The sequence below is a fragment of the Bradyrhizobium sp. WYCCWR15520 genome (genome assembly GCF_056174665.1).
In genome coordinates this window covers 1-57091 of record NZ_JBWBWM010000009.1, presented here as the reverse complement: position 1 = coordinate 57091, position 57091 = coordinate 1, and the positions used below count along the sequence as shown (strand labels likewise).

Sequence of the window (57091 nt, the reverse complement as noted above, 5' to 3'; positions counted from 1 at the left end):
CGCGCTGAATAGAAAACCCTGCACTTCGTTACTGCCTTCGGCGCGCAGCCAGTCGAGCTGGTCCGTGGTCTCGACGCCTTCGGCCGTCGTCGTGATGTTCAGGCTGCGTCCGAGACCGGAGATGGCTCGCACGATCGCGACGCAATCGGTACGCGCGACGAGGTCTTTCACGAACGAGCGGTCGATCTTGATCTTGTCGAATGGAAAGCTGCGGAGATAACTCAGGCTCGAATAGCCGGTGCCGAAGTCGTCCATGGATATGCTGACGCCAAGTTCGCGAAGCTGATGCAGGATCGCCAGATTGGCCTCGGTCTCGGCCAGGAAGACCGATTCGGTGATTTCGAGTTCGAGCCGGCGCGGCGACAGACCGGAATGCGCCAGCGCGGAAATCACCGCCTGTACCAGGTTGCGGCTGCGGAACTGAACGGGCGACAGGTTGACGGCGACCTTGATGTCTTCCGGCCAGTTCACCGCCTCGGAACAGGCCTCGCGCAGCACCCACTCGCCGAGCCCCACGATCAATCCGATGTCCTCTGCGACCGGAATGAAATCGGCTGGAGAGATCATGCCCTCTTCCGGACTGCGCCAGCGCAATAGCGATTCGAACCCGCTGATCCGGTTGGCCGCAATATCCACGAGCGGTTGATAGTGCAGTTCGAATTCGCCCTTGGCGAAGGCCCGGCGCAGATCTCGCTCCATATCGCGGCGCTTCTGCGCCTGGCGGTCCATCTCGGGCTCGAAGAAACGATGAACGCCACCGCCATCGGATTTCGCGCGGTAGAGCGCCATGTCGGCGTTGCGCATCAATTCCTCGCAGGTCGCGCCATCGCCGGGCGACAGCGCAATACCGACGCTGGCGCCGACAATGACCTCGGTGCCGTCGAGGTCATAGCGCGCACTCAGCACGCCGATCAGGCGGTCGGCGAAGTCGCTCACCTCGTTCGGCGACACATCGGAGGCCAGCACGATGGCGAATTCGTCGCCGCCGAGCCGGGCGACGAGATTGTCGCCGCGAACCTCGGACTTCAACCGCTCGGCCACCTGCTTCAGCAGTCGGTCGCCCATCGGATGACCGAATGAATCGTTGACGTTCTTGAACAGGTCGAGATCGACGCAGAGTACTGCGACGCGCCTGTTGCCGGACGCACGCTCCAGCGCCTGGCGAAGGCGGTCCTGATAGAAGTCGCGGTTCGGCAGGTCGGTCAGGCCGTCATGATGGGCCATGTGCACAATCCGCGCTTCCGCTTTGCGGCGCTCGGTAATGTCGACGATGGCAACCAGATAGCCGTCGCGCCCATCGAAGGCGACACGCCGTCCGAATGTCAGCACATGGATTTCGCTGCCATCGGCCTTGAGATGCCGCCAGTCGCGGCTCGAATTATAGACGTCGCCGAGCTGCTGCAGCGCCTGGCTGTGGCTTGCCCATTCGTCCGCTGGCCAGATCTGGCGAAGTTGCATCTGCAGGAACGTTTCGCGAGCGTAGCCGTAATGCTGCACGGCCGCGTCGTTCACGCTGAGGAATTGGGTCGTCTCGGCATCGAACACCCACATCGGCATTGGATTGTTGTCGAACAGCAGGCGGAACGAAACTTCGCTCCGCTTCAGCGCCGTGACGTCGGAAACCGTCAGCGACAGCATGTCGCCGAACGCGGTCACACCCAGTCGCAGGCAGCGGTCCTCGCTGTCGATTTCGATCTGGCCACCATTGCCGCTGCTGATGGTTTCGCGCAGACGCCGAACTATCTCCGGGGCGCACAGCAGGTTTCCGCCCGCGGCGAGCCGGTGCCACAACAATTCCGTCGACGGTTGCCGCAGCAGCCGCGCCGCACCCTGATTGAGATGAACGATCTGAAAATCGGACGGATTGCCATTCGCATCGCGAATCGCGGCCAGCGACAATACGCCCTCGTCGGTCGCCGAGAAGATCGTATCCAGCAGATTGAATTGTGCGTCGCGCTCGTTGACATAGGCGCCGACCAAGGTGGCGCCCCAACGCGAAGACGTCGGCAGTGCCAGCACGTCATAAGTTCGAACCAGCCCGTCGCGCACGCAATGCGCCGCTGCAAGATACGGACGGCCGTTCTGCAGCGCGTGAGATGCGGCTTCGCCGAGCGCAGTCGCGCAATCCGGCGGCAGCGCGCTCAAGGGAATGTCCCAGCGATCATCATTGAGCCATTGCTGGACATAGCGGCCGCTGTGCGAGACGGCGAGCGTGTCGTCGTCGTCGCGAAGCAACACCACATGGTCCGCAAGCCGGCCAAGGCTACCGAGCATGACGTCTTCGTAGCGTGGCAAATTCTCGCCCGGGCGCAACGCGGCCTGCCATTTGCGCTGCAAAACCGCGACGTCGGCAAACATTTCGGTATTGAATTTCTCTGATGATCTTTTCGATGATCTGTTGGCCGCAACCATGCCCTGCCCCGCTACGCGCACTCAATCCCCGGGCATCCAATGCAGCCGGGTTTAAGGCTGTGTAAAAAATGCGGCAGCGGTACGCCGATATGGCGATTATGACAGTTTTAAGCTGTGCGATGGTTAGTGCACATTAGAGACTATGACAGTCCGACGCGCAGACGGTCAGCGCGCGATGACCTCGACCTCGCCGTCGACGCCGTTGACGACGTTGAAGGGACGCTCGAACACCTTGCCTTCGTTCTTGGCAATCGCCCGGTACTCGCCTTCGGACAGTACCACGCGCGGAAATGCGCCGATCGATTCCTTGATGACGTCGCCGCCCGGCGTGATGACCGACCATGCGGTGTTGGCGAGCGCCTCGCCGCCCCGGTCGCTGACGAGCTTTAGCGTAATCACCGCCGCGCGGTGGCTGACGGTGACGTCGGTCAGCTTGCCGGCCTGGACCCGAATGTCGGAGCGCACGACCGAGTTGGCGTCGCCATAGTTGGAGATGATGTAGTAGGTCCCCTCGGGCAGCAGCGCGACGTCGGTGGCGGGAACGCTCGGCAGCAGCGGGCTGCGCTCGGCGCCGCCCTCGAACTGGCTGCCCTTGTACAGCGCGAACGAAATCTGGTTCGGCGGAATTTTGCTGCTGCCGACGCGGCCTTCGATGCGCAAGCCCCCGGCCGGCAGCACGAAGGCGACGCGGTCGGTCTCCGCCTTCAGGCTCACCGCCCGCACCGCGCTGACGAGGCCAAGCGCGACGTGAACGACGTAGTTGCCGGGCGGCAGCACGATGTTCGGGGTCGCGCCGCGCTCCTCGCGAATCAGCTTGAAAGTGCCGGTATCGTCGGGCTTGTCGGCGAACACCCGCCACACCAGCCCCCCATTAATCACCGGGAGGTCCTTGCCGTAGCGCGCCGTCAGTGACAGTACCCCCTGAGTTGGAGCTGCGGCCGCCGGCGGCGGCGCCGGCGGGACCGTGGCGATCGAGGGGGGCACAATGGTTGGCTGGTTCAGCGGCGGCGGAACGGTCGGAATCGTGCCGGTCCCCGAAGGCGGCGCCAGATTCATGGCCGGACCGGTCTGGACATCAGGAACCGCAGCCGGCGGCACCGGTGGCGGGCGATCCGAAAACATTTGGGCCGAGGCCGGGACCGAAAGCGCTGCGACGAGCGCCAATGCAAGCACCAGCGCCGGGAAAGGCCGTCCGCCCTGCCCGTTTCCAGCAATGCCATTGCCGCCCGAAATCATGGCCATGCTTTTCACCGAAAACGCGGCAAATTCAAGCCTTGGTGGCGAAAGTCCGGCCGACGGCCATGGCGGAACCCGTGCGGGCAACCTCATGCCGCTGCTGCGGTCGTGGTCCAGTCACATTCCCTGCCTAGGCCGATTTTCACCGGGGCGTAAACCATGCATCCGGATCAGGATAGTCTATTCTGGCGCGGCCGCGCCGCGCCGAATATCGTTGCTGCCGCAGGAGAGTTTGCGTGTTGGATAGCTGGATGGGGCGCGGCCAAAAGAGCTCCGATGCCCAAGATAAGGCCCAAGGTAAGGCCCATGACAAGGTAGGGCTCGGCAGTATCCGCCGGCCGGTGATCGGACTGGCGCTGGGCGGCGGTGCCGCGCGCGGCTTTGCCCATATCGGCATCGTGCGGACGCTGGTGGCCCACGGAATCATTCCCAATGTCGTGGTCGGAACATCGATCGGCGCCGTGGTCGGCGGCGCCTATGCTGCCGGACATCTCGACACGCTGGAAGAATGGGCCCGCAGCCTGCAGCCGCGGACCGTTCTCTCGTATCTCGACATCCGCCTGAACGGCTCCGGCCTGATCGGCGGCGCCAAGCTCGCGGCCCAACTGGAGACCGCGCTGGGCCAAAGCCTGATCGAGGATCTGCCGGGGAAATTTGCCACGGTAGCGACCGAGGTGCGCACCGGCCACGAGATCTGGCTGACCCATGGCCCGATGGTGGATGCGATGCGCGCGTCCTACGCGCTGCCCGGCATATTCTCGCCGGTCCTGGTCGGCGACCGCTGGCTGGTCGACGGCGCCCTGGTCAATCCGGTGCCGGTGTCGGCGGCGCGCGCGCTCGGCGCCGAAATCGTCATTGCCGCCAATCTTTCCAGCGACGTCTTTGCGCACTCCACGACGATCTATTCCCACGGCCCGACACCCGGCGTCTCGGTCTCAGTGATGCCGGAAGCGTTGCCCGAACCCGAGCCGCGGAAACGCGGTATCGGAAAATTCTTCTCTGCGGAGCGCACGATGAAGCGTGAGTTCTTCGGCGGCGGCGGACGGCCCGGCATCTCCTCGGTAATGGTCGATGCCTTCAACATCATGCAGGACCGCATCACCCGCGCACGGCTTGCCGGCGATCCGCCGGATCTCCTGATCTCGCCCCGCGTTGGCAAGATCGGCTGGTTCGATTTTCATCGCGCCGACGATCTGATCGCCCATGGCGCGCGCGCCGCCGAGCGCGCCATCGATTCGATCCAGGAAGCGATCCACATTCTGGTGCCGCCGACGGCGGCGAGCGAAGCCGCGGCGGCGGTGGAAAAGGCGGAGAAGGAATAGCGATCAGGCCGTCTTGATGTAGTCGCGCAACGCTTCCTGCTCGGCCTCGTATTCCTGGACGCGGCGCTTGACGATGTCGCCGATCGAAATCAGACCCACCACCTTGCCGTCCTCGACCACGGGCAAATGGCGGAACTTGCCGATCGTCATCATTTCCATAATGCCGGCGACAGTGTCGGACTCCCGGCAACTGACGACCTTGCGCGTCATGACCGCGCTCACGGGCTCCTCACATACCCGGGCTCCTCGCTCCCCCAGCACGCGGACAATGTCGCGCTCGGAAAGGATGCCCTCGAGACGTCCCTGGTTCATCACCAGCACCGCGCCGATCTTTTTCTCGCCCAGCAGCTTGACCGCAGCCGAAAGCTTGGCGTCGGGCTCAACGCTCAGGACCTGATGTCCTTTGGTATCGAGAATTGCACGTACCGTCATTGTCGCCTCCTGAATCGGTTCGCGCCCGCAAGGGCCCGACTTGTTCGCGAGTCTTCAATCAACAGTTCCGCGCCGGTTTCGTTTCGGGGGCGCGGTAAGCAAGCAAAGTGGTGATGCGCGTGCCTCGGCTTGCAGTTCGTGACGATGATGGATGAAATCGCCCTGACCCGCAAGCGGCGATCAGACGCGGCCGGCTTCGTCCGGCGATGAAGAATCCGCAGCATGCGGCGTCGCACGCGGCACCGGATCGAACAGCGAGAACAACATCAGGCCGGCGAGAAATCCGCCGATATGTGCCTGCCAGGCGACACTGGCGCCTTCGGACCCGATCGAAATCGAGCCGAGGCCGAAGATGATGTTGACGCCGAACCACACCGCCAGAAATCCGAGCACGCGCCCGTTGCGCAGCGCCCGGGAAAGCGACAGCGCCGGAACCTTCGCCGCGGCATCCGCATCGCCCCGATGGAACGAAAGAAAGCTCCCCTTCACGAACGCGAAGCGGATGGCGGCGGCCATGGCGCCGGATACCGAGGCAGAGGCGCCGATCATCGGCGCGATCGCGTGCTCATGGGTGAGGAGATGTGCCAGCGCGCCCGCCGCCGCCGTCACCGCCATGAATACGAAGAACCTGACCGGACCGAACCGGCGCGCCAGCGCGCTGCCGAACGGCAGCAGCCACAGTATGTTGAAACCGATATGGCTGAGATTGGCATGCAGCAGCGAATAGGTGACGAAGGTCCAGACCTTGGCCCCGGCTCCGCCGGGAAAGGTAATCTTGAGCAGCGTGGAATCGTAGCGCTTCGGAATGAAACCGAAGACGTCGATGGTCCAGTTCTCCAGCTCCACCGGCAGCAGCACCCGCAAGTGAATCGCCGCGATCAGCGCGATATAAGCCGTCAGCGCGCCGGGCAGCGTCAGGATCGGTTCACGCGGGGCGTCCGGCGGCTCGACCGGGGATGAGTACGACTGGGATTCCAAGGGATCCAGGACCTTAGCTGGTGCTTCGCGGCATATTGGCCCAGATAGGCGGCTTTGCCTGCCCTGTGCAAGTGCACAATCACACCTATCCGTGTCCCGGACGCGGCGCAGCGCCACTCGGCGGTGCGACGCAGAACGGGGACCCACGGCGCAGACCGTTTGTCCCGGCTCTGCGTCGCGTCACTGCGTGCCCCATCCGGGACACGATATATCGCTGGCGAAAGGCCAAATAGAAAAAGGGAGGATGCTGAGAACATCCTCCCTTTACTTGCTGATCTTCTCGCGCCCCTTGGAGCCGGGATCAGATCCCCACCCCTCCCCGCGCGATGACCAAACTGTTTGACGCCATCCGTGTACCAACTGCGTCGAGAACTTGAAGATAAAGCGACGCCGTCCGATGCGTTCCACCTTACGCACGCCGTCCCGCCTTCGCCAACCTCACAGTTAATTTAACGTTAACAACGCAGGCGCCCCAGCGTTGAGTGTTCGCGATTGAAGCTTAGGTGCCCTTGCCCTTCTTGGACGGCTTAAAGACTCGCCTCGCTTGCTGCACTTCTCACAAACGAAACGGCCCTCTCGATATCGGACAGCCGAACAGACCGCCGCCGCTATATCTCGAAACTATCCTGCAACAGAACCTGCGGTACCGACTTCAACGGCGCGGCCGCGATCGTTCTTTGTCGACACACAAGCGAAGCACACTTTTTGGCGAACTCGTCGAAAGCGGCTTGCTGATCAAATCGTTTGCGTTTGTCGTTCTCTACGCTGCAACCGCCAACGATCCAGCAGGAACTTCATCAAGACAGCGCCGGCTATGCCGGCCCGCTTTCTTCCGCTCCTACCTTCGGCTGTGGGGTTCGACCTTGCCGGTGATCTGGACATCCCGAAGTTCACAAGAATTCCGTGGGCTCAATAGCGGCTGCCCAAAACTAGGAATGGGGTGGCCGCCTGGGAACCAGCTTCCTCCCGGTTCCAACCTTTGCTGGAAGCTAGAAAGATGAAACAACTCGTGGTAGTGGAATCGTCTTCGTCGAGCGACGGTTCAATGTACAACTTCAAGTTCCTCAAAAAGCCGATCAAGAAGCCGGAACCTCCCCGGGAGCCGCCGCGTCCCAATCCAAAGCCGGCGCCTGGCGAGCCGAATTTTACTCCGGAGCCGCTGGATCCCACGAACCATTCGGATTGAAGAATGGAAACCCTCCAAATCGCAGCGATCCTTTGGTTTCAGTGGGGTATCCTCGTGCTGATCGTATATCTTCGATGCGCGTCATGATGCTCAATATCCTCGGCGCCGTGTTCTACGTCGTTGGCGGACTGTCGATGCGGCTTGGTGCCATGTGCTGGCAAGCGGCGGACCGAGCGGAAGGCAAGCCCGAGTGGCGTCACCCTTCTCCGTCCAGAATCCTCGATCGATGACGCGTGCGGCCGGATATGCGATTCTCGCGGCATCAGCGCTGCTCTACGTCTGGCTCGTGCTCGACGGCATCGATAGGATCTACCCGCTATCCTGTCGCACCAAAGCCGTCAGCGGCGTTCTCTTGCTGGTGTTGATCGCCATCGGAATGACGCCTTACGCAAGAGATTTCGGTCGGATCCCGCCGATCCAATGCGGTGATGGCGCCGACGTCGATAGCAGGGACAAGCTTTGCTATCCGAGCGGGACCGTCCCGCACGAATTTCAGAAACGTTAGGAAACCGCCAAGTGCGGCAGCGCACTTGACCTGAGTGCTGCGCGGTCATCCTGCGCGGTATGAGCCTCGCTTTCCCGATAAAGACAAACTCGGCTAGCAGCCTGATCGCAAAACCACGTTCGGCCGATGGAATTGGCCAACGTCGAGGATCCGCAGGAGGTGCTGACCGAAGCGGAATTCAAGGCGATCGTCATCGACGCGGTGACCGCAACCGTTACCGCCGCGCTGGCCAAAGGGAAGCGGCGCAAGTCGCTGACTTCTTAAGAGGCATGGTGAATTTAACGTTAACAACGCAAAGCCGCGCCGCGCGCGGCCAAATCGCGTTGGCGGCATGGACGCTGCAAAGCCTGTCCTGCACAACAGCCGAGGGAAGGCGTGTTGCGCAAAAGCGAGACAGAAGTGTCTCGCCAGGCAACCCGGGGGGCGAGGACACGACATGAAACACCCATCGAGCCGCGAGTTTTTCGCCTATTGGGATGCGAAACGCGGCGATGCGCGGGCGCCGGACCGCAGCGAGATCGAACCCGGGGCGGTACGCGAGCTGCTTGGCGACATTTTCGTGCTGTCCTACGACAACGACGCCGGTTACCCGTTTCGCGTTGCCGGGACGCGGGTCTGCGCCCTGCTCGGCCGTGATCTCAAGGATACCAGCTTCCCCGCACTGTTCACCCCGGACAGCCGCCGCGAGATCGAGGACATCATTACTTACGTCGCGGAAGACATGCTGGCGGCCATTGCCGGCATCACCGCGACGTCTGAAGACGGCACGACGGCGCATCTGGAGCTGCTGTTGCTGCCGTTCAACAACCGGGCGCACGCGCCGATCAGCCTGACCGGATTGCTGGCGCCGTTCGAAAGCGATCTCGGCACCATCAGCGATTTCAAGATAACGTCGTGGCGCTATCTGCACCGGCCGGAAAAGCTGGTTCCGCGCGCCCTGCGCAAGCTCGCGATCGCGCGCGGCTTCATGGTGTATGAAGGTCTGCGGTAAGCAGCAACCGCAGATTCGCCAGGTACCGTCAGCACAGCGCATGGTGGCAGGCGTGCTCGAAAAGACCCACAAAAGCCTCCAAAAAAAGCACCGCCGAGCATTGCCTAAATGCGAGGCGTCAGGCAGGGTCGGCCAACGACGTGGAGCCGGGCCACATCGAAATGACAGCGCACCGATAATGATATCGGGGCGAAGCATTGGCGTGACCTCGGAGATCCAAAGAATGCTGAAGAGATTGATGCTTGCCGCTGCAATTGCCACTGCCGCGGTGGCGACGCAGGCCCATGCCGACGCCCTCGACTCCATCATGAAGTCGAAGGTCATCAAGATCGCGGTGCCACAGGATTTTGCGCCGTTCGGCTCCGCCGGCCTCGATCTCAAGCCGCAGGGCTATGACATCGACATGGCCAACCTGATCGGCAAGGAACTCGGGGTGAAGACCGAGATCATTCCGGTGACCAGCGCCAACCGCATTCCCTATCTGCAGACCAATAAGGCCGACCTTGTGATCTCCAGCCTCGGCAAGAACGAGGAACGCGAAAAGGTCATCGACTTCTCGATCGCCTATGCGCCGTTCTTCTCCGGCGTGTTCGGCACCAAGGCGATCGCGGTTGGGAGCGCGGCCGATCTCAAGGGCAAGACCATCGGCGCCACCCGCGGCGCGATCGAGGAGCAGGCGCTGACATCAGCCGCGCCGCCGGATGCCACCATCAAGCGCTTCGAGGACAACAACGCCACCATCGCCGCATTCGTGTCCGGCCAGGTCGATCTGATCGCCACCGGCAACACGGTCGCCGCGGCCATCGCCGAAAAGGTCCCTGCCCGCGCACCGACGCTGAAATATGTCATCAAGGACAGTCCCTGCTATGTCGGGCTGAACAAGAATGAGCCGGCACTGCTAGCCAAGGTCAACGAGATCATCACCAAGGCGAAGGCATCGGGAGAAATCGGCAAACTGTCGGAGAAGTGGCTGAAGGCGCCATTGCCGCCCGGCTTCTAGACGCGAAGCGTTGGGGGGACGCCGCGGTGTCTTACAAACTGCAATTCGCCGAACTGCTGCCTTACTGGAACGTGCTGCTGTACGGACTCGTCTTCACGATCGTGCTGACGATCGTGTCGACAGTGGTCGGCATCGCCGTCGGCACCGCCGGCGCGGCGGCGCGCACCTTTGGGCCGGCCTGGCTCGGCCGCATTGTTGCGGTCTATGTCGAATTGATCCGCAACACGCCGTTCATCGTGCAGTTGTTCTTCATCTTCTTCGGCCTGCCCGCGCTCGGGCTGAAACTCAGCGAGACCACGGCCGCCTTTCTTGCGATGGTGATCAATCTCGGCGCCTACTCGACCGAGATCATCCGCGCCGGCATCGAGGCGGTTCCGAAAGGACATATCGAGGCCGGTCTCAGCCTCGCCATGACCAAGTGGGAGGTGCTACGCCGCATCGTCCTCAACCAGGCATTTCGAAAAATCTATCCGGCGCTGTCGTCGCAGATCATCATCGTCATGCTCGGCTCGGCGGTGGTATCGCAGATCTCGGCGGAAGACCTGACCTATGCCGCGAACTTCATTGCGTCGCGGAACTTCCGCAACTTCGAAGTCTACCTATTGGTCGCGCTGGCTTACCTCCTGCTGGCGATGCTGACGCGTTCGCTGTTGCGCGCGCTCGGCCGCGTCATCTTCAAGGCGAGGTGAGCCGTGCTGCAGTTCAGCTTCTGGGACATCCTCTCCAACCTCCTGGTCGCCACACAGTGGACGATCGTGCTGTCGCTGATCGCGTTCTTCTGCGGCGGCATCGTCGGCCTGATCCTGCTGTTCATGCGCACCTCGCGGATTGCGCCGCTGGAATGGTTCACCAAGATCTACATCGAGTTCTTCCAGGGCACGCCGCTCTTGATGCAACTCTTCCTGTTCTTCTTCGGCATCGCGCTGTTCGGCGTCGAGGTCTCGCCATGGATGGCCGCGACGCTGGCGCTGACGTTCTGGACCAGCGCGTTCCTGACGGAGATCTGGCGCGGCTGCGTCGAAGCGATCCCGAAGGGCCAGTGGGAGGCATCCTCCAGCCTGGCGCTCAGCTACATCGAACAGATGCGCTACGTGATCCTGCCGCAGGCCTCGCGTATCGCGGTCGCGCCGACCGTCGGCTTCTCCGTGCAGGTCATCAAGGGCACGGCGCTCGCCTCCATCATCGGCTTCGTCGAACTGACCAAGGCCGGCACCATGCTCAACAACGCGACCTTCCGGCCGTTCCTGGTCTATTCGCTGGTTGCGCTGATCTATTTCTGTCTCTGTTTCCCGCTGTCGTGGTGGGCGAAGAAAATCGAAGGCCGCCTCAATGTCGCTCGTTAGCATTCGTGACGTCAGGAAGAGTTTTGGCCCGAACGAGGTGCTGAAAGGCGTCTCGCTCGATATCGCCAAGGGCGACGTGGTCGCGATCATCGGCCGCTCCGGCTCGGGCAAGAGCACCCTGCTCCGCTGCATCAACGGGCTGGAGACCTACCAGTCCGGCACCATCACCGCCGACGGCATCGAGGTCGGCGGCGCCGCCACCAACCTGCGCGAACTGCGCCGTCATGTCGGCATGGTGTTCCAGCAGTTCAACCTGTTTCCGCATCTGACCGCGGCCGAGAACGTCATGCTGGCGCCGACCGTGGTCAACAAGGTGTCGAAGGCGGAAGCCCGCGCGACCGCCGCCGAGGTGCTGGCCAAGGTGGGACTGTCGGAAAAGATGGATGCCTATCCGAGCGAGCTTTCCGGCGGCCAGCAGCAGCGCGTCGCCATCGCCCGCTCGCTCGCAATGCGACCCAAAGTGTTACTGTGTGACGAAATCACCTCCGCGCTTGACCCCGAACTGGTCAACGAGGTGTTGCGCGTGGTCGAGCAATTGGCACGCGAGGGCATGACGCTGATCCTGGTGACGCACGAAATGCGGTTCGCCCGTGACGTCGGCACCAAGCTCGTTTTCATGCACCACGGCAAGGTGCATGAGGAAGGCGTGCCTAAGGAGGTGTTCGCCGCGCCACGAACACCGGAACTGCAACAGTTCGTCGGCCAGGTCAGCTAACGGAGCCGCGCGTTGCCTGCGGGAGCGGCGTCCGCAGGATCTGACGTGCAGCTTCAGCGAACCGCAGCGTCAAGAAATCTCGTAGACCGACACCTCGTCCTCGATGCCACTCAACGCGACGCGTCTGAGCGCCGGTTTTAGCCCGTTGGACTCCAGTAGTGTCTGAGTTTGCGCGTTGTCTACCACGGATTTCGTCACGACGATCGAGCGCGATGCCGCAAGACTTTGGACACGCGAAGCAATATTGACGGTCTGACCGAAATAGTCCTGCTGGGCATTGAGCGTGACCGCAAGGCATGATCCTTCATGGATGCCGATCTTCAGACGCAAACTCTGATGCTGACGCTGGGCGCCGAGATCGCTCATCGCCTCGCGCATGCGGATCGCGGCGGCAATGGCGCGGTCAGGCGTCTCAAAGGTCGCCATCACGGCATCGCCGATGGTCTTCACGACCGCGCCCCTTTCGGAGACGATAATCTCCTGCAGCAGCCGGAAATGCTCGTCGACGAGATCGAAGGCGACGAGATCGCCGACGCGCTCATAAAGCTCCGTCGAGCCCTTCACATCGCTGAACAGGAAGGTCAGGCTCAGAATCTTGAGACGTTGGCCGATGGCAAGTGTGTCGGTCCGGTAGAGGTCGCGGAAGGTCTGATTGGTGAGGAGGCGTTTCGCGGTGAGAATGGGCTTGCGGCGGCTGAGGAGGTTGTCCAACGCCTGGTTCGCCATCCATACGGCCGGCAGCACCCGGCTATCGGTACGGTTCTCCAGGGTCAGGCGCAGTGGCCCGGGATGCAAAGCAATGGTTTCGACCGGGACCTGCACCTTGTTGAAGATCACGGACAGGTTCTGGCGTTCGTTCGTCTGCCCGCCGCTTACTTCAAGGAATTGCGCCGTATGTGTCACGGGATCGAACACAATCAATGTGCCCGCCGGTAAATGCAGGGAGAGGATGGCCCTCTCTCCCGGCGGCAAGTCGACACTTTCAAGCGTGACCTCGTCCAGCATCTTCTCCAGATCCGTTGGAAGGTCGATGGCCGAACTCCAAAAGACCTGGCGATAATACTCGGGCACGGACAGATCGTCGGGGTTGTGGGCCGATATCCTTCGCACGCGCGGGCTCACCGTGAAGGTCACCTCGACGAGGTTGTCGAGCGTCGTCTCATAGCCGGCGGCGCAAAAGGCGCAATTGTACTGCCTCCTGTCCAGCGTCTTCAGGCTCTTGTTGGCGGAAAGAACGCCTGCGCAGCTCGGACACATGACATTCCATGTCATCTCGAAGATGCCAAGCGCCACCGCATTCAGCAGTGCCGCGACGACCCGTTCCTCGGCGAGGCCTTCCTTGGCAGCGAGGTCAAGCGCGTTCATCTTGTTCAAGGCATGATCCGGGGCATCCCGCACCATGCGCTCGAGCATGTCCACCACGTCGTCGCCGGCCGACTGGCGCAGGGAAGGTCTCTGCTTCGCTCATGCGACAATGCTACATGAAAGAATGCGGGGCGGAAACTGCTTCGGCCTAACGCCTTCAACAACGGATCGTGACAATAACAGCCAGGGACATCAGCGGCCGCTGAATACGGCCGCCCGTTTTTCGAGAAACGCGTTGCGCCCTTCGACCGCATCGGCACTCAGGCGGATCTCCGCCTGTGTTTCGATTTCGCGGCGGAACTGGTCGGCATAGCTGGCGTGCTCGCTGTCATCGATCAGGCGGCGTGTCGCGACGAGAGCACGCGTCGGACCCTCGGCGAGTTTGCGCGCCAGTTCGAGAGCGCCGTCACGCAACGCCGCATCGTCGAACACTTCGCGGACCAATCCCCATTCCTTCGCCTGGTCCGCCGAGAGCGGCTCGTTAGTCATCATCAGTTCGAGCGCGCGCTGCCGGCCGACAAGACGCGGCAACAGCCAGGTCGAGCCAAGATCGGGCACCAACGCGATGCGGCTGAACACCTGGATGAAGCGTGCCGAGCGCGCCGCCACGATCATGTCACCCGCCATCGCCAGACTGAACCCGCCGCCAGCCGCAACGCCGTTGACGGCGACCACGATCGGCACGCGGCATTCTCGCATCGCCTTGAACGCCGGCCAGTAATACTTCATCACGCCGGCCGCGAGGTCGTCGCCCAGGATCTGCGCGGCCTTGAGGTTCTGGCCGGAGCAAAAGCCGCGGCCGGCTCCCGTCAGCACCAGCGCCCGCACCTGCGGATCGTCGGTAACTTCACCAATGGCGATGGCGAGATCGCCCAACAGATCAGGCGTCATCGCGTTGAGCGTTTCAGGCTCATCCAATGTCAGCACGCTGACGTTGCCATCACGCTCGCGCTTCACTCCCGGCATCTCGCAACCTCCGTTCACAGGCATTTTTGGCCGGCCCGGCCGGGCGCGACAGATACCCCTAATGGTACCGGAAGAAGGACCTCAATCAACTGGTACAGAAATAGGCGATACCGCCATCACTGTGCCAATATCGGCGCAGTGATTGTTTACCCCGAGAGGAGCGAGCGTTGAGCAATCGCTGGGGTATTCTGGCCGTCCTGTTCATTGTGCGGCTGACCGTGGCGTTCCAGTTTCAGAGCGTCGCTGCGGTTGCGCCGCTGCTCGGCGCCAAGTTCGATGCCAGCCTGGCCGATATCGGACTCCTGATCGGCCTCTATTTCACACCGGGCGTTGCGCTGTCGCTGCCGGGCGGCGCGGTCGGAAAAAGGATCGGCGACAAGCGTGCCGTATCAGTTGCGCTGGCGGTGATGTTGACCGGCCAACTCGCCATGGTGGCGTCAGACTCCTGGGGCTGGCAAATTGCAGGACGGCTGATCGCCGGCAGCGGCGCCGTCTTGCTCGGCGTCATGATGACGAAAATGGTCACCGACTGGTTCGCCGGCAAGGAACTCGCGACCGCGATGGCCATCTTCGTCAATTCGTGGCCAGTCGGCATCGCGACCTCCCTTTTGGTCTTGCCCATGATCGGCACCGTCCATGGTGTCAGCGCCGCCTATCTTTCGGTTGCCGCGCTGATCGGCCTCGCCATCCCGCTTCTTGTTTTGGGCTATCGATCGCCGTCAATTGCTGCAGCCGCACCTTCAACCGCCTCACGGCTCGACCGCACCACCCTCTTCGCCGTGATCATCGCTGGTCTGATCTGGGGTGCCTTCAACATCGGCTTCACGATGATTTTCAGTTTCGGCCCGACGCTGCTGGTCGAACGCGGCTGGTCGATCACGGCGGCCGGCTCGGCCATCAGCATTGTGCTGTGGATCGCGGCGTTGAGTGGAATAGCCGGCGGGTTTCTGGCTGACTGGACCGGGCGGCCGCAATCGGTGCTTGTCATCGGGTGCGTCCTGTTCGCCCTGTTGATGCTGATGTTGCCTCGCAGCGCTGCGGTGATTCCCATTGTGATTGCGATCGGCGCGCTCAGCGCCCCGCCGGTAGGGCCGATCATGAGCCTGCCCGCGCGCGTGTTGCAGCCTCAGACGCGTGCGATCGGGATGGGTATTTTCTTCACCGTCTTTTTCGCCGTGATGATGCTTGGTCCGGCGATCGCCGGCGCCATCGCCAAATGGACCGGCAGCGCTGCGGCGGCACTCGACTTCGGAACGGCGGCCCTGCTTGTCTGTCCAGTATTGTTATGGGGATACAACCGGATTGTGTTATTGAACCAGCAAGATTCGCTGAGGTAGGCACGATCTTGCAACTGCAGCCCGGCTCCGAACGCATCTTTGCCGACGACAATACCGACCCGCTCGACGGCATCGTGCGGTGGGCGCCGGCGAAATCGCTTTGGATCGGCACCATGACGGCGATGGCGATCATCCTTGCGCCGATCTTCACCTCCTGGAGCGCGATTATTCTGTTTGTCGTGGCCAGCGGCGTAACCCTTTGCTTCGGGCACTCCGTCGGTATGCACCGGCGCCTGATTCATTCCAGCTTCGATTGCCCGCTATGGGTCGAGCATTTGTGCGTTTATCTCGGAACGCTGGTTGGAATGGCGGGTCCCTACGGCATGGTCCGGCTGCACGATTTTCGCGACTGGGCGCAACGTCAGTCAGCTTGCCATGATTATTCCTGTCACCGTGCCGGCTTCTGGCGCGACGCATGGTGGCAAATGCATTGCAAGCTGATGCTGAAGCATCCGCCGGAATTTCGGCTTGAGCCACGGCTCGCCGGCGACCGATTTTATGCATTCGTCGAGCGGACGTGGATGTGGCAGCAATTGCCGTGGGCAATTCTGTTTTTCGCGATTGGCGGCTGGAGCTGGCTGGTCTGGGGCATCTTCGTTCGCATAAGTGTCTGCGTAACCGGTCATTGGCTGGTCGGTCACTTCTCCCATCGCAGCGGTGGACAGAGCTGGGTCATCGATGGCGCGGCGGCCCAGGGATACAACGTCGGCATCGCCGGGCTGATCAGCATGGGCGAAAGCTGGCACAACAATCACCATGCATTTCCAGGCTCGGCCAAGCTGGGCCTCTTTCCCGGCCAGATCGACCTCGGCTGGTGGTTGATCAAGACTCTCGAAGCCATTGGCCTTGCGAGCAACATCAAAACGCCGGACGAGATCCCCCAACGGCCGGGATTACGGCGTTTGGGAAGTGCGGAAGGCGTTGCAGCGTTCGCGCCCGGCGGCTCTGCTCCCCTGAAAGCAATGACGGCGGAAAAAACGTCGGAACTATCGAGCCACGACCGCAGACCGCGTGAATGCCCGCACTTCCTGCAACCGCCGCTAACACATCGTTAACCCTGTCGGCCTTAGGGTCTTTCCGACGCCGAAGGACCGGCTGTCTGGTGGCGAAGATGTCGTTTGCGCAAAAGAAAACAGTTACTGTCCCGTCCGCCGAGGAGCGACGGCGCTTTCAGCGCGTCAAGGTCCACCTGCTCGGCCGCTACATGCTGCCGGATCGGCGCGAATTTCCTTGCCAGATTATTAACATGTCGCCGGGCGGACTGGCATTGCTCGCACCCGGGATCGGCAACGTCGGTGACCGCGTGATCGCCTATCTCGACCATATCGGCCGGGTCGAGGGCAAAATCACCCGCATCATCGACAACGGCTTTGCCATGACGGTCGGCGCGACCGCCCGCAAGCGCGACAAGCTCGCCGCCCAGCTCACCTGGCTCGCCAACCGCGATATCCTCAATCTGCCGGAAGACCGCCGCCACGACCGTATCGTGCCGCGCAATCCGATTGCCCTGCTCACGCTCGAGGACGGCAGCAAGATGACCTGCCGCATCATCGACCTGTCGCTGTCGGGCGCCGCGATCGCCGCGGAGAACCGCCCGCCGCTGAAATCTCTGGTCATGCTCGGCAAGGTGCAGTCCCGCGTGGTGCGAAACCTCGAAGAAGGCTTCGCTCTCGAGTTTGTCCATGAGCAGATTGCCGAGACGCTCGAAGATGCGGTTACCGCGCGGTAAAGCGCCAACCGCCAAAAAACCCTGATTTTTCAGCCTCAAAGGCGGTATCCGCATTGCCGGATACCGCCTTTTCGCCGTTCGGCGCCCCGCCAAGGTAGGTTAACGCGCCGCGCTTTTGCCCGCGCAATCCCTGCGATTTGCAGCGTCACAGGCGTTAATCCCTAAAATTTGAATCAACTGCAGTTGTTTCAAATTTTAGTCGAATTCGATTCAAGTATAGATCGAATTCGCCGCGCCTTTTACTAGTATTCACGTCAAATGTACTTGCCTGACTTAGCGGCGGCGCAAATCCTTTGTGCGAAACGTGGTCCCAACAAGAAACGGGGGCCACGATGTTGTTCAGGGGACAGGGGAAGGGACTGGCGATCATCGCCGTCCTGTTAGGGATAAACGCTTCGATGAGCGTCTCGGCGAAAGCCGGTGACGCGCTCTACGCCAGCCTGGGCGAGGCCGCACGTTCGCCGATCGGCTGGGTCGAATTCTGCGCCGAGAACGCCAGCGAATGCCGCGGCGGCGCGTCTCAGCCGCGCGACATCGTGATGTCGCAGACGGCGTGGCGGGATTTGCTGCGGGTCAACAAGTGGGTCAACGAGACCATCAAGCCGATCACCGACATGGATCATTGGGGTGTGATCGAAAAGTGGTCGTTGCCGACGGACGGTTACGGTGACTGCGAGGACTATGTGCTTCTGAAGCGCAAGATGCTGGTCGACGCCGGATGGCCGCGCGAGGCGCTGCTGATCACGGTGGTGCGCGACAAGAAGGGCGAAGGCCACGCGGTGCTGACGGTGAAGACCGACAAGGGCGAGTTCGTTCTCGACAACCAGAACGAAAACGTCCTGGCTTGGACTGAGACCGGCTACCGCTTCGTCAAGCGTCAGTCGCAGAGCGACCCGAACGTGTGGGTCTCGCTCGGTGACGGCCGGCCGGCGGTCGCCACCGCGTCGTCGCGCGATCGATAACGAGAAGGAATCTACGAACCCGCGACCCGGTCACATCCCCACCCCTCCCCGTCCCAGACCGGTTCGCGCGCGGCCACCCTTCCCCCAAAGGGTGGCCGCAACTTTTTTAGAGAGCCATTTGCTGGCCGTCCGCTTTTGCCGCCGGGCAGACGGTCGTCCTAGGCAGCTGCGCGCCTGCAACATCCACCAACAGATTTACGAGTGCTCGCCCAACCGCGATAATGCACGAGCTGAATCGTTGAAGGAAAGCCGCCGCCGATGGACATGCTGGTCAAGCTCTATGCGCTGCCTGCCTCCCGCGACGTGTTCGAGCGCCTGAGCAAAGCGGGTATCACGACGCGGCGCGCGCGGGCTCCGGAAAAGCACAAGGTCGTCGCCTGGGTCCGCCAGAACTTCAGCGAGGCGTGGGCCAGCGAAGTCGATGTGGCGTTCTCCCGGCAACCGGTCTCCTGCTTCATCGCCATCAGGCAAAAGAGCATTCTTGGGTTTGCCTGTCATGACGCGACCTGTCCCAACTTCTTTGGGCCCACGGGAGTGGACCAGAACGAAAGAAAGCACGGGATCGGCAAGGCGCTGCTGTTCAATTGCCTCGAAGCCATGAAGCAGCAGGGATATGGCTACGCCATCATCGGCGGCGTGGGCCCTGCCGAGTTCTACGCAAAGGCGGTCGGCGCGATACCGATCGAGGGTTCCGAGCCAGGCGTCTATCGCGGGCTGTTGTAGCGCGGACAATCCGAGAGGACGACATGGCAGAACGCGAGATCGACGCCATCCGCAAATTGCTGACGTCAAAGCCGCGGCCGGTCGGCTGGTCGGAGCGGCGGCAACGGCTCGACGAGGTCGGATCGATCTGGCCGGTAGCGTCTGACGTACAATGCGAGGCGGTCGATTGCGACGGTGTCGCCGGCGAGTGGTCGACTGTGCCGGGCAGCGAGACATCGCGCGTGCTGCTGTATTTCCACGGCGGCGGATATTGCTCCGGCTCGATTGTCAGCCACCGCCGCCTGGTGACGGAAGCCGGGCGCGCGGCGGGCACCCGCACCCTTGCGATCGGCTACCGGCTTGCGCCTGAACATCCCTATCCGGCCGCCCATGAAGACGCGCTCGCGGCGTGGCGCTTCCTGCGCCGGCAAGGCATTGCGGCGGCAAGTATCGCTGTCGGCGGCGACAGCGCCGGGGGCAACCTGACGCTCGCCCTGATCAACCGCCTGCGCGCGGCCGGCGAGGCCTTGCCGGCCTGCGCCTGGCTGGTCTCACCCTGGACCGATCTCACGATGTCGGGCAGCACGCTGCAGACCAAGGACGCCGTCGATCCACTGATCCACAAGGCCTATCTCGATGAGCTCGCGGATGCCTACGCGCCGCCGGGCGTCGACCGGAGGGATCAGCTGATCTCGCCGCTGTTCGCCGATCTCGCGGGCTTGCCGCCGGTCCTGATCCAGGTCGGATCGGCCGAGACGTTGCTGGCCGACGCCACCCGGCTTGCCGAGGCTGCGGGAGCGGCCGATGTCGATGTCACACTGCAGATCTGGCCGCACATGATACACGCCTGGCCGGTCTGGAATGCCAATCTCAAGGACGGCCGCCGCGCGCTGGCCGGCGCCGGCCAGTTCATCCGGGCGCATATCCGTTAGCCCAGGGACGCACTCCCTCGCTCAACCCCTGATCGCGAGGGGTTTGGCCCGGAATCCCCGCCCCGCCCGGCAAATCCCGGGTTTTAGCGGCAGCATGGCTGTGCTATTTTGGAACTTTGGAATCACGTCCGGATTTGGAGTCGCATGATCGAACTCACGCCCCGGAGTGCCAGCCCCATCGCGCGTTTCGGCGGACAGCCGATTGCGATCGCCGCTGTGGCCCTCGTCATTGTCGTGCTTGGAGTTAGTTCTATCGCCCTGTGGCGCGCCTATACCGGCAGCGCTCCCGAGACCGATCGCGCAGTCGCGGCCCGGCAGTTGCAGGCGCGCACGGCGCAGGCATCCGAGCAACTGGTCGAGAAGACCAAGGGCCTGGAAGCGACGCAGCAGGAATCGATCGATCAATTGCAGGTGGTGCAGGACCAGTTGCAGACCGTCCGCCGCCTGCTCTCCGCGCAGCAGGCCGACAACAAGAAGCTTTCCGAGCAGGTCGGAACGCTCACGGAGGCAATCGAAGGCTTGCGGCAATCCTTTGCCAGCGCGCAGGCCTCCGAACCCGCCGCATCGCCTGCGCCGCGCAAGCGGTCGGTCAAGGCAACGCCCCGCTCCAGCAGGGCGGCGAACCGCAGCCGCGCCAAGGCGCGCGGCTAACTGGCCGGGACCGAGTTCGGCGACAACATTCTTGCTCGGGTTTTGTCTGGCCGGTGCAGCGATCTTCAGCGCTCACTATCGCAATCGGCCGATTTTCATCACTGACGTCGGCCGCGAAATTGCACCGGCCTTGCGGCGGGATATTTTCCACAAGTTGCGGCAGGCGTTGCCGCAACTTTTTTCCACTTTGTGAACTGGTTCACACATCGCCGGATGAATCGCGGGCATCCTGAAATTCACCGGATGGCGTGAGCCGATTTCAATATCCGGGGCTGGCAAGGTCGTTGACGGTATACTGCGTCGACGGCCTTGTTTTTTTTGTGCCTCATTTTTGGGCGTTGCACTGTGCCCCCGGCTGACATCTCCCAAGCAGGTGATTTGCGCTCGCGCCGGTTTGCAAGCCGAATGCGCCTCCCAAAAAAGGAGAGCCGCCATGAGCGCCGAATCCCTGCCGACCTCGGATGTCATCGGACTGACCAGGGTCGCACCATTCTCTCGACGTGGCTTCATGACCGCGTCGGCCGCCGTGGCGGCGGGCTACACGCTGGCGGCCGGACCGGTGCGTGCCGACGTGATCAAGACCGACACCAACGGCCTCACGGCCGGTGACGCCATGATCAAGCTCGCCGACGGCGAGATGCCCGGCTATTTCGCGCGGCCTGCCGGCGTCAGCAACCCGCCGGTGGTGCTGGTGGCGATGGAGATTTTCGGCCTGCACGAATACATCAAGGACGTGACGCGGCGCCTTGCCAAGCTCGGCGCGTTCGCGGTGGCGCCGGACTACTATTTCCGCAAGGGCGTCGATCTGACCAAGATCGCGGATATTCCGCAACTCATGCCGATCGTGAATTCGAAACCGGACGCCGAACTATTATCCGATCTCGACAGCACCGTTGCCTGGGCCAAATCGCAGGGCGGCGACGCTTCGAAACTGGGCATCATCGGCTTCTGCCGCGGCGGACGCACGGTGTGGGAATATGCCGCCCACAGCGACGCTCTCAAGGCAGGCGCCGCGTTCTACGGTTCGCTGGTCGATCCGCCGAACCCGGTTTGGCCGAAGAGCCCCACACAGCTCGCAGCCGAGATGAAGGCGCCCGTGCTCGGCCTCTATGGCGAAGCTGACACCGGCATTTCCGTCGCAACGGTAGAGACTTTCAAGGCAGCCCTTGCGACCAACAAGAAGGCTGCCGAGTTCAAGATCTATCCCGGAGCCCCGCATGGTTTCCACGCCGACTATCGCCCGAGCTACCGCAAGGACGCGGCCGAGGACGCCTGGTCCCAAATGCAGGCCTGGTTCAGGAAGTACGGGGTGTTGAGCTAGCTTCGATCTGTGAACCGAAACAGCGGCCCTCAATAACTGACCGATGCCTGCACCGATACGCGCCAGGACCCGGCCGGGGTATGCGGGCCGTCAGTCAAGGCCGTCGCCGCCAGCAGCTTGGAATTGAAGTTCGCTCCGGCCGCAAAATCGAATCCGGCGCCGACCGAGGACAGCGTGGAGTCGCGCCGGGAGAACAGATCCCGCCCCCAGCCGACATCGGCCAGCAGGAACGGCGCCAGCGTGCCCGGCATCCAGGAGGGCATGTTGGGTATCGAAGCGTAGAGCGAATTGCGCAGGATCAGGGCCTGGTCGACCGCACCGTCCTCGGTCACATAACCGCGCACGGCGTGGATCCCGCCGAGCCCGATGCGCTCGGTGTCCGGAAGCGGCTTGGACGACGCCAGCACGGATACTTCCGATTTCAGCGACAACCCCTTCGGCAGCGGCGTCACGCGGCCATACTCGAGGGTCACGAAATTGGTTTGCGTGTTGGTGACGCGGCCGTTGGTGAAGGCGCTCCAGGCGTTCGAATTGTTGCCGGGCAAGACGCCCCCGGGATTGGACTTGAAACGGACATCGAGGTTGTTGGTGCCCAGATTGTCGGACCAGCGCCCGTTCCATCCAACCACCAATTGAGCAACGTCGGCGCTGCCCTCCGCGACCGGCGTACCATCGAAGATGGTCGTACGTAGCTGGTGCTTGAGTTCGACGCCGCCGAGCAGGTCGCCGGCCGTCGCGGGCAGCAGATCGGACAGCGCGGTGCGAACGATCGCCGAGGCCTGGCTGGTTTCGGTCTTGATCCGGAAAAGATTGTTCGGCCGCTCGTTGGTCAGCACGTGGTCGCCGACGACTTCGAGGCTCGTGCGCAATCCGAGCGGCGTGAGCAACCGCCCTGCCTGACTGACATATCTGGCGTCGTCAGGCCGGCTGAACAGCCCATCGTCCATCCAGAAATTTCCGCTGCCGGTGAGCTGATAGGACGCGACGATATCGGCGGACGGCGCCCCGCTGGCACCGACATAATAGCGGTTGCGGTCGGTCAGCAGCGTGCCGCTGTTGGCATAGCCGGCGTACACCTGCCATGGCTTGCGATCCGTCACCTGGATGTTGACGTCGGTCATGCCGAGATCCTTGCCGGGACCGAACACCGCTTCGACCTGCCGAAACGGATTGCGATTGGCCCAGTCGAGATCGGTCTCGAGCTTGCGCGCATCGATTTCCTGTCCGGGGACAAGACGGATGCGGCTGGGCGGATAGCGCTCGGGCGCCGCTCCCGCCACCTTGATGTTGGCGACTTTGAAGGCGATCACGCGTAGCTGCAGCACGCCGGTCGACACTTCCTGCGGCGGCAGCGTGATCGACACAAATGGCCGCCCGGCGTCGCGGTAGGCTGCGGCCACGGCTGCCTGCACTTCGGCGATGACCTTGCGGCTGAGCGGCTGATCGAGAAATGGCGTGAGTCGCTCGCGCAAGCCGGCGGTGTCGATGCCGCTAACCTGCTCCACATCGATACCCTTCGCGCCGCTTGCCGGCTTCGCGCTGGCGTTTGCTCCAATCAGGACGATGGCTTGAACATTCACGCCGAGCGGCGTCGCATCATCGCTCTTCAGCAAATCGTCGGTGCCGATCTTGATTGCCGGCGCGCGACGCGGCGGCTCCGGCGGCAGATTGCGCTCCACTATTTGCGCCTGCGCGATGCCGCCGGGCGCGACTGCAACAGCGCAGACCACGAACAGCGCGCACCGTCTGCCGATTCTTCTCTTATGACGCGCGGATATTCGCACCCACAGTGTCTGCGATCTGAAATGTTTGGAGAGCGCCAGCATCACGGCGACCGGAGCCCGTCAAAGCTTCGGGATGTCGACATGTAGGTTCGCATGAGGCTGCACGCTTCCGACGTTCTGTCGCACACGGCGAACAATGAAGAAGTCAACCATTATGGTTTCTGGATTAATAACGGTTTAAGGTTGAATTCTCGGTGCAACAGAACTGAAGCGTGTACACGGTTGAATTGCTGACGACTGCACCAACTGCTGCGTGCAGAGCCACTGGTTGAAGGCCAGACGCCACTTCCAAACAGGAGAATTTTCCAACGACGCACGCAATGCGCGCAGCTTCACGCAATCAACGTCAATTGTCGGCGAAGGCCGGCAGACGCGTCTGCATCGTATCGACGAATCTTGCGCGCGTGCCGATGCGCCGGTTGTTGGGATGAGGAAGCTCGAGACACTGCCTGGAAGTGCAGGCGATCGCGGCAGAGAATTGCTCGATGCTCTCGGACTCACGCATCTGCCCGGGCGGCTGCGGCGCACGCAGAGCCACCCGCGACTTCACATAGGAGCCGAGTTCTGCAATCGGTATACGTGGTGCGGCTGCCGGCGTAATCGTGAGATTCGCGCCGACGAAAGTGAAGGCATAGTTCGATGAGGCTGCTAGCGTGCCCTGCGTGATGCCGTAGTCTCCGGCGTTGCTCGAAGCCGTCGCCGATGTCACGAGCGTACCCGACAGCGTATCGCCGTTGACGAGACCCGCGCCGCCGACCTGATAGGTCAATGCCGGATTGGCATCGCCGTAGACCCGGCTCTTCGCATCGGCCGTCACCGTGATGGCACGCTGGGTGACGGTCAGGTTGTTGCCCGTATAGTTCAGCGCATAATTGCCCGAGGCGGTGAGCGTGCCCTGTTCGATGCCGTAGGTGCCGACATTGCTGGCCGTGGTTGCCGACGTCACCAACCCACCCGACAGCGTGTCGCCATTGACGAGGCCTGCGCCGCCGACCTGGTAGGTCAGCGCCGGATTGGCGTCGCCATAGGCGCGGCTCTTGGCGTCGGCCGTCACCGTGATGGCACGCTGGGTGACGGTCAGGTTGTCACCTGTATAGGTCAGCGAATAGTTGCCGGAAGCCGCCAGCGTGCCCTGCGTGATCCCGTAGGTGCCGACATTGCTCGCCGTCGTTGCCGATGTTGCCAGCCCGCCCGACAGCGTATCGCCATTGACGAGACCCGCCCCGCTGACCTGATAGGTCAGCGCCGGATTTGGCGTCGCCGTACGTGCGGCTCTTGGCGTCCGCCGTCACCGTGATGGCGCGCTGCGTGACGGTCAGGTTGTCACCCGTATAGGTCAGCGCGTAGTTGCCCGAGGCGGCGAGCGTGCCCTGCCCGATACCGTAGACGCCGACGTTGCTGGTTGTCGTCGCCGACGTCGCGAGCGACCCCGACAGGCTATCGCCATTGACCAGACCTGCGCCGCCGACCTGATAGGTCAACGCCGGATTGGCGTCGCCGTAAGTGCGGCTCTTGGCGTCCGCCGTCACGGTGATCGCGCGTTGGGTGACGGTCAGGTTGTCGCCAGCATAATTCAGCGAATAATTGCCCGAGGCCGCGAGCGTGCCTTGCGTGATGCCGTAAGTACCAACATTGCTGGCCGTGGCCGCTGACGTCGCCAGCGCACCGGACAGTGCGTCGCCATTGACCAGCCCAGCTCCGCCGACCTGATAGGTCAATGCCGGATTGGCATCGCCGTAGACCCGGCTCTTCGCATCGGCCGTCACCGTGATGGCACGCTGGGTGACGGTCAGGTTGTCACCTGTATAGGTCAGCGAATAGTTGCCCGAGGCGGCCAGCGTTCCCTGACTAATTCCGTAGACACCGACGTTGCTGGCTGTCGTCGCTGACGTCGCCAGCGTACCTGACAGGCTGTCGCCATTGACCAGCCCAGCCCCGCTGACCTGGTATGTCAACGCCGGATTGACGTCGCCGTAGGCGCGGTTCTTGGCGTCAGCGGTTACCGTGATCGCGCGCTGAGTGACGGTCAGGTTGCCGCCCGTATAGGTCAGCGCATAATTGCCCGAAGCCGCGAGCGTTCCCTGCGTGATCCCGTAGACGCCGACATTGCTGGCAGTGGTCGCCAACGTCGCCAGTGCGCCCGACAGGCTGTCGCCATTGACCAGGCCGGCGCCGCCGACCTGCCAGGTCAGCGCCGGATTGGCGTCGCCATAGGCTCGGCTCTTGGCATCGGCCGTCACGGTGATGGCGCGCTGGCCAATCGTGAGGTTGGCGCCGTTGTAGGTCAGCGCGTAGTTGGAAGATGCGGTGAGCGTGCCCTGGCTGATGCCATAGGTCCCGACGTTGCTCGTTGCTGTCGCCGACGTTGCCAGTGCACCCGAGAGGCTGTCGCCATTGACGAGTCCGGACCCGCCGACCTGCCAGGTCAGCGTCGGATTGGCGTCGCCATAGGCACGGCTCTTGGCATCGGCCGTCACTGAAATGGCGCGCTGGCCAATCGTGAGGTTGGCGCCGTTGTAGGTCAGCGCGTAGTTGGAAGATGCGGTGAGCGTGCCCTGGCTGATGCCATAGGTACCGACGTTGCTGGTTGCTGTCGCCGACGTTGCCAGCGCGCCCGACAGCGTATCACCATTGACCAGCCCCGCGCCGCCGACCAGATAGGTCAACGGCGGATTGGCGTCGCCATAGACGCGGCTCTTGGCGTCGGCCGTGACCATGATCGATCGCGGCGTGACCGTCAGCGTGGCAGGCGTCTGGACCAGGCGATAGGCCTGCCCGGCAGTGCTTACGACGCTGCCGCCAGCCGTGATCGCGTAGCTGCCGACATTGGATGTCGCCGTCGCCGCTGTTGACAGTGAGAGGCCGGAGAGAATGGCTGACGTGTCGCCCGTGTGCAGGCCGTAGTACGTATAGGTGAGAGCCGGGTTGGCATCGCCGTAGACCCGCGACGCATTGGCGGGATCGACGCGCAGGACATGGTTGACGCCGTAGAGCTGCGGATAATAGCCGGCGCTCGGCGCCGACCAGACATTGGCGAAATCCCAGCCCGCGTAGGTGATGGCGTAGTTGACCGTATCCTGCATCTGGCTGGTCGTCAGGCCGATCCCGCCGGTGACGGTCCCGGTTCCGATGGCGGAGTTCCGGCCTGTTGTCACCGTGTCAAAATAGGAATCGGTGACGGTACCCCACTGACCACCGACCAGCCCGCCGAGATTTCCAAGGCCGCTCACCGCCCCGGCCGCGTAAGTCTGGGTGATGGTGCCGAGATTGAGGCCGGCAAGACCTCCCGCTATGAAGCCCCCGACCGCACCGGTGGCGTAGGCCTGCGTGATCGCGCCCTCATTCCTACCAACAAGCCCGCCGACATAGTAATTGCTGGGGGTGCTGACCGTCACGTTGGCATAGGATTGCGTGATATTGCCCGTCGCGGTGTTCTTCCCGACCAGCCCGCCCACATCATCGTTGGTGCCGTTCACCGCGCCTGTCGCATGGGATCGCACGATGGTCCCGGCGTTATTGCCGACAAACGCGCCGACATCCCTCCTGCCGGTTACAGCGGCGCCGATGAGACCGACGTCCTGCACCGTTACGCCCGCGCCAACATATCCAAACAGTCCGACATCGTCGGTGGTCGATCGATTGATGGTCAGGTTGGCAATGGTACGACCTTGGCCATTGAACGCTCCGGTGAATTTCGTGGCGGTGCTGCCGATCGGAACGAATCCCGCCGACGACCACATATCGGGATATTTGCCGCCGACGGCCGACAGGCTGGAGCCGAGGTCGATGTTGCCCGCCAGCGTGTAGCTCGCGCCGAGATTCATCGCAATCAGTTGCAATTGATGCGCGTTGGTGATGGTGGTTTGGTATTCCCAGCGGCCGAACGGTCGGGTGTGGCCGTCGATCATGAACCAGCCGGTCGAGCCCGTTCCCGGAAAGCTGAAGCCGCCATAGGCGCTCTGCTTGAAGGCGTAATTGGCGGCGGCTGATTGCGCGCGGTCGCTGGTTACGGCCGTCACGCCGCCCGAACCGCTGCCGATGGCGGACGTCTTTCCGCTCGTGTAGGTGTCCCAGTAGGACGCCGTGATGGAGCCGCCGTTGAAGCCGATCAGCCCGCCGACAGCGCTCGGGCTAGCGCCGGTGCCTGTCACGGCGCCCGTTGCATAGACCTGTGATACCGAGCCAGGGTTAGTAGCGCAGCCGGAACTGCCACAGTTATTCAAACCGATGGCACCGCCAACGTAGAGCGGTCCGCTCACGGTGCTGCTCGAATAGCCATTCGACACGGTCTGAAAGTTGTAGCCGATGAGACCGCCGGCGCCGGCACTGGTGGCGGTGACCGATCCGCTCGAATAGACGTTGCTGACCGTCCCGTAGTTCGTGCCGACGATCCCGCCGACAATCTCCCAGCCGGTGACGGTCGCACCGATGACGCCAACGTTGCTTACCGTGCCGCCGGCGCCGAGAAAGCTGATCAGCGCGACGTTTTGGATTGACAGCCGATTGATGAAGAGGCCGGAGATCGTGTGGCCCTGGCCGTTCAAGTTTCCGCTGAAGCTGGTCCCGCTGCCGATCGGCTCGAACCCGGCGCCGCTGTTCCAGCCGGATGTAATGCCGGCATCGATGTCGCGGCCGAGCGCATAGGTGCCGGACAGGTTGTTCTTCATGTTCTGCAGGTCAAAGGCATTGTTGACCAGCATGTTCGTCTTGAGCGTAGCGCCGCCGGTGACGCTGCTGCTGAAATTCGTCTGCGTCGGTGCACTATATTTGGTGGTGTTGACCGTCGAATTGCTGCCGGTCGGGTTGTAGAAGATCGAGACTGTTCCGGCGGTCGACACCTGGCCGCCGCCGAACGTCACGGTGCCGGTGCCCGTGCCGGCATTGTCGGCGCGCAGCACGACACCACCGCCGCCGGTGCTGGTGATGTTGGCGTTGACCGCGATGTTGCGATAGGCGCTCAGCGTCAGCGTCGCGCTGGTCGACCAGCTGATGCCGCTGGCCACCGTGATGTCGCCGCTGCCGCCGCTGCCGGCCGCATTCGTCTCCTGGGTGACATTGCTGCCGCCGTTGAGCGCGGTCGCGATGGTGCCGGCGAGCGTCGAATTAATCGTGAGATCCACAGGATCGAGCAGCCAGGTGCCGCCAGGACCGGCATTGACGCTGCCGCCCGCGAAGTCGAACGAATGCCCTGATGTCTCGATGAAGCCGCCGCGCAGCCCGGTGGCGCTGATCGCGCCGCCAAACGACGTCGTGCCGTCCGACCACACCACCACATTGCCGCCGGCGCCCGACGTGCCGTCCGCCGTGATCGTTGCGCCCGCCTCGATCGTCGTGTTCTGCGCATTGGCGATGGCTTGCAGCAGGAACTTCCGCGTAACGTCCGACCCGCCGGCGCGGTCGCCGCCGATCAGCACGGTGCCGCCTGACGTTCCGCTGGCGTCGATCTGTGCACCTGACGTCAGGGTGACGTCCTTGCCGGTCACCACCACGGTGCCGCCCGCACCGCTGCTGCCTTTGGCCGTGATGGCGCTGCCGACCACGACCTTGTCGCCGCTGACCACGATGTCGCCGCCGGTGAACGAGCCCGGTCCGGCAAAGTTTGTCCGCGCCGGCACAGCGTCCGCCTGGATGCGCCGCGCCACCACCTTCTGCGTTACATTGACCGAACCGCCCTCGGAGGTGAGGAAAACCCGGCCGCCCTTGTTGGCAACGCCGGTTGCCGAGATCGCACCATTGGTGTTGCCGGCTAGCGCATAGATGTTGCCGCCATTGGCGCGCAATTCCGCTTCCGTGGCGCGGATCGCGCCGCTGTTGCGGATTTCACCGTCCTGTGCCGCACGCCGCACCAGCACCTTGCCGTTGCCGAGCGAGCCGTCACTCAGCAGCACCTCGCTGCCGGACGCCATCGCGGCGGTACCGTTACGCGCGGTCAGCGAGCCGTCGTTACGCACCTGGCGCGCGATCAGGACGACGTCGCCCTTCGACGCGCCGATCTTGCCGAGATTGACGACCGAGGCGTTGCTGTTGCCGCTGAAGGTCAGCGCACCTCCGGCCCGGAAATCGGTGTCCTTCACATCCAGCGTCGAGGCGACGAAACTGCCGCCGGTCTTGATCACGCCGGTCGGTCCAACGACGATTCCCGACGGATTGACGAGATAAACCGAGCCGGTCGCCGATACGACGCCGTTGATCGACGACGGCACGTTGCCGGTAACGCGGTTGAGCGTCGCGCCGCCGCCGTTATTGAACTGGACCTGGTAGCCCTGCCCCACCGAAAAGTTCGACCAGTTGACGATGCCGGTCCGGCTCGATTGGGTGACCGTCAGACTGGTCGGCGACGTCGAGCCGATCGAAACGTTCCCGCTGACCACCGTTCCACCAGTCGGCAGAGATTGCGCCATCGACGGTTGCGCGCAACTGAGGCCGCATAACAGCGCGATCAGGCTGACGGAGGCTCGAAAATCCCTGGTGGATGATTGGATGGACGACGAAAAACACGACCTGGATGAGACGATCATTGAACCACCATCCGCTTAAGGCGGCACCGCAAACTTTTCGTCTCCCAAATTCTTTGTCAGACATGCACGCTTTCGTGCAGATGGAACCTGACAGGTTCCCATCTAAGGATGTATCAAGTAACAAGCGCAATTTATCGGAAAATTGCAGATATCGGGCGTGAAGCCAGCCGCCAGGCATTGCGCGAGACAGACCGCGCAATGTCACGTCCGCTAAAGCGTGATGACTTTTCTTCGAATCGTCATCCCGCTTTATCTTTTTGTTTGAGCATGATCTTTTCGGAAAACCGCTGCACACTTTTCCGGATCATGCTCTAGTGCGGGCCGTCGCTCTTGCGATGCGGTCTGGACATCCGACGCAGCCTGGACAACGTCTGCTCGATCTCCCAGAACATCCAGACGAACGCCGCACCCAGCGCAACCACCACCATCAAAAACATCAATGTCAATTCGGGCGCTGTAAGCATTTCAACATCCCCCATGCGATGCGGAAGGGATCAGCAAGAATATCAAACAGCGGCCTCGGTGTAGTATCACCGAGACGGCGCTGTTCATTTGGGCCTGACCGGATCAGACTCAGACCTGCACGGGTCGGATGCGCGTCGGATCCTCAGATCCCGGATCAACTCTAGGACGAGTTCTCGGAAGTGGCTGGGTAATTTTGCTCACTTCTACGCGATTGTATGAGGAAGATCAGCAGCCGCGGCAAATGCTCTTGATCTTGCGATCGACCGTTTTGTTCTCTTCAGCGATTGCTGCGTCAACGCTTCCTGACCCCGCCGATCTTCCCGAGCCCGTCGTTACACCGCTTTCGGTGTTGACGCCGCGACCTGACGACTGGGCGGTGCCTGCAGTGTTGGTGCCCAGCGCAGGCGGTGACGCAAGCTTGGATGGGTTCTGCGCGCCGCTCGGGTCTTCGCCGGAATTGTTCAATCCGCCCGGACTGGCCGGACCAGGCGGCACGCCGGTGATGCCTTGCGTGCCCGCGCCCGCCGAGCCCGCGCTCGGCGATCCGGCGGCGCTGCTGCTGCCCGCGGAAGGGCCACTTGCCGCGCCGCTTGCACTGGCTCCACCGGCGCTCGCGCCTCCTCCGGTGCCGCCGCTGCTTCCACTTCCGCTCTGGGCGAGTGACATGGCCGGGGATATCAGGATTGTGAATGCCGCAACTGCGGCTACAGATAGCAGCTTCATCGGAAATCTCCTTTTTGGAGCAACGATGGCTCCCGGACCTGGTTCCTGCCGGAACGATTCCCGCGCCAGATCATTCAATCACAACCGCTCGACGCCCGGAGTGATCGCGCTTGCGCAAATTGATCGCCTTCGACGACGACACGTTCGACAAGCTCAAACAGCTTGCCCGTGACCGGATGGCGACATTTCAGGAACTGGCCGACGAAGCCTTCGCGGACCTCTTCAAGAAGCACGGCATTCCCATCGACCTCAAGGATGCGCTTAAAAAGAGCGCCGGCGTTTCGAAAGCCGCGACGGCGCGGAAGACGAGATCGAAAACCGGAAGGGCGCCCTCATGAATTCCGACCCGGACCCTTTCGAGCAAGGCCAACTCGCCGCGCGTCAGAACATTCCCGCAGAAGCCAATCCGTATCAGAACGGCAGCGAAGAGCATGCGCTGTGGGCCGCCGGGCATGAAAAGGTCGCCGGCCCTCGCGAAGCCAACGAGAGCGAAGGCAGCTGAGCCGCGTTTGAATATCGGATGCAGACCTGCGGGTCTTCAGCCGATCTTTTTCAGTCCGTTTTTGAATCGCGGTCCGTTGAGCGCGTAGAATTTCGCGGCACTTCCCATCGCCGTCACCTGCTCGGGTGTCAGCGTGCGCGCCACGCGCGCGGGCGAGCCGAGGATCAGGGAAAATTCGGGATATTCCTTGCCTTCGGTAACGACCGCTCCCGCGCCGACGATACTGCCACGGCGTATCCGCGCGCCGTTCATCACGATCGAGCCCATGCCGACGAGCGCGTCGTCCTCGAGCGTACAGCCGTGCAGGATGACATTGTGGCCGACGGTGCAGTTCTTGCCGATCGTTAGCGGAAAGCCGCGATCGGTGTGGCAGGTGGAATTGTCCTGCACGTTGGAACCTTCGCCGATCTCGATCCATTCATTGTCACCGCGCAGCACTGCGCCGAACCACACGCTGGCGGAATTCAGCAGGCGCACCTTGCCGATCACGACAGCGGTATCTGCGATGAAATAGTTTCCGTTTGCGGGGAGTTCAGGCCCCTGCCCGTCGAGTTCGTAGATCGCCATAACAAAAGGTCTCCGTTGGTGGAGACCTTGGCATAGCCGCTGGTGCGGGATCAAGCGAACAGGCCGGCAGCCTCAGGCCAGCACACCCGCGGCACGCAGCGTCATCAGGAAGAACGTGCCGGACATCATGCTCCAGAATCCGGAAAGCACAGTCGCCATCATCACGAATTCGAAGCGGCGGCGCTCGATCTTCGCGCCGCGCAGCGTGTTGCGCATGATGATGAAGGGTGCGGCGAAAACCAGAAACGGCACGGCCGCAAATGTCTTCGGCGCCACGCCCTCGCCAAGCAACCCGAACCCCGCCGGCCGCTCCGCCATCGCCTGATAGCCGCTGGCGAGCGCGCCTGCGAACGCAAAGCCGATGCACAGGGCGAACAGGGAATTCAACGCTTCGGGCGACATGACAACTTCCGCTACTCGACAAACCGCGCGCCCTGCTTTCGCAATATTGGCCGGCGGCCGCCACAGCATCCTTAAGGAAAGGTTAACAACGGGCCGCCGGGACCTCGTTTGCGCATGGCTTGAAGGGCTCGACTCCCGCGAAATCATGAGGAAATCACGCGCCCCATGGCATATTCGCGGAATGATTCGCCTGGTTCCTTCCCGACCGATGCTTCATTCATGACCCTGCTTTCGACGGCCCAGCACCTTGCCCGCGACACCCGCAGGGACCCGCGCTCGCACATGATCCTGATCATGGCTGCGGTAACCATTGCGGCGGGCGCCGTTGCGCTGGTCGCCTATTTGCTGTGGCCGACCTGGGTGGCGCGGCCCGCCAGCGCCCCCGGCCGGTTGCCCGTCAGCGTCGGTGCCACGCTCTTCAACGTGCCGACAGCCGCCATCCGGCGCAAGATTCAGCGCCACTCGGGCCCGCAGGAACGGGTCGATCTCAGCTTTGTATTCCCCTCGCTCGAACCGCCGGATGCGCCGAAGCACGTCAGCGCCGATACCGTGGAGGAGAAGGTGCAGCCGATCGACCGGATCTTCGTCTCGATATCGGCCCACCACGATGCGCTGGCGCCGGACATGCGGGTGCGCACGATCTATCCGCGCTACCTCGAGCAGAAGGCAACACCGATCGACGATGGATTGACGATGCGCGCCTTTCGCGACGGCTCGCCCTACGCCAATGAGGACCTGTTCTCCGCCACGTCGCCGAGCCTCAACGCGCGCTGCTCGCGCGATGGCCAGACGCCCGGCATGTGCCTGAGCGAGCGCCGTGTCGACGGCGCCGACCTGACGTTCCGCTTTCCACGGAGCTGGCTGTCGCAATGGCGCGACGTCGCGAATGCAATGGAGCGGCTGACGGCGCAGATGCGCGGGCCGAGGGGCTAGCTGCGGACTCGTAGCTTGGCAGGGTGGGCAAAGCGTAACGTGCCCACCGATTATCTTACTTGCATTGTGAGTGGTAATGGTGGGCACGGCGCAATTGCGCCTTTGCCCACCTGCAACGTCGCGGCACGCGCCTCAGCCGACGTCGGCCAGATCCTCCTCGAGGATCGCCATCTGGAACTGGAAGGAACGGTCGTCGTCCTCGTCATCGACGAACAGCACGCCGATGAACTCCTCGCCAATATAGACTTCGGCGGAGTCGTCCTTTTTCGGGCGCGGCACGACGCGGATCTTGGGATTGCCGAATACGCGCTTGAGATAGGCGTCGAGCTTCCTGACTTCCTGAACGTCCACGGCGGTCTCCAATCGGATTCTTTGAATTTCCGGGAGGTTTTTAGGACGAGACGGCGCAGACTACCAGCCGTAACTTCACAAATACGGCTGGCAGAAAGTGTGGAAAATCAAAGGCCGATTGCGCCGAGCATCTGATCCATGGTGCGCGACGGCTCCGCACAGCCGGCTTCGCCCACGATCTTGGCTGGAACGCCGGCAACCGTGACATTGTGCGGCACAGGCTTGACCACCACCGAGCCTGCCGCGATGCGTGCGCAATGGCCAATCTCGATATTGCCGAGAATCTTTGCGCCCGCCCCGATCAGCACGCCACGCCTGATCTTCGGATGACGGTCCTCGTTCTCCTTGCCGGTGCCACCCAATGTGACGCCGTGCAGAATCGAAACGTCGTCGTCGATCACGGCGGTCTCGCCGCAGACGAAGCCGGTGGCGTGATCGAGGAAAATGCCGCGGCCGATCCTGGCGGCGGGGTTGATGTCGGTCTGAAACACCGCCGACGACCGGCTCTGCAGGTAGTAGGCGAAATCCTTGCGGCCCTTTTGATAGAGCCAGTGCGCCAGGCGATGGGTCTGCAGCGCGTGAAAACCCTTGAAGTAGAGCAACGGATCGATGAAGCGCGAGGTTGCGGGATCGCGATCGTAGACCGCGACCAGGTCGGCGCGGAACGCATTGCCGAGATCGGGTTCGTCACGCAGCGCCTCGTCATAGGTCTGGCGGATCAAATCGCCCGATAGCGCCGAATGATCGAGCCGCTCGGCGAGACGATGCACCACCGAATCTTCGAGGCGGTCGTGATGCAGTACGGTCGAATAGATGAAGGAAGCGAGCTCAGGCTCGCGGCGGACGATATCCTCCGCCTCGCCCCGGACACGGTCCCAGATCGGATCGAGTGCGGCGAGCTTTGACCCCTGCGGATTGACCTGATGCACTGCCATGGTGGCTCTCGTAAATTCGCTTGGTTGGCCGATATGATAGCACGGCGGGCGGACGGCTGTCCCGGGCAGGCTTCGGCAAAGTAAACCGCTGCCAAATGCCGTTCGGGGGTCAATTCAAGGTGGTCAATCAATTCCGGAAATCAAGCCGGATGATGTCCGACTATTGGTCAATTTCGGCCGGCCGGCCATTTCCGGATGCTGGGGTCAATGGGGGAAAGTCGCATCAGCACGCAGATATTGCAGGCGCGGACCGCTGCGGATGCGCGGGCCGCCTGGATTGCCGCCGTCGCCATCCCCTTGATGTTGCTAGCCCCCGCCCTGTGGAATGGCTATCCCCTGCTCCAGTGGGATACCGGCGGCTATCTGGCGCGGTGGTACGAAGGCTATCTGGTGCCCAGCCGCTCCACCACGTTCGGCCTCTATCTTCATTTCGGCGAGGATTCGAACTTCTGGATCAACCTCGGGTTCAACGCGCTGGCGACGTTGTGGATCCTGCAGCTGACGCTGCGCGTGCTGGGCCAGCCCCAGCCATTGCGACTCCTGGCCATGAGCCTCGTGCTGGTCCTGACCACCTCGCTGCCCTGGCTGGCCAGCACGCTCCTGACCGATATTTTTGCGGGCCTCGCCGTGCTCGCGTTCTTCATCCTGGTCGCGCAGGGCAAGCGGACCTCGATCCCGGAAAAGTGCCTCCTGTTCGGCCTCACCGCTTTCGCCGCAGCAACGCATAGTGCGACGCTCGCGGTGCTGTTCGGACTGTGCTGCATGGGGTGGATCGCGCGCCCCTTTCTGCGCGGGCGGATCTCCGTTTCCGGATTGACGCAAGGCAGCCTCACCATCGTCGCCGGAGCTGCGCTGCTGCTCGCGACCAATTTTGCACTGTCCGGAAAACTGGCGTGGACGCCCGGCGGTTACGGCGTCGCCTTCGGGCGCATGCTGCAGGACGGCATCGTCGCGCAATATTTGCGCGATCATTGTCCGAAGCAGAACTTCAAGCTCTGCCCCTACCGCGACCGGCTTCCTGCTACGGCGGACCAGTTCCTGTGGGGCAACAGCATGTTCAACACGCTTGGCCGCTTTCAGGGACTGAACGACGAGATGGGCTTTATCGTGCTGCATTCGCTGGCCGAGTATCCGGCCTGGCAGGCCAAGTCGGCGCTGACGGGGACGGCTCAGCAACTGATCCAGGTCGCCACCGGCGAAGGCATCGGTGTCTGGCTCGGCCATACCTACGGAATCATCGAGCGCTTTCTTCCTGCACAGGTGAAGCCGATGCGCGCGGCGCAGCAGCAGCGCTGGCATTTCGACTTCATCGCGATCAACCGGATTCACATTCCCGTTGCACTGGCATCGATGCTGCTGGCGGCGATCCTGTTCGGCCACGGCGTGCTGCGCCGGCCGTTCGACGATCTCACTTTGCTCGCCGGCACGGTCACATCAGCCGTGCTCGGCAATGCCTTCATCTGCGCGGTGATATCGGGCCCACATGACCGCTACGGCGCGCGGATGGCGTGGCTTGCGACCACCGTGGTGCTGATCGCGGCTGTCAGGCAATTCGCCGGAGAAGACGCACGCGACCGCTCATTGTCGCCGCGACAGGAAATCGGTGACGCCGATCTTGTAGACCTTGTCGCCGACCGCGCGCATGTGATCGCGGTTCGGAATGTCGAGCACCTCGGCACCCGGAATGATTTTCCCGAGCGCCGCGGCTGAGCCGGCGATTTCGTCTCTGGTGCCGACCGCGATCAGGACCGGCACGCCGATCCCTGCGGCTTCCTCCGATGTCATCAAGCGCCGCGAACCTCGCAGGCAAGCGGCCAGCGCACGGCGATCGGAACGGGTCTGATCGGCGAAAGCGCGAAACGTCCGCCCGACCGGATCGGTCACGTCCTCCAGCGACGGCGCCTCCAGCGCGATCGCCACGTTCTCGCCGGGGCCACCGCCCTCGATCAGTCCGATTCCGATGCCGCCGAGAATTGCCGATCGCAGCCGCTGCGGCTGCTCGCGCGCCAGGATCGCCGTCATGCGCGATCCCAGCGAATAGCCCATGATGTCGGCGCGCTCGATTCCCAAATGATCCAGCAGCGCGATGACGTCATCAGCCATGATGGCGATTTCGTATTGTGCGGAATCGTAGAGCTTTTCGGAATCGCCGTGGCCGCGGTTGTCGAGCGCGATCACGCGACGGCCGTCTTTCCTCAGATCGGAAACCCAGGTCGGATAGACCCAGTTCACGTTCTTGCTGGAGGCAAAGCCGTGCACGAGGACAATCGGATCGCCCTCGCCTTCGTCGAGATAGGCAATTTCGACAGCGCCGTTATGAAAACTCGGCATCATCAGTTCCATTTTTCGGGGATTGGAATTCGAGACCTTGCAATGACTGCAAGTCTAGCCGTGTGCGACGGCGCCCGCCAGCGCCGGAGCGGACGGCACGCATGTTGCCGCCGCCTGCTGTCTCAAGCGCCGCGCTTTCTTGCGGCGCAGCCACGCTTCGGTTGCCCGCTCGGTAGTCGCCTTGATCGACGACAGGAAACCGAACAGCGCCAACAGCGCGCCGAACACCCACATCGTCAGATTGAAGGCACCGGTTGCCAGCAGCAGCGCACCGCGGCCGAGCACCTTCAGTATAGCGCGGGTCTGGCTGCCCTTGGACTCGGCAAGCCGCGCGGCGCGGGCGACATCCTTCGGCCCTTGCGCGATGCGCAGCGTGTCGAGCGCCCCGCGCGTGCCGGCCTTCTCGCCGACGCGTCCAACGTCCTTTGCCAGCCGCACCAGCGCGCCGGCCTTCTCGGCGCGGAACGCCGCCTTGATCGCGCTGATGGTCTGGCCGGGCCGCAGCACCGAGCCCTTTGCGACCGCCTGTTGCAGCGCGGGCGCATCGACGACCTCGCGCGCGGAACGGCCGGCCCATTTGGTCAGCCCCTCGCCCAGCCGCCCGACCTTGCGGGCGTCCTTGACCATGGAAAGCCCGGCGCGCACCGGTCCGAGCCCGCCGACTGACACGTAGGTCGCGGCGGTCACCGCAAGCCCAACCGTCGCCAGGCCCAATATCAGCCGGTCTACCTCCTCGCCGGTCGCCAGGTGCTTGCCTTCGCGCACGACGTCCCTGATATCGCCGAACACGAAGAGATCGCCGGCGACCGTGCCCGACAGGCTCGCAACGTCGTCGGCATTGCCGGTCACCAGACCCGTGGCGAAGCGTTTGGCAAAATGCGACGCCGAACCTGCTTCAGTTACGGCATCGCTGACGCGCTTCGACAGTTCGTCGCTGACGACAATGCCTTTGTCGCGGGCGAGTTCGACAAAGCTATTGGCGAGATCGGAATCGCCCTCTGCGAGTGCGGCCTCGATGTTCTCGGTGATGAGCGCCTGATTGCTCCGCAGGGCGGAATTGATGTGGATATCGGACAGCGCCGCGGGATCGTCCTGTGCGGCCAGAATGGCGCCGGCCTCGCGAGCGTGCGGCCACACCGCGGCGCATGCTGCCACGCTGAGCGCAAGGCATCCCAACGCCCCTGCCAGAGCCGAACCGAGTTGCAATCGCCTCATCCAAAAAAGCCTAATGTTTTCGTCTTTCTCTAGATGGTATGCCGTTTTTAAGACACAACTGCCCCGACGAAAGAAGGGCTTTTCTCCGAGGACAAGATTGTGTCGAATTTGCATGAGCAAATGTGCGGCGGGGACACCCCGAATCGGCTCTAGGAATCATCGGCATCCCCCACTATGGTGCGCGGCATTTCGAACCTGCCGCTTCGCGTTGATTGCGTGCGCCCGTCGTTGCTATCCAAGGTGAAACCCGATGTCCGACCATGTCGTCCCGCATTTCCATAACGACGCCGGGGTCTCGGTAATCGAGATCGGGTCGCAGGAATTCATGTGCGTGGGCGCCAACCCGCCGTTCGACCATCCGCACGTCTTTCTCGACCTCGGCAACGACAATGAGATCATCTGCCCCTATTGCTCGACGCTGTACCGCTTTGCCGCCGACCTCGCTGCCGGCGAAGCCCGGCCGCCGGAATGCGTCCTGAGGGACAAGGTCGCCTGACCCTTCGGTGGCTGCCGCGCGCACCATCATCGTTGCTGGTGCCGGGATCGGGGGATTGACGGCAGCACTTTCGCTCGCAACCAAGGGCTTTCGCGTTATTATCCTGGAGAAGGCCGAACGGCTGGAGGAAGCCGGCGCCGGGCTGCAGCTTTCGCCCAACGCCAGCCGGATCCTGGTCGACCTCGGCCTGCGCGCGCGGCTCGCAGCCCGCGCCGTGACGCCCGAGGCCGTCAATATCATGAGCGCGCGCGCAGGCTGCGAGATCGCCCGCCTGCCGCTTGGCGAGGCCGCCGGCCTTCGCGCCGGCGCACCCTATTGGGTGATGCACCGCGCCGACCTGCAAGCCGCCCTGTTGGGAGCGGTCAACGACCATCCGGACATCGACCTCAGGCTCGGCTGCCAGTTCGAAGACGTGACGTCGCACGCCAAAGGGCTGACCGTGGTGCAGCGCCGCGGCAACGCGCGGCAACAGGAACTGGCAGCGGCGCTGATCGGCGCCGACGGCATCTGGTCGGCAGTGCGGAACCATCTGTTCCCGGAGGTGCAACCGCAATTTTCCGGCCTGATCGCCTGGCGCGGCACGCTCGATGCGACGACGCTGCCGCGCGAATATACCTCGGCCCGCGTACAGCTCTGGATGGGACCGGATGCACATCTGGTCGCCTACCCGATCTCGGGGGCGCGGCAGATCAACGTGGTCGCGATCGTGCCGGGAACCTGGAACAGGCCGGGCTGGAGCGCACCGGGCGATGCCAACGAACTGAAGAGCGCGTTCGCCTCGCAGCGTTGGCCTTCGACCGCGCGCATGCTGATCGGCGCGGTCGACGGCTGGCGGCGATGGGCACTGTTCACCCTGCCCGACATCGGCGAATGGACCGATGGCGCGATCGCGCTGCTCGGCGATGCCGCGCATGCGATGCTGCCGTTTGCCGCTCAGGGCGCGGGAATGGCGATTGAGGACGCCGCCGTGCTCGCCAAATCCTTAAGCGAAAGCCCCGGCGACAATATCGCGGGCATCCCGGCGGCACTCAAGCGCTATGGCCGGCTGCGGCGCGGCCGCGTACTGCGGGTGCAGCGCGCCGCGCGGCAACAGGGGCGGATCTATCATCTCACCGGACCGCTGGCGCTGGCGCGCGATCTCGCCATCAGGGCGATGGGCCCGGAGCGCATGCTGGCGCGACAGAACTGGATCTACGACTGGCGGGTGTAAGCGTTTCGACAGAACGGCGGTGGTCCCTGATATCGTGGAGGCCGTCATCGGGCGAGCATTCCCACGACCAGTTGGATCATCCAGGCTACGCCCTAATTTGCGCTACCGGCAGCCTTCGTGCGGCCCTTCTTGGCTGCGGGAGCCGGCGCGATTGATGGCGGGGTCGGCGCCGGCCTGGCTTCCGGTTGCGCTTCATGGCAGCGGTTCTTCTGCCAGGCCTCGTCGGCCAGCTTCGACTGTCCGCGCAGCGCGATGTAGTCGTTGCGGTAGGCCATCTCCGCCACCACCGGACCAGCGACGCCGGTTTCGGCCTTCTTCATCAGCCCCTGCAACTCGGCGGTGCGCGCGGCGAGGCTCTTGCGCTCCGGCTCGAGCTGCTTGCAATCGTAGAGGTCGTATTTGGCGGGATCGGCGAAGGCCGGCGAAATGGTATCGCTCATGCTGGCGCAGCCGGACAGTCCGGCCGCAAGCACAACCAGCGCCAGCGCGGCAAGACTGCGCGAGAATAACCGGCGATGGGACAACGAGTTGGGCATCAGACCTTCGTTAGGTGGATTATGTTGAGATTGCCTAAAGCTCGCCGCAGGTAAACACCCCAAGTGTCCGCATTGAGGCTTTGCTTTGGCGCGTGCGCTCACTTAAAGGTGGGGAGCGTTTGGGCCGGAGATTATCCCAATTTCACTTCTCCGGAAAACGCGCTAAGTATCTGATCTCCTGACACTAAGCGGACGTGGCGGAACTGGTAGACGCAAGGGACTTAAAATCCCTCGATGGCAACGTCGTGTGGGTTCGAGTCCCACCGCCCGCACCAGCCTTCGCTCGCGCAGCGAGTGAAGGCTGCCGCGCCGAAGCCCAATGGGCGAAGGCGGGCCTGTGGCCGCGAGCTACGGCTAGGCAAGCCACGCTCTGCCAAGCTTAACTTGAATCGGGCGGAGACGGACTGGAGACTTGGGGGGACTACATTGCCGCAAATCGGTCTTTTCGAAATGCGCCGGCTGGAGATGCTGAGCAACACCATCTTTGGCGTTGCCATGACGCTGCTCGCCTACGATCTGCCGAAGGCCAGCAGTTTCACGCAACCGCCGACCTGGATGGGTCTGATTCACGTCTACGCGCACCCCATCATTGCGCTGACGATCAGCTTCATCGTCGCCGGGCTGTTCTGGTTCAGCCATCACCGGCGGCTTGCCGTGGCGCCGGAAGGCGGCCGGGGCGTGGTGTTTCTCAATCTGTTTTTTCTGCTCTCGATCATCATCCTGCCGGTGACGAACGGTCTCTACGGCGTCTATCGGGTCGATGGCGTGATCGCGGTGCTCTATGGATTCCACCTGACCGTGATCGCCGCGCTGAATGCGCTGTTGTGGGTCCTGGCGCTGCGGGGCCAGAGCAATCCGCAGTTGCTGGCGACGGCGCTGTTTCCGCTGTGCGTGTTCGTGCTCGGGACGGCCGTGGCTTTCGCCGCGCCGAGAATCTCACAGTTCATCTGGTGCCTGGCATTTCTTGCGCCCCTCGCAGGCTGGTTCGCCGCGCGCCGCGCAAGCTAGCGCACCTTGGCCTCGCTGACCGTCAGCAAGCGGCTCGCCTCCTCCGCAATCATCCGCTCCATCTTCTCCTGAAACTCCTTTCGCGGCAGGCCCGGCGCGATCGGCGGGAGGAACGAGAGCGTGATGATGCCGGAGTGGATCATCAGGGTCTTCTTGCCCCAGAACAGCCCGGAATTGCAAGCCGCCGGCACCACGGGGACTTCGAGGTTGGTGTAGAGCGCGGAAATGCCGGCCGACTGAAATTTCACGGGCTCGTCGATCGCCTGCCGCGTCCCTTGCGGAAACAGCAGTACCTTGCGCCCCTCGCCGACCGCGCGCTTTGCTTCATCGACCATCTGGCGCAGCGCATGGCGGCCCGCCGAGCGATCGACCAGGATCATAGGATAGTGCTCGAGAAACCACCCAACCAGTGGCAGCTTCCGGAGTTCCTTCTTGGCGACGATGCTGGCGTCGGGGAAAATCACGCAGAGTGCCGCGGTCTCCCACAGCGATTGATGATTGCAGGCAATGATGCAGGGGCCGTCGGGAACGTGCTCACGCCCCTCGACGCGATAATCCAGCCCTATCACGTACTTCATCAGGAACATGATGCCGTTGGCCCACACCTGGGAGACCGCACGCACCGTCGCACTGCTTGCGTTGAACAGCGCCATGAACGGCACCGTCGATGCAACGACGACCGTCAGGATCACGACGGCGGCATCGAATAGAATTGACCTCAGATAATGCAAACGTCCGTCCCCTCGGGGCCTCTGATGCGGCTTCCAATACAGCACTTTTCCCGGGTTGCACAATTCCGCCCGCCCGGCTGAAATCGGCCCGGACATGGATCGGCCCGATTGGCTGTCCAGGATCGCCGCATGCCCGACAGCGAAAAGATCGCCATCGCGCCGCATCTCGTCTTCGATGCCATCACGGCCGGCCCGCACGGCTCGCCGCTGGTGCTGTTGCTGCACGGCTTTGCGGAATCAATGCATTGCTGGCGCGCGCAGGTGACGGCGCTCGGCGACATAGGCTACCGCGCCATCGCGCCGAGCCAGCGCGGCTATTCGCCGGGTGCCCGCCCCGATCCGCGCGAATTTTCGCATTACCTGATCGACCGCCTGATGGACGACGCGATGGCGATCGCTACGGCCGCGGGCTATGGCGCGGCGCGCTTTCATCTCGCCGGCCACGACTGGGGCGGCAGCATCGCCTGGGCTATCGCCGACCGCCACCATGAACGGCTGGCCTCGCTCACGATTCTCTCGCGGCCGCATCCGAATGCGTTCAATCGCGCGCTCGAAACCGACGGCGAGCAGGCGCAACGCTCAAAACATCACAAGGCGTTTCTGGAACCTGACGCCGCCGCTATCGTGCTCGCGAACGACGCCGGATGGCTGCGCGAGCGTCTCGTCGCCAACGGCGTTCCCGCGGAGGCGATCGAGATGCATCTCGCCGTGCTCGGCAACAAGGACGCGATGGAAGCTGCGCTGGCCTGGTATCGCGCACGCGGCGCGATCCGCGGGCCGCTCGGCCCGATCCGCGTGCCCACGCTCTATATATGGGGCGACGCCGACGACACCGTCGGCCGCATCGCCGCCGAAGGCACGGTCGATTTCATCGCCGCACCCTATCGCTTCGAGGTGCTGCCGGGCGTCGGGCACTTTGCGGCGGATCAGGCGCCGGAACGTGTCTGCGAATTAATGCTGGAACATCTCGCGGCGCATCCGGTTTGAGGAACGCAACGGCGGTCAAGATGTTGTCGTGCAGCAAAATGGAGCGCTGACGACATGCCGAACGAACAACATCATCCCGAAAAATCGAATTCCACGGCAAGCAAGCCCGCACGCGATCGGCGTTCCCCTTCGCCTCAACATCCGCAAATCCGGTCCCCGCTGCTGAATGACGGGCCTGAGCTGGAGCGAGATAGCCACTGCTGATTTCCCCGTCACGGCCTGCGACAAACGCGAAGCGTTTGCGCTAGCGAGTGTAGCAACGACTTGTCCGCCAGAGCTCAAAGAGCGAAAGGCGGGACAAGTCGCTTGCGCTTGCAATGATGGCAAGGAACGCAACGCCATCACGCGCTGGCGGCAAATTCCTGATGCCGGCCGGGCGCGGCGTCGAACAGCGCCTTGGTGTATTCGTGCTGGGGCGCGGCAAAGACTTCAGCCGTGGCGCCCTGCTCGACGATGACCCCGCGCTGCATGACCGCGATCCGGTCACAGACCTGGGCAGCCACCCGCAGATCGTGGGTGATGAACAGCACCGCCAGATTAAACCTGCGGCGCACCTCGTCCAGAAGCTTCAGCACCTGATCCTGCACGGACACGTCTAGCGCCGACACGGGCTCGTCGCCGATCAGCAACTCAGGCTCCATCGCCAGCGCCCGCGCAATACAGATCCGCTGGCGCTGGCCGCCGGAGAACTGATGCGGAAAACGATCGATCGCAGCCGGCGGCAGATGCACCACGGCCATCAGGTCGCGCGCGCGCTGCAATGCCTCCTTGCGGCTGAGGCCAAAATTCATCGGCCCCTCGATGATCGCCTCGCCAACCGTGCGGCGCGGATTGAGCGATCGATATGGGTCTTGGAAAATGAACTGGATGCGCCGGCGCATCGGGCGGAATTTTGCCTCGCGCATCGCCGCGATATCGACGCCGTCGATCTTGATGCCGCCCGCTGACGTATCGACCAACCGCGCGACGCAGCGTGCCACCGTCGACTTGCCGGACCCGGATTCGCCGACAATGCCCAGCGTTTCACCGCGCCGGATCGTCAGCGAGACGTCCTTGACCGCGGCCACCACGCGGGCCTTCGGCTGGAACAGCGAGCGCTTGCCATAAGTCTTGAAAAGATTCTCGGTCTGCAGGACCACCGGTCCGGTCACCGGCGACCGCTTCGGCGGCGTCATGCTCGGCACGGCGGCCAAGAGCATTCGCGTATAGTCCTCGCGTGGATTCCGCAGCACCTCCTCGCAGGGGCCTTGCTCCACGATCCGGCCCATCTGCATCACCACGACGCGGTCAGCGATCTCGGAGACGACGCCGAAATCATGGGTGATGAACAGCACGCCGGTTTTGGTGCGCCCCTGCATTTCCCGCACGAGCTTGAGGATCTGCGCCTGCGTGGTGACGTCGAGCGCCGTGGTCGGCTCGTCGGCAATCAGCAGGGCCGGATCGAGCACCAGCGCCGCCGCGATCATGATCCGCTGACGCTGGCCGCCGGAGAGCTGGTGCGGATAGGCATCGATCATCTGCTCAGGATCGGGCAGATGCACCGCGCGCATGATCTCGAGCACGCGCGCGCGCTGCTCCTTCTGGTCGAGGCCGGTGTGGATCTCCAGCACCTCGCGGATCTGGTCGCCGACCCGCTCGACCGGATTGAGCGCGGTCATCGGTTCCTGGAACACCATGGCCATGCGGGTGCCGCGGACCGCGCGCAGCTCGGCGTCGGATTTGGTGAGCAGTTGATCACCCTGCAGCCGGATCGAACCGCTCTCGACCTGCATCGCCCCCTTCGGCAGCAGGCCCATGACGGCCTGCGCCGTCACCGATTTGCCGGAGCCGGATTCGCCCACCACGCAGACGATCTCGTCGGCACCGACAGTCAGGTTGATGCCCTGCACCGCGTGCGTCCGGTCGCCTCCGTTGATGGCGACGGAAAGATTTGAGACTTCGAGGACAGTGTTGCTCACATCACACCCGCTTCGCCATCTTGGGATCGAGCGTATCGCGCAAGCCGTCGCCGAGAACGTTGACGGCAAGGATCGTGAGCGCAAGGCACACGCCGGGATAGATGATGTTGTGCGGATACAGGCTGAAGACCTGGCGGCCCTCGGCCATGATGTTGCCCCAGGTCGGCACCTCCGGCGGCACGCCGATGCCAAGGAAGGACAGGATGGCTTCGATGAGGATGGCCGACGCGCAGATGAACGTGCCCTGCACGATCATCGGCGCGATCGTATTGGGCAACACATGCCGCCACAGCAGTTTCGGGGTCGAAGTGCCGAGCGTCACCGCCGCCTCGACATAGGGTTCCTCGCGCACGCTGAGCACGATGGAGCGCACGAGCCGGACCACGCCTGGAATCTGCGGAACCGTGATGGCGATGATCACCGTCCACACGCTGGAGCGGAACAGCGACACCATGGCGATCGCCAGCAGGATGGCCGGGATCGCCATCAGCCCGTCCATGATCCGCATGATCACGGCATCCAGAATGCGGAAGAAGCCGGCGAGCAGACCGATGAACAGGCCACAGGCGATGCTGATCAGCGCTACCGTGATGCCGACAAAGAGCGAGACGCGCGCGCCATAGACCACGCGGCTGTAGACGTCACGCCCCAGGCTGTCCGTGCCGAACTTGGCGATCATCTTGATGCGTTCGCCGGTGTCCGTCCGCATTGTGATTTCCGCGCCGGGGACCTTGTTTCGTGCGATCGGGCTGATCGCCGTCGGATCAATGGTTCCGAGCCAGGCCGCGAATAGCCCCATCAGCAATACGATAGTAATGACGGCGGCGCCGAACACCACGCCCGGGTTGCGCAGCAATTTGCGATACGCGGCCGGCTTACCCGGGCTGGCCGGCAGAACGGGTTCGAGGATCGTCGCGTCCACCATCAGTAGCGAATCCTGGGATCGAGTACGGTATAGATCATATCAACCGCCAGGTTGATCATGACGTAGACGAATGAAAACAGCAGGATGACGGCCTGGATCGTCGGATAGTCGCGCGCCAGCACCGCGTCGACCGTGAGCCTGCCTAGGCCGGGGATCGTGAACACGCTTTCGGTCACGACCACGCCGCCGATCAGGAGCGCCACGCCAAGTCCGATCACCGTGACGATCGGAACGGCGGCATTGCGCAGCGCATGACGGAACAGCACCTTTCGCTCGATCTGTCCCTTGGCCCGCGCGGTGCGGATATAATCTTCCGACAGCACTTCCAGCACGCTGGTGCGCGTCATGCGCGCGATCAGCGCGATATAGATCACCGACAAGGTCACCGACGGCAGGATCAGCCGCTGCACCCAGCCGCCAACCCCCTCCGAGATTCGCTGATAGCCCTGCACCGGCAGCCAGTTCAAATAGACCGCGAACAAATAGATCAGGAGATAGCCGATTACGAACACGGGCACGGAAAAGCCGAGTACCGAAAAGCCCATCACGATGCGGTCGATCCACGAACCGTGCCGGTGCGCCGCCAATACCCCGAGCGGAACAGCGACAAACACCGCAATCAGGATCGTGAACAAGGCCAGCGACAGGGTCGGCTCGATCCGCTCGCCGATCAGCGCGGCCACCGTCTTCTTGAAGAAGAAGCTTTCGCCGAAATTACCGGTCAGCACCCTGCCCGACCAGATCACGAATTGCTCGATCATCGGCCGGTCGAGGCCGAGTTGGCTGCGGATCTGCGCCACCTGTTCGGTGGTGGCGTTGTCGCCGGCGATGACCGCCGCCGGGTCGGACGGAGTCAGCCGCAGCATCAGAAAGATGAAAACCGCGACCACCAGCATCACGGGGACCGTGCCAAGCAATCGCCGAAAGAAGTAACCGTACATAGGTCGATCCCCGAAACGAAGCGGGCGGCGGGAAGCCGCCCGCGCCCTTCACATCACTTCGTGACTTCGATGTTCCAATGCACCGGGACCGGCGCCATCAAGAGCCCCTTGACGTTCTTGCGAATGGCAATCGGCTGGACATACTCGCCGACCGGGATCATGGCGGTGATCTCGATATTGCGCTTCTGGACGGCTTCCGCGATCTCTTTCTGCTTTGCCAGATCGGATGAGCGCGCGAAATCGTCACGCAGCTTCTCCATCTCTGCGTCGCAGGGCCATCCGAACGAAGCCTTTTCGCACCCCGAATTCACATAGGCGGCAGAGACCGGGTTCATCACGTCGGCCACGACCCAGGCCGTCAGGAAGGCATTCCAGCCACCGGCGCTCGGTGGATCCTTCTTGGCGCGGCGCGCAACAAGGGTCTGCCAGTCCATCGACTGCATGTCGACCTTGAAGCCGGCCTTCTCCATCAGCGACTTCGCTACCGGCGCCAGATTGGTCAGGACCTTGAGGTCGGTGGAGTGCATCAGCAGCACAGGCGTGCCATCGTAGCCTGCCTCCTTCAGGAGCTCCTGCGCCTTCTTGGCATTGGAGGTCAGAAGCCCGTCCGTCCCCTTGGTGGTGCCGAATTGCGTGTTGCAGACGAACAGCGCGTTGCACGCCTTGATATAGTTCTCGTCACCGATGGTCGCCATCAGGAAGTCTTCCTGATTGAAGGCGTACCACAGCGCCTGGCGGATCTTCGGGTTGTCGAACGGCTTGTGCAGGTGGTTCGGACGGAAGACGTACTGCGCCTTGATTTGCGGCACCTCGACGATTGAGATGTTGGCATCCTTCTTCAAGGTGCCCAGGAGATCGTGGCTGGGCTGCTCGATGTAGTCGATCTCGCCCTTTTGCAGCGCGTTGACCGCCTGCTGCGCGTCGGAAATGGCGCGCCACTCGACGCGATCCACCTTGGCTACCTTGCCGCCGGCAAGACCCGAGGCGGGCTCGGCGCGTGGCTTGTACTTGTCGAACTTGACGTAGACGGTCTTGTCGCCCGGCTTCCACTCATCCTTGACGAAGACGAAGGGGCCGGATCCGGTGAAATCCTCGATCTGCTTGTTGGGGTCCGTGTCGGCGACGCGTTTGGGCATCATGAACGGCACGTTGGACGACGGTTTTGACAGGCCAAGCAACACGAGGCCGGTCGGTTCTTTCAGCTTGATGGTGAAAGTTTTAGCATCGACCGCGTCCATGGAGTCGACGAAGGTCATCATCTTCTGACCGAGCGAGTCCTTGACTGCCCAGCGCTTGATCGAGGCGATGCAGTCTTCCGATGTCACCGGCTTGCCGTCGTGCCACAACAGGCCGTCGCGAAGCGTGAAGGTATAGGTCTTATTGTCAGCCGAGGCTTCGTACTTCTCCACCATCTGCGGCTTGATCTCGCCCTTTTCATCCTGGGCGAGCAGCGTGTCGTAGATCATGTAACCGTGGTTGCGGACGATGTAGGCCGTGGTCCAGATCGGATCCAGGATCTTCAGATCCGAGTGCATGACGGCGCGTAACGTGGTCTGGGCAAGCGCCGGCGCCGCCATGGCCACGAGGCTGCCAACACAAGTCGCAGCAAGAATTGCTTTTCTGAACGCGTTCATTCCTTCACCTCCGTTGTCGTCTCGACGCCCGAATGCCTATTGTTCGGGCCCCTGCCCGGTTTATGACCGGACTATAGGGTCGATATTCAGCTTCACAACACCCTTTTGACGCGACGACACTGGTGACGCCGGCGCTCAGGCAGAAATCAGGATAGCCCTCCGGACAGGTCCATTCGCGGCCGGCTTGCGCCCGCCGCCAGATGGATTGCAGCCCCGGTTCAGCTCCGCCAACACGCCTCCTCAAAAACCTACAATCAAGAATGATGCCAGATTTACCGTTGCCCCTACCCCGCACCGGCAAGGTCCGAACGCGCCATGTTTTCCCTTTACAAACTCGCCGCCGCTCCTTCTCGTAAAGGGTCCACACCGAACCCAAACATTCCGGCCCAACCGGGAGGACCCGTCATGAATCCTGCCAACCTTCCCTTTGATTCCGAGACCATGCTGCAGGGTTTGCGAGCCTGGGTTGAATGCGAAAGCCCCACCTGGGATGCGCGTGCGGTCGATCGCATGCTCGATCTTGCGGCGCGCGAAATGGCCATCATGGGTGCGACGATCGAGCGCATTGCCGGACGGCAGGGCTTTGCCGGCTGCGTTCGCGCGCGCTTCCCTCACCCGAAGCAGGGCGAGCCGGGAATCCTGATCGCGGGCCATCTCGATACCGTCCATCCCGTCGGCACGCTGGAAAAGCTGGCGTGGCGGCGCGAAGGCAACAAATGCTACGGCCCGGGCATATTCGACATGAAGGGTGGCAACTACCTCACGCTCGAAGCGATCCGGCAACTGGCCCGCGCCGCGTTCACGACGCCGCTGCCAATCACCGTGCTCTTTACGCCGGATGAAGAGGTCGGTACGCCATCGACCCGCGACATCATCGAGGCCGAAGCCGCACGCAACAAATATGTGCTGGTGCCGGAGCCTGGCCGCACGAACAACGGCGTGGTCACCGGGCGATATGCCATCGCCCGCTTCAATCTCGAAGCCATCGGCAAACCGAGCCATGCCGGCGCCACGCTCTCCGCCGGCCGTTCCGCGATCCGCGAAATGGCACGCCAGATTATCACTATCGACGGCATGACGACTGAAGATTGCACTTTCTCGGTCGGCGTCGTGCATGGCGGCCAATGGGTCAATTGCGTTGCCACCACCTGCACCGGCGAGGCGCTCAGCATGGCCAAACGACAGGCCGACCTCGATCGCGGCGTCGAACGGATGCTCGCGCTTTCCGGGAGCAGCAATGATGTCACGTTCAAGGTCACCCGCGGTGTGACCCGGCCGGTGTGGGAACCCGATGCCGGCACGATGGCGCTTTATGAACACGCGCGCAGCGTGGCGAGGCAAATGGGCGTCGAGCTTCCGCATGGCAGCGCCGGCGGCGGCTCCGACGGCAATTTTACGGGCGCTATGGGCATTCCGACCCTCGACGGCCTCGGCGTTCGCGGCAACGATGCCCATACGCTAAACGAACATATCGAAGTCGACAGCCTCGCCGAGCGTGGCCGTTTGATGGCGGGCTTGCTGGCGACGCTGACGTGAGCGGCAGGTCGCCGCAGATGCCGGCTGCGATTTCGCCTATTTCCGCAAGCTTGGACTGTCGGCGGATGAACGACGGCTCCTCCCCGTCCGAGGAGCGCAAGCGACGAACCAATCCATGCCTCAGCATGCGTGGATGCATGGATTGCTTCGCTCTGCTCGCAATGACGGGCTGGTGGCTGTGCGAGGCAATTACTAACGCCCACGCGGCATGCAAAACGGAATTGCTCCTCGGCTTGCGCTTGCCGCGATCTCCCGCTTAACGTCCCCCACCGAAAAAACCTGGCTGAGACATATGACCCGCATCGCCGTCGGCGGCTTCCTGCACGAAACCAACACGTTCGCGCCGACCAAGGCGACCTATGCCGATTTCGTTCATGGCGGCGGCTGGCCATCGATGGCGCACGGGCCCGACGTGCTGAAGGTCATGCGCAAGATCAACGTCGGCCTTGCCGGTTTCATCGAGGCAGGCGAAGCCAATGGCTGGGAACTGGTCCCTACCATCTCCGCAGCCGCCAGCCCCTCGGCGCATGTCACGACGGATGCCTTTGAACGCGTGATGAAGGAGATGGTCGACGGCATCGCCAAAGCCGGACCGATCGACGCCGTCTATCTCGATCTGCACGGCGCCATGGTGACCGAGCAGCACGACGATGGCGAAGGCGAAATCCTCGCCCGCGTACGCAAGGTGATCGGCCCGGATCTGCCGCTGGTCGCCAGCCTCGACCTCCATGCCAACGTCTCGCCCGAGATGGTCGCACATGCCGACGCGCTGATCGCCTATCGCACCTACCCCCATGTCGACATGGCCGACACCGGCCGCGCCTGTGCAAGGCACCTCGCGCTATTGCTGAAGACGAAGCATCGCTTTGCAAAGGCGTTCCGGCAACTGCCGTTCCTGATCCCGATCTCCTGGCAATGCACCAACGACCAGCCGACCAGGGGCATTTATGAAAAGCTCGCTGCGCTCGAAACCGAAGCGGTGCCGACGCTGTCCTTTGCGCCGGGCTTTCCGGCGGCGGATTTCAGGGATTGCGGCCCGAGCGTGTTCGCCTATGGCAGGACGCAGGCCGATGCCGATGCCGCCGCCGACAACATCGTCGCGCTGGTCGAGAGCCACGAGGACGATTTCGACGGCCGCATCTATTCGCCCGATGACGGCGTGCGCCTCGCCATGGAGCTTTCGAAATCGGCGACCAGGCCGATCATCATCGCCGACACCCAGGACAACCCCGGCGCCGGCGGCGATTCCGACACCACGGGCATGCTGCGCGCGCTGGTGCGCAACAAGGCGTCTGGTGCCACCGGCGTGATCTATGACCCGGAGTCGGCCAGGGCGGCGCATGCCGCCGGCGTCGGCGCCACGGTCACGCTCGATCTCGGCGGCAAGTCCGGCATCCCGGGCGACGCACCCTACAAGGAAACTTTTGTCGTCGAGAAACTGTCGGACGGGAAATTCGTGGCATCCGGTCCCTATTACGGCGGCCGCGACATGGACATGGGACCGTCGGCCTGCCTGCGCATCGGTGATATCAGAGTGGTCGTCGGTTCCTACAAGGCGCAACTCGCCGATCAATCGATGTACCGCTATGTCGGCATCGAGCCGACCGAACAGAAAATCCTGGTCAACAAGAGCTCGGTGCATTTCCGCGCCGATTTCGAGCCGATCGCCGAAAAGCTCCTGATCTGCGCCGCCCCCGGCGCGATGCCGGCAGATACCGCTACTCTGCCCTGGACGCGCCTGCGTCCGGGCATCCGCATCAAGCCGAATGGTGCTGCCTTCACTCCATCCGCCCAGTCACGCTCAAAATCTTCAGCCACGGGATAACAGACAATGCCTACTATTGAACGCATCGAAGGCTTTGCCGACGAACTCACCGCCATCCGCCGGGACCTGCATGCCCATCCCGAGATCGGCTTCGAGGAAGTCCGCACCTCGGGCATCGTCGCCGAAAAGCTGAAGGGCTGGGGCATCGAGGTGCATCGTGGCCTCGGCGGCACCGGCGTGATCGGCGTCCTCAAGGGCAAGAGCAATGGCGGCAAGCGCATCGGCTTGCGCGCCGACATGGACGCGCTGCCGATGGAAGAAAATACCAACCTGAAATGGCGCTCGACCATTCCCGGCCGTTTCCACGGCTGCGGCCATGACGGCCACACCACCATGCTGCTCGGCACCGCGCGCTATCTGGCCGAGACGAAGAATTTCGACGGCACCGTGCATTTCATCTTCCAGCCCGCCGAGGAAGGGCTCGGCGGCGCCCGCGCCATGATCAAGGACGGCCTGTTCCAGAAGTTTCCCTGCGACGAGATCTATGGGCTGCACAACGCGCCGGACCTGAACCATGGCGAGATCGCCATCCTGCCGGGCCCCGCAATGGCCGGCGCCGACTTCTTCGACATCACCATCCAGGGCTATGGCGCCCATGGCGCGATGCCCGAACGCTCCAAGGACGCGGTGGTGATCGCGACCACGCTGGCACAGGCGCTGCAGACCATCGTCAGCCGCAATGTCGATCCGTTGAAGTCGGCGGTGCTGTCGGTGACGCAGATCCATGCCGGCTCCGCCAACAACGTGATCCCCGGCGAGGCCAGGCTCGGCGGCACGGTGCGCGCGTTCGACGATGGCGTGCGCGCGCTGATCCGCGAGCGCATGCGCGCGATCTGTGCGGGCATTGCCGCAACCTTCCAGTGCGAAATCACCGCCGACATCAACGATACGTTCAGCGTGCTCGTCAATGAGGAGGAACAGTCCAAGGTGGTCGAAGCCGTGGCAAAGACCGTGGTCGATCCGGCCAACGTGTTGACGCGCTCGGCCCCGAAGATGGGCAGCGAGGATTTCGCCGACATGATGCAGGTCGTGCCCGGCGCCTATTTCTGGATCGGCCATGACGGCTCGGTGCCCGTGCACAATCCCGGCTTTGTGCTCGACGACAAGATCCTGCCGATCGGCGCCAGCATGTTCGCCCGCATCATCGAAACCCGGCTCCCGGCAGGTTAGCATGCATAGAACCGTCGCCGAAGAAGAAGTCACGTCGCTGCACGACCTTTCCGCGACCGACCTGATCGCGGGCTATCGCGCAAAACAGTTCTCGCCCTCGGAAGTGCTGGAGGAAGTGATCGAGCACGTCGCGGCGTGGGAGCCGCACATCAAGGCGCTCTATCTGTTCGATCCCGATGGCGCACGCGCGGTCGCGAAAGCTTCGACCGACCGCTGGCAGAAGGGCGAACCGGTCAGCACGCTCGACGGCGTGCCGGTGACGATCAAGGACAATATCGCCACCAAGGGCCAGCCGATACCGCTGGGATCAGCCAGCGTGACGCTGGTGGCGGCGGAAAAGGATGCACCACCTGCCGCGCGCTTGCGCGAAGCCGGCGCGATCATCTTCGCCAAGACGACGATGCCCGATTACGGCATGCTGTCGTCAGGGCTCTCCAGCTTCCATCCGCTCACCCGCAATCCCTGGGACCTCAGCAAAAATCCCGGCGGCTCCTCTTCCGGCGCAGGCGCCGCGGGCGCGGCCGGTTACGGCCCGCTGCATCTCGGCACCGATATCGGCGGCTCGGTGCGACTGCCGGCGTCCTGGTGCGGCCTCGTCGCGCTGAAGCCTAGCCTCGGGCGCGTTCCTATCGATCCGCCCTATGTCGGCCGGGTCGCCGGCCCCATGACCCGCACGGTCGACGATGCGGCGCTGATGATGTGCGTACTGTCGAAGCCGGATCGCCGCGACGGCATGAGCCTGCCCGCGGACACCATCAACTGGCGGGCGCACGACAAGTCCCCGCGCAAGGTCCGGATCGGCCTGATGCTCGATGCCGGCGCCGGGCAACCGCTGGAAGGCGAGGTACGAAACGTTGTCGTCAACGCCGCCAAGGCGTTGGAATCCGCCGGCGCCGTCGTCAGCGAGGTTAGCGGCATCCTGACCCGCGAGATACTCGACGGGCTCGACAATTTCTGGCGGGCGCGGTTGTGGGACGATCTGTCAAAATTGTCGCCCGAGGAGCGCGGCAAGACGCTGCCCTATATCCACACATGGGCGGAAGCTGGCGCAAAGCTTTCCGGCGTCGACGTCGTCAGGGGTTTCAACGCCACCATGGCGATCCGCGCCGCGGCTGCAAAGCTGTTCTGCGAACTCGACTATGTGATTTCGCCGGTATCGCCGGTGGTAAACTTCCCGGCCGAATTTGCCGCCCCGATGAACGATCCGGATAAACCGTTCGAGCACATTGCCTATACCGTGCCGTGGAATATGGCGGAGAACCCGGCGCTCTCGATCAATGGCGGTTACGACGCCAAGGGTTTTCCGATCGGCATCCAGATCATCGGCCGACGGTTCGACGATCTCGGCGTGCTCGGCATGGCCAAGGCTTTCGAAGGCCTGCGCGGCCCGCAGAAGCCGTGGCCGACGCCGCCGAAGAAGTAAACGCAAGACCTGCAGGGAATACGGGATTGTCATGCGCGGGCCTGACCCGCGCATCCATCGTCTTCATAGAAGATGGATTGCCGGGTCAAGCCCGGCAATGACAAGATGAAACATCAACAACAAGCATCACGCGAGGAACCGCACCCATGGCGTTCGAGACCATCAAGTACGAGGTCGAGGAGCAGATTCTCACGATCACGCTGAACCGGCCCGACAAGCTCAACGCCTTCAACGGCACCATGCAGCAGGAACTGATCGACGCCTTCGACGCCGCCGACAAGGACGATAATGTCCGCGCCATCATCGTAACAGGCGCAGGCCGCGGCTTCTGCGCCGGCGCCGATCTTTCCTCCGGCGCCAACACGTTCGACCGCGATGCGCGGCGTGGCCCAGTGAAGCGGCTCGCCAGCGGCGCGGTCGATTACAGCGATCCCATGGTACGCGACGGCGGCGGCCAGGTGACGCTGCGGATCTTCAAATGCCTGAAGCCTGTCATCGCGGCGGTCAATGGCCCGGCGGTCGGCATCGGCGTCACCATGCAGCTCGCGATGGACATCCGCATTGCCTCGGAAGTCGCGCGCTTCGGCTTCGTGTTCTCCCAGCGCGGCATCGTCCCCGAGGCCGCATCGAGTTGGTTCTTGCCCCGCATCGTCGGCATCTCGCAGGCGCTGGAATGGTGCTACTCGGGACGCGTCTTTCCGGCACAGGAGGCACTGGCCGGCCGTCTCGTCAGCAAGGTGGTGCCGCCGGACGATCTGTTGCCGACCGCCCGCGCGCTCGCCAAGGAATTCGCCGCCAAGACCGCGCCGGTGTCGGTGGCGCTGATCCGGCAGATGATGTGGCGCATGATGGGCGCCGACGATCCGATGGAAGCCCACAAGGTCGACAGCCGCGGCATCTACGCCCGCGGCCGCTCCGAGGACGTGAAAGAAGGCGTGGTGTCGTTCCTGGAAAAGCGCCCGGCCGAGTTCAAGAACAAGGTATCGAGCGACATGCCCGACTATTTCCCGTGGTGGCAGGAGCGGGAATATAAGTGAGCGACCGGCCGGCTTCGGCCGACGCGACGCAAGACGGCGTCGTCCTGCTGCATGGCATCAGCAGGACGGCGCGATCGTTTCGAAAAATGCAGGCGGCGCTGGAAAGCGCCGGTTTCGCCACCCTCAACCAGGACTACGCGAGCCGCCGGAAGGCGCTGGAAGCGCTTGCGGAGGACATTCATCCCTCCATCCAGCGTTTTGTTCACGACATCGACGGCTCCGTCCATTTCGTCGGCCATTCCATGGGCGGGCTGCTGGCGCGGGTCTACATTGCCAGACACCGGCCGAAACGGCTCGGCCGCGTGGTGATGCTCGGCACGCCGAACAGCGGCAGCGAGATCGCCGACCGGCTGAAGGAGTCAAAGCCCTTCCGCGTCTTCTTCGGCCCGGCCGGACAGCAACTCGGCACACGGCGGAGTGCGGTGGACGATGCGATGCTTCCACCCGTCGATTATCCCGTCGGCATCATCGCCGGAGACCGCTCGATCGATCCGGTAGCATCCGTATTTCTGCCGAAGCCGCATGACGGGCGGGTGTCGGTGGCGAATACCAGGCTCGACCGCATGGCGGACCATATGGTCGTTCACACCGCGCATCCATGGCTGATGCGACATAGCGTTGCAATTACGCAGACGATTGCATTTTTGCGCGCCGGGAAATTCAAATCGTAGGATGGGCAAAGCGAAGCGTGCCCACCATCTTTTTGCGCAGCGGAAATGGTGGGCACGGCGCAAGTGCGCCTTTGCCCACCCTTCTGTAACGGGCCTCGATTAGTCAATCCCTTTGCGTTGTCCGCCCGCCGGGGTCTTGCTTCTGTACGGGGTCGGCGCAGGGCCGCCACCTGATGGGGTTGGAAGAGGATA

General features: G+C 63.1%; 53 protein-coding genes, 1 tRNA gene and 1 pseudogene (1 of these 55 cut by a window edge). 31 read left to right on the top strand and 24 right to left on the bottom strand.

Annotated elements, in window-relative coordinates:
- Together AC0QUY_RS12100 and AC0QUY_RS12095 are read right to left on the bottom strand one after the other, a co-directional pair.
- Positions 1-2412, bottom strand: the 5' portion of a protein-coding gene (locus AC0QUY_RS12100; protein WP_475386997.1) for a putative bifunctional diguanylate cyclase/phosphodiesterase. 69 nt of this gene lie to the left of the window's left edge; only the first 2412 of its 2481 coding nucleotides appear in the window; it begins with the start codon at positions 2410-2412; its stop codon lies beyond the left edge, outside the window.
- A gap of 165 nt (positions 2413-2577) precedes the next feature.
- The gene (locus AC0QUY_RS12095) at positions 2578-3648 is read right to left on the bottom strand and encodes a hypothetical protein (protein ID WP_475387104.1); all 1071 of its coding nucleotides are present in this window, start codon (positions 3646-3648) and stop codon (positions 2578-2580) included.
- Between the two features lie 236 nt (positions 3649-3884).
- On the opposite strand from AC0QUY_RS12095, the gene AC0QUY_RS12090 reads away from it, so the two are divergent.
- Positions 3885-4970, top strand: a complete 1086-nt coding sequence (locus AC0QUY_RS12090) for a patatin-like phospholipase family protein (protein WP_475386996.1) — start codon at positions 3885-3887, stop codon at positions 4968-4970.
- Between the two features lie 3 nt (positions 4971-4973).
- Here the strand turns inward: AC0QUY_RS12090 and AC0QUY_RS12085 are convergent, their stop codons facing one another.
- Both AC0QUY_RS12085 and AC0QUY_RS12080 read right to left on the bottom strand, forming a co-directional pair.
- A complete protein-coding gene (locus AC0QUY_RS12085) occupies positions 4974-5402 on the bottom strand; it encodes a CBS domain-containing protein (protein ID WP_161853853.1) in 429 nt (142 codons plus the stop codon).
- 180 nt (positions 5403-5582) lie between these two features.
- Positions 5583-6380: a rhomboid family intramembrane serine protease gene (locus tag AC0QUY_RS12080; protein WP_202639056.1), complete on the bottom strand. Its 798-nt coding sequence runs from the start codon at positions 6378-6380 to the stop codon at positions 5583-5585.
- 1412 nt (positions 6381-7792) lie between these two features.
- Here AC0QUY_RS12080 and AC0QUY_RS12075 point away from each other — a divergent pair.
- The 7 genes from AC0QUY_RS12075 (at position 7793) to AC0QUY_RS12045 (ending at position 12120) form a co-directional block, all read left to right on the top strand.
- Complete coding sequence (locus AC0QUY_RS12075) at positions 7793-8071, top strand: hypothetical protein (RefSeq protein WP_475386995.1); 279 nt, start codon at positions 7793-7795, stop codon at positions 8069-8071.
- 132 nt (positions 8072-8203) lie between these two features.
- Positions 8204-8335, top strand: coding sequence for a hypothetical protein (locus AC0QUY_RS12070; protein ID WP_475386994.1), 132 nt, complete (start codon positions 8204-8206; stop codon positions 8333-8335).
- A gap of 172 nt (positions 8336-8507) precedes the next feature.
- A complete protein-coding gene (locus AC0QUY_RS12065) occupies positions 8508-9062 on the top strand; it encodes a PAS domain-containing protein (protein ID WP_161853850.1) in 555 nt (184 codons plus the stop codon).
- A gap of 223 nt (positions 9063-9285) precedes the next feature.
- Positions 9286-10062 (top strand): transporter substrate-binding domain-containing protein, encoded by a 777-nt coding sequence (locus AC0QUY_RS12060; RefSeq protein ID WP_161853849.1) that lies wholly within the window; start codon positions 9286-9288, stop codon positions 10060-10062.
- 26 nt (positions 10063-10088) lie between these two features.
- Positions 10089-10751, top strand: coding sequence for an amino acid ABC transporter permease (locus AC0QUY_RS12055; protein ID WP_475386993.1), 663 nt, complete (start codon positions 10089-10091; stop codon positions 10749-10751).
- Between the two features lie 3 nt (positions 10752-10754).
- A complete protein-coding gene (locus AC0QUY_RS12050) occupies positions 10755-11405 on the top strand; it encodes an amino acid ABC transporter permease (RefSeq protein ID WP_161853847.1) in 651 nt (216 codons plus the stop codon).
- Positions 11392-12120, top strand: coding sequence for an amino acid ABC transporter ATP-binding protein (locus tag AC0QUY_RS12045; protein ID WP_161853846.1), 729 nt, complete (start codon positions 11392-11394; stop codon positions 12118-12120). Before AC0QUY_RS12050 ends, AC0QUY_RS12045 begins: the two co-directional genes overlap by 14 nt.
- 69 nt (positions 12121-12189) lie before the next feature.
- On the opposite strand, the gene AC0QUY_RS12040 is transcribed toward AC0QUY_RS12045, so the two are convergent.
- A complete protein-coding gene (locus tag AC0QUY_RS12040; protein WP_475387103.1) occupies positions 12190-13566 on the bottom strand; it encodes a DUF5939 domain-containing protein in 1377 nt (458 codons plus the stop codon).
- A gap of 111 nt (positions 13567-13677) precedes the next feature.
- Positions 13678-14451 carry an enoyl-CoA hydratase-related protein gene (locus AC0QUY_RS12035; RefSeq protein ID WP_161853844.1) on the bottom strand — a complete coding sequence of 258 codons (774 nt, stop codon included), beginning with the start codon at positions 14449-14451 and terminating at the stop codon, positions 13678-13680.
- Between the two features lie 167 nt (positions 14452-14618).
- Here AC0QUY_RS12035 and AC0QUY_RS12030 point away from each other — a divergent pair, with 167 nt between their 5' ends.
- The 7 genes from AC0QUY_RS12030 to AC0QUY_RS12000 all read left to right on the top strand — a co-directional run bounded on the left by AC0QUY_RS12030 (position 14619) and on the right by AC0QUY_RS12000 (position 20764).
- Positions 14619-15788, top strand: coding sequence for an MFS transporter (locus AC0QUY_RS12030; RefSeq protein ID WP_475386992.1), 1170 nt, complete (start codon positions 14619-14621; stop codon positions 15786-15788).
- A gap of 35 nt (positions 15789-15823) precedes the next feature.
- The gene (locus AC0QUY_RS12025; protein ID WP_475387102.1) at positions 15824-16843 is read left to right on the top strand and encodes an acyl-CoA desaturase; all 1020 of its coding nucleotides are present in this window, start codon (positions 15824-15826) and stop codon (positions 16841-16843) included.
- A 56-nt stretch (positions 16844-16899) separates the two neighbouring features.
- The gene (locus tag AC0QUY_RS12020) at positions 16900-17517 is read left to right on the top strand and encodes a PilZ domain-containing protein (RefSeq protein ID WP_057857240.1); all 618 of its coding nucleotides are present in this window, start codon (positions 16900-16902) and stop codon (positions 17515-17517) included.
- 332 nt (positions 17518-17849) lie between these two features.
- Entirely contained in the window at positions 17850-18479 is a 630-nt protein-coding gene (locus tag AC0QUY_RS12015) for a transglutaminase-like cysteine peptidase (RefSeq protein ID WP_161853842.1), read from the top strand.
- Between the two features lie 258 nt (positions 18480-18737).
- The gene (locus AC0QUY_RS12010) at positions 18738-19202 is read left to right on the top strand and encodes a GNAT family N-acetyltransferase (protein WP_475386991.1); all 465 of its coding nucleotides are present in this window, start codon (positions 18738-18740) and stop codon (positions 19200-19202) included.
- Between the two features lie 23 nt (positions 19203-19225).
- Complete coding sequence (locus AC0QUY_RS12005) at positions 19226-20113, top strand: alpha/beta hydrolase (RefSeq protein WP_475386990.1); 888 nt, start codon at positions 19226-19228, stop codon at positions 20111-20113.
- 144 nt (positions 20114-20257) lie between these two features.
- Complete coding sequence (locus AC0QUY_RS12000) at positions 20258-20764, top strand: hypothetical protein (protein WP_161853839.1); 507 nt, start codon at positions 20258-20260, stop codon at positions 20762-20764.
- A 75-nt stretch (positions 20765-20839) separates the two neighbouring features.
- Here the strand turns inward: AC0QUY_RS12000 and AC0QUY_RS11995 are convergent, their stop codons facing one another.
- Positions 20840-21199, bottom strand: coding sequence for a hypothetical protein (locus tag AC0QUY_RS11995; RefSeq protein ID WP_475386989.1), 360 nt, complete (start codon positions 21197-21199; stop codon positions 20840-20842).
- Between AC0QUY_RS11995 and AC0QUY_RS11990 the strand changes: the two genes are divergently transcribed.
- Complete coding sequence (locus tag AC0QUY_RS11990) at positions 21198-22085, top strand: dienelactone hydrolase family protein (RefSeq protein ID WP_475386988.1); 888 nt, start codon at positions 21198-21200, stop codon at positions 22083-22085. The genes AC0QUY_RS11995 and AC0QUY_RS11990 overlap by 2 nt on opposite strands.
- A 29-nt stretch (positions 22086-22114) precedes the next feature.
- Here the strand turns inward: AC0QUY_RS11990 and AC0QUY_RS11985 are convergent, their stop codons facing one another.
- The 5 genes from AC0QUY_RS11985 to AC0QUY_RS11965 all read right to left on the bottom strand — a co-directional run bounded on the left by AC0QUY_RS11985 (position 22115) and on the right by AC0QUY_RS11965 (position 31575).
- Positions 22115-23815 (bottom strand): ShlB/FhaC/HecB family hemolysin secretion/activation protein, encoded by a 1701-nt coding sequence (locus tag AC0QUY_RS11985; protein WP_475386987.1) that lies wholly within the window; start codon positions 23813-23815, stop codon positions 22115-22117.
- Between the two features lie 400 nt (positions 23816-24215).
- Positions 24216-25067, bottom strand: a complete 852-nt coding sequence (locus tag AC0QUY_RS11980) for an MBG domain-containing protein (protein ID WP_475387101.1) — start codon at positions 25065-25067, stop codon at positions 24216-24218.
- Positions 24955-30270, bottom strand: coding sequence for a beta strand repeat-containing protein (locus AC0QUY_RS11975; protein ID WP_475386986.1), 5316 nt, complete (start codon positions 30268-30270; stop codon positions 24955-24957). The genes AC0QUY_RS11980 and AC0QUY_RS11975 overlap by 113 nt, the downstream gene beginning before the upstream one ends.
- A 428-nt stretch (positions 30271-30698) precedes the next feature.
- On the bottom strand, positions 30699-30851 hold the full coding sequence (locus AC0QUY_RS11970; RefSeq protein ID WP_202639369.1) for a hypothetical protein: 153 nt from the start codon (positions 30849-30851) through the stop codon (positions 30699-30701).
- Positions 30852-31077: 226 nt separating this feature from the next.
- Entirely contained in the window at positions 31078-31575 is a 498-nt protein-coding gene (locus tag AC0QUY_RS11965; protein ID WP_475386985.1) for a hypothetical protein, read from the bottom strand.
- Positions 31576-31694: 119 nt separating this feature from the next.
- Here AC0QUY_RS11965 and AC0QUY_RS11960 point away from each other — a divergent pair, with 119 nt between their 5' ends.
- Together AC0QUY_RS11960 and AC0QUY_RS11955 are read left to right on the top strand one after the other, a co-directional pair.
- Positions 31695-31913, top strand: a complete 219-nt coding sequence (locus tag AC0QUY_RS11960) for a hypothetical protein (RefSeq protein ID WP_475386984.1) — start codon at positions 31695-31697, stop codon at positions 31911-31913.
- Positions 31910-32077 carry a hypothetical protein gene (locus tag AC0QUY_RS11955; RefSeq protein WP_202639055.1) on the top strand — a complete coding sequence of 56 codons (168 nt, stop codon included), beginning with the start codon at positions 31910-31912 and terminating at the stop codon, positions 32075-32077. The genes AC0QUY_RS11960 and AC0QUY_RS11955 overlap by 4 nt, the downstream gene beginning before the upstream one ends.
- Before the next feature lie 36 nt (positions 32078-32113).
- Here the strand turns inward: AC0QUY_RS11955 and AC0QUY_RS11950 are convergent, their stop codons facing one another.
- Positions 32114-32644 (bottom strand): gamma carbonic anhydrase family protein, encoded by a 531-nt coding sequence (locus AC0QUY_RS11950; RefSeq protein WP_475386983.1) that lies wholly within the window; start codon positions 32642-32644, stop codon positions 32114-32116.
- Between the two features lie 72 nt (positions 32645-32716).
- Complete coding sequence (locus AC0QUY_RS11945) at positions 32717-33046, bottom strand: DUF6949 family protein (RefSeq protein ID WP_057860212.1); 330 nt, start codon at positions 33044-33046, stop codon at positions 32717-32719.
- 219 nt (positions 33047-33265) lie between these two features.
- Between AC0QUY_RS11945 and AC0QUY_RS11940 the strand changes: the two genes are divergently transcribed.
- Positions 33266-33979 carry a hypothetical protein gene (locus AC0QUY_RS11940; protein ID WP_475386982.1) on the top strand — a complete coding sequence of 238 codons (714 nt, stop codon included), beginning with the start codon at positions 33266-33268 and terminating at the stop codon, positions 33977-33979.
- A 132-nt stretch (positions 33980-34111) separates the two neighbouring features.
- Here AC0QUY_RS11940 and AC0QUY_RS11935 read toward each other — a convergent pair whose 3' ends face one another.
- Positions 34112-34330: a DUF3126 family protein gene (locus AC0QUY_RS11935; RefSeq protein WP_025590201.1), complete on the bottom strand. Its 219-nt coding sequence runs from the start codon at positions 34328-34330 to the stop codon at positions 34112-34114.
- A 107-nt stretch (positions 34331-34437) separates the two neighbouring features.
- Positions 34438-35265, bottom strand: a complete 828-nt coding sequence (gene cysE, locus AC0QUY_RS11930) for a serine O-acetyltransferase (RefSeq protein ID WP_161853831.1) — start codon at positions 35263-35265, stop codon at positions 34438-34440.
- 207 nt (positions 35266-35472) lie between these two features.
- Here cysE and AC0QUY_RS11925 point away from each other — a divergent pair.
- A pseudogene (locus AC0QUY_RS11925) lies at positions 35473-36828 on the top strand (hypothetical protein); the annotation flags it as partial.
- Positions 36829-36843: 15 nt separating this feature from the next.
- Here the strand turns inward: AC0QUY_RS11925 and AC0QUY_RS11920 are convergent.
- Both AC0QUY_RS11920 and AC0QUY_RS11915 read right to left on the bottom strand, forming a co-directional pair.
- Entirely contained in the window at positions 36844-37596 is a 753-nt protein-coding gene (locus AC0QUY_RS11920; RefSeq protein ID WP_161853830.1) for an alpha/beta fold hydrolase, read from the bottom strand.
- A gap of 54 nt (positions 37597-37650) precedes the next feature.
- Positions 37651-38811, bottom strand: coding sequence for a hypothetical protein (locus AC0QUY_RS11915; protein ID WP_475386981.1), 1161 nt, complete (start codon positions 38809-38811; stop codon positions 37651-37653).
- Between the two features lie 250 nt (positions 38812-39061).
- On the opposite strand from AC0QUY_RS11915, the gene AC0QUY_RS11910 reads away from it, so the two are divergent.
- A complete protein-coding gene (locus AC0QUY_RS11910; RefSeq protein ID WP_057833775.1) occupies positions 39062-39307 on the top strand; it encodes a zinc-finger domain-containing protein in 246 nt (81 codons plus the stop codon).
- A gap of 7 nt (positions 39308-39314) precedes the next feature.
- A complete protein-coding gene (locus AC0QUY_RS11905; RefSeq protein ID WP_475386980.1) occupies positions 39315-40517 on the top strand; it encodes an FAD-dependent monooxygenase in 1203 nt (400 codons plus the stop codon).
- 92 nt (positions 40518-40609) lie between these two features.
- Here AC0QUY_RS11905 and AC0QUY_RS11900 read toward each other — a convergent pair whose 3' ends face one another.
- Entirely contained in the window at positions 40610-41053 is a 444-nt protein-coding gene (locus tag AC0QUY_RS11900; RefSeq protein ID WP_475386979.1) for a twin-arginine translocation pathway signal, read from the bottom strand.
- A gap of 188 nt (positions 41054-41241) precedes the next feature.
- Here AC0QUY_RS11900 and AC0QUY_RS11895 point away from each other — a divergent pair.
- A tRNA-Leu gene (locus AC0QUY_RS11895) sits at positions 41242-41328 on the top strand.
- A gap of 175 nt (positions 41329-41503) precedes the next feature.
- On the top strand, positions 41504-42061 hold the full coding sequence (locus AC0QUY_RS11890) for a TMEM175 family protein (protein WP_161856612.1): 558 nt from the start codon (positions 41504-41506) through the stop codon (positions 42059-42061).
- Here the strand turns inward: AC0QUY_RS11890 and AC0QUY_RS11885 are convergent.
- Positions 42058-42792 (bottom strand): lysophospholipid acyltransferase family protein, encoded by a 735-nt coding sequence (locus AC0QUY_RS11885; protein ID WP_475386978.1) that lies wholly within the window; start codon positions 42790-42792, stop codon positions 42058-42060. The genes AC0QUY_RS11890 and AC0QUY_RS11885 overlap by 4 nt on opposite strands.
- Positions 42793-42921: 129 nt before the next feature.
- Here AC0QUY_RS11885 and AC0QUY_RS11880 point away from each other — a divergent pair, with 129 nt between their 5' ends.
- Positions 42922-43779: an alpha/beta fold hydrolase gene (locus AC0QUY_RS11880; RefSeq protein WP_475386977.1), complete on the top strand. Its 858-nt coding sequence runs from the start codon at positions 42922-42924 to the stop codon at positions 43777-43779.
- Positions 43780-44120: 341 nt separating this feature from the next.
- On the opposite strand, the gene AC0QUY_RS11875 is transcribed toward AC0QUY_RS11880, so the two are convergent.
- Genes AC0QUY_RS11875 through AC0QUY_RS11860 form a run of 4 tightly spaced genes read right to left on the bottom strand, consistent with a single transcriptional unit; the run spans position 44121 to position 49237 of the window.
- Entirely contained in the window at positions 44121-45737 is a 1617-nt protein-coding gene (locus AC0QUY_RS11875; RefSeq protein ID WP_161853790.1) for an ABC transporter ATP-binding protein, read from the bottom strand.
- 1 nt (position 45738) lies between these two features.
- Positions 45739-46662, bottom strand: a complete 924-nt coding sequence (locus tag AC0QUY_RS11870; protein ID WP_161853789.1) for an ABC transporter permease — start codon at positions 46660-46662, stop codon at positions 45739-45741.
- Positions 46662-47603: an ABC transporter permease gene (locus AC0QUY_RS11865; RefSeq protein ID WP_475386976.1), complete on the bottom strand. Its 942-nt coding sequence runs from the start codon at positions 47601-47603 to the stop codon at positions 46662-46664. The genes AC0QUY_RS11870 and AC0QUY_RS11865 overlap by 1 nt, the downstream gene beginning before the upstream one ends.
- 53 nt (positions 47604-47656) lie before the next feature.
- The gene (locus tag AC0QUY_RS11860) at positions 47657-49237 is read right to left on the bottom strand and encodes an ABC transporter substrate-binding protein (RefSeq protein ID WP_161853787.1); all 1581 of its coding nucleotides are present in this window, start codon (positions 49235-49237) and stop codon (positions 47657-47659) included.
- A 405-nt stretch (positions 49238-49642) separates the two neighbouring features.
- Here AC0QUY_RS11860 and AC0QUY_RS11855 point away from each other — a divergent pair, with 405 nt between their 5' ends.
- The 6 genes from AC0QUY_RS11855 to AC0QUY_RS11830 all read left to right on the top strand — a co-directional run bounded on the left by AC0QUY_RS11855 (position 49643) and on the right by AC0QUY_RS11830 (position 56899).
- Positions 49643-50773 (top strand): M20/M25/M40 family metallo-hydrolase, encoded by a 1131-nt coding sequence (locus AC0QUY_RS11855; RefSeq protein ID WP_161853786.1) that lies wholly within the window; start codon positions 49643-49645, stop codon positions 50771-50773.
- Between the two features lie 292 nt (positions 50774-51065).
- Positions 51066-52598, top strand: a complete 1533-nt coding sequence (locus AC0QUY_RS11850) for a M81 family metallopeptidase (RefSeq protein ID WP_475386975.1) — start codon at positions 51066-51068, stop codon at positions 52596-52598.
- A gap of 6 nt (positions 52599-52604) precedes the next feature.
- Positions 52605-53768 (top strand): M20 aminoacylase family protein, encoded by a 1164-nt coding sequence (locus AC0QUY_RS11845; RefSeq protein WP_475386974.1) that lies wholly within the window; start codon positions 52605-52607, stop codon positions 53766-53768.
- A 1-nt stretch (position 53769) separates the two neighbouring features.
- The gene (locus AC0QUY_RS11840) at positions 53770-55191 is read left to right on the top strand and encodes an amidase (protein ID WP_475386973.1); all 1422 of its coding nucleotides are present in this window, start codon (positions 53770-53772) and stop codon (positions 55189-55191) included.
- Positions 55192-55337: 146 nt separating this feature from the next.
- On the top strand, positions 55338-56228 hold the full coding sequence (locus AC0QUY_RS11835; protein ID WP_475386972.1) for a crotonase/enoyl-CoA hydratase family protein: 891 nt from the start codon (positions 55338-55340) through the stop codon (positions 56226-56228).
- A complete protein-coding gene (locus AC0QUY_RS11830; RefSeq protein ID WP_475386971.1) occupies positions 56225-56899 on the top strand; it encodes an alpha/beta hydrolase family protein in 675 nt (224 codons plus the stop codon). The genes AC0QUY_RS11835 and AC0QUY_RS11830 overlap by 4 nt, the downstream gene beginning before the upstream one ends.
- The last annotated feature ends 192 nt before the right edge of the window (positions 56900-57091 follow it).

Bases quoted from the DNA above. Each gene is read 5' to 3' on its own strand.
- AC0QUY_RS12060 (WP_161853849.1), top strand. From the start codon at position 9,286: ATGCTGAAGAGATTGATGCTTGCCGCTGCAATTGCCACTGCCGCGGTG.
- AC0QUY_RS12000 (WP_161853839.1), top strand. From the start codon at position 20,258: ATGATCGAACTCACGCCCCGGAGTGCCAGCCCCATCGCGCGTTTCGGC.
- AC0QUY_RS11970 (WP_202639369.1), bottom strand. From the start codon at position 30,851: ATGCTTACAGCGCCCGAATTGACATTGATGTTTTTGATGGTGGTGGTT.
- AC0QUY_RS12005 (WP_475386990.1), top strand. From the start codon at position 19,226: ATGGCAGAACGCGAGATCGACGCCATCCGCAAATTGCTGACGTCAAAG.
- AC0QUY_RS11900 (WP_475386979.1), bottom strand. From the start codon at position 41,053: ATGCCCAACTCGTTGTCCCATCGCCGGTTATTCTCGCGCAGTCTTGCC.
- AC0QUY_RS11975 (WP_475386986.1), bottom strand. From the start codon at position 30,270: ATGGCGCAATCTCTGCCGACTGGTGGAACGGTGGTCAGCGGGAACGTT.
- AC0QUY_RS11850 (WP_475386975.1), top strand. From the start codon at position 51,066: ATGACCCGCATCGCCGTCGGCGGCTTCCTGCACGAAACCAACACGTTC.
- AC0QUY_RS11920 (WP_161853830.1), bottom strand. From the start codon at position 37,596: ATGCCGAGTTTTCATAACGGCGCTGTCGAAATTGCCTATCTCGACGAA.
- AC0QUY_RS11990 (WP_475386988.1), top strand. From the start codon at position 21,198: ATGAGCGCCGAATCCCTGCCGACCTCGGATGTCATCGGACTGACCAGG.
- AC0QUY_RS11940 (WP_475386982.1), top strand. From the start codon at position 33,266: ATGACCCTGCTTTCGACGGCCCAGCACCTTGCCCGCGACACCCGCAGG.
- AC0QUY_RS11865 (WP_475386976.1), bottom strand. From the start codon at position 47,603: ATGTACGGTTACTTCTTTCGGCGATTGCTTGGCACGGTCCCCGTGATG.
- AC0QUY_RS11965 (WP_475386985.1), bottom strand. From the start codon at position 31,575: ATGAAGCTGCTATCTGTAGCCGCAGTTGCGGCATTCACAATCCTGATA.
- AC0QUY_RS12015 (WP_161853842.1), top strand. From the start codon at position 17,850: ATGTTGTTCAGGGGACAGGGGAAGGGACTGGCGATCATCGCCGTCCTG.
- AC0QUY_RS11890 (WP_161856612.1), top strand. From the start codon at position 41,504: ATGCGCCGGCTGGAGATGCTGAGCAACACCATCTTTGGCGTTGCCATG.
- AC0QUY_RS11855 (WP_161853786.1), top strand. From the start codon at position 49,643: ATGAATCCTGCCAACCTTCCCTTTGATTCCGAGACCATGCTGCAGGGT.
- AC0QUY_RS11870 (WP_161853789.1), bottom strand. From the start codon at position 46,662: ATGGTGGACGCGACGATCCTCGAACCCGTTCTGCCGGCCAGCCCGGGT.
- cysE (WP_161853831.1), bottom strand. From the start codon at position 35,265: ATGGCAGTGCATCAGGTCAATCCGCAGGGGTCAAAGCTCGCCGCACTC.
- AC0QUY_RS11835 (WP_475386972.1), top strand. From the start codon at position 55,338: ATGGCGTTCGAGACCATCAAGTACGAGGTCGAGGAGCAGATTCTCACG.
- AC0QUY_RS12075 (WP_475386995.1), top strand. From the start codon at position 7,793: ATGACGCGTGCGGCCGGATATGCGATTCTCGCGGCATCAGCGCTGCTC.
- AC0QUY_RS12045 (WP_161853846.1), top strand. From the start codon at position 11,392: ATGTCGCTCGTTAGCATTCGTGACGTCAGGAAGAGTTTTGGCCCGAAC.
- AC0QUY_RS11950 (WP_475386983.1), bottom strand. From the start codon at position 32,644: ATGGCGATCTACGAACTCGACGGGCAGGGGCCTGAACTCCCCGCAAAC.
- AC0QUY_RS11880 (WP_475386977.1), top strand. From the start codon at position 42,922: ATGCCCGACAGCGAAAAGATCGCCATCGCGCCGCATCTCGTCTTCGAT.
- AC0QUY_RS11955 (WP_202639055.1), top strand. From the start codon at position 31,910: ATGAATTCCGACCCGGACCCTTTCGAGCAAGGCCAACTCGCCGCGCGT.
- AC0QUY_RS11860 (WP_161853787.1), bottom strand. From the start codon at position 49,237: ATGAACGCGTTCAGAAAAGCAATTCTTGCTGCGACTTGTGTTGGCAGC.
- AC0QUY_RS11915 (WP_475386981.1), bottom strand. From the start codon at position 38,811: ATGAGGCGATTGCAACTCGGTTCGGCTCTGGCAGGGGCGTTGGGATGC.
- AC0QUY_RS11845 (WP_475386974.1), top strand. From the start codon at position 52,605: ATGCCTACTATTGAACGCATCGAAGGCTTTGCCGACGAACTCACCGCC.
- AC0QUY_RS11945 (WP_057860212.1), bottom strand. From the start codon at position 33,046: ATGTCGCCCGAAGCGTTGAATTCCCTGTTCGCCCTGTGCATCGGCTTT.
- AC0QUY_RS12010 (WP_475386991.1), top strand. From the start codon at position 18,738: ATGGACATGCTGGTCAAGCTCTATGCGCTGCCTGCCTCCCGCGACGTG.
- AC0QUY_RS11995 (WP_475386989.1), bottom strand. From the start codon at position 21,199: ATGGCGGCTCTCCTTTTTTGGGAGGCGCATTCGGCTTGCAAACCGGCG.
- AC0QUY_RS11840 (WP_475386973.1), top strand. From the start codon at position 53,770: ATGCATAGAACCGTCGCCGAAGAAGAAGTCACGTCGCTGCACGACCTT.
- AC0QUY_RS12065 (WP_161853850.1), top strand. From the start codon at position 8,508: ATGAAACACCCATCGAGCCGCGAGTTTTTCGCCTATTGGGATGCGAAA.
- AC0QUY_RS12085 (WP_161853853.1), bottom strand. From the start codon at position 5,402: ATGACGGTACGTGCAATTCTCGATACCAAAGGACATCAGGTCCTGAGC.
- AC0QUY_RS12020 (WP_057857240.1), top strand. From the start codon at position 16,900: ATGTCGTTTGCGCAAAAGAAAACAGTTACTGTCCCGTCCGCCGAGGAG.
- AC0QUY_RS12095 (WP_475387104.1), bottom strand. From the start codon at position 3,648: ATGATTTCGGGCGGCAATGGCATTGCTGGAAACGGGCAGGGCGGACGG.
- AC0QUY_RS12035 (WP_161853844.1), bottom strand. From the start codon at position 14,451: ATGCCGGGAGTGAAGCGCGAGCGTGATGGCAACGTCAGCGTGCTGACA.
- AC0QUY_RS11910 (WP_057833775.1), top strand. From the start codon at position 39,062: ATGTCCGACCATGTCGTCCCGCATTTCCATAACGACGCCGGGGTCTCG.